Source organism: Vreelandella salicampi, assembly GCF_013415105.1.
Lineage (GTDB): Bacteria > Pseudomonadota > Gammaproteobacteria > Pseudomonadales > Halomonadaceae > Vreelandella > Vreelandella salicampi.
This window is the reverse complement of sequence record NZ_JACCDF010000001.1, coordinates 1-57,175: the sequence shown is the minus strand read 5'-3', so window position 1 is coordinate 57,175 and position 57,175 is coordinate 1. Positions and strand designations below refer to the sequence as shown.

Genomic DNA, 57,175 nt, shown 5'->3' with positions numbered 1-57,175 from the left:
GATTCGTCGCCTAGTGGAAGGTCAAATAGGTCAAGCGGTTCGTGATGACGGTCCGCAATCTCACTTGTCTAAAGCGGGCACGCCTACCATGGGCGGGGCGATGATATTAATCGCCATCGCGGTGAGTACGTTGCTGTGGGGTGATCTCACTAACCACTATATCTGGGTGGTGCTCGGGGTGACGCTGGGCTTCGGTGCCATTGGCTGGGTGGATGACTACCGCAAAGTGGTAGAGAAAAACCCGCGCGGCTTACCGGCACGCTGGAAGTATTTCTGGCAGTCCGTCGTCGGGCTTGGCGCCGCCGGGGTGCTTTACCTCACGGCGGCGTCGCCGGTGGAAACGAGCCTTTTAGTGCCGTTTTTTAAAGATATCGTGATACCGCTGGGCGTTTTTTATATCGTCTTAACCTATTTTGTCATTGTCGGCAGTTCCAACGCGGTGAATTTAACCGATGGCCTAGACGGTCTTGCCATTATGCCTACCGTTTTGGTGGCAATGGGGCTTGCCGTTTTTGCCTACACTAGCGGCAATACCGTTTTTGCCAACTATTTGCATATTCCCTTCATTGCGGGAACCGGTGAGTTGGCGGTTTTCTGTGCCACGATTGCAGGGGCGGGGCTGGGTTTTTTATGGTTCAACACCTACCCCGCGCAAGTCTTTATGGGCGACGTGGGCGCGCTAGCGCTGGGTGCTGCACTGGGTGTTGTCGCGGTCATCGTCCGCCAAGAGATTGTGCTGTTTATTATGGGAGGCATCTTTGTTCTTGAGACTGTCTCGGTCATTTTGCAGGTTGGCTCCTACAAGATGACGGGTCGGCGCATCTTCCGTATGGCGCCGTTGCACCACCATTACGAATTGAAAGGGTGGCCCGAGCCGCGGGTTATCGTGCGCTTTTGGATTATCACCGTTGTGTTGGTGCTGTTTGGCTTGGCCACGCTAAAAGTCCGCTAGGGGGCCATGATGATAGCCGTGCCAAAAGGCACCACCGTTGTGGTGGGATTGGGGGTTTCAGGGCGTGCTATCTGCCGCCATTTGGCGCGTCTCGGCGTGCCTTTTGCCATTGCTGATACGCGAGCCGAGCCACCGGGGCTTGATGAAGTGAAGCGCGCTTATCCAGATGTGGCCATTCACTGCGGCCCACTGACAGAGCTTGATTTTAGCCAAGTGGAAGAAGTGATCGTAAGTCCTGGTATTGACCCGCGTGCCCCCGGCCTTGACGGATTAGCGGATGAGATCAACCCGCGTTCCGGGGAGCCGCGCGTCGTCGGGGAAGTCGCGCTTTTTGTGCGCGCCGCTACGGCACCGATTGCCGCGATCACGGGCTCCAACGCGAAATCGACCGTCACCACGCTGTTGGGAGAAATGGCTTTGGCCTCAGGGATTAACGCGGCGGTAGGCGGTAATTTGGGCACGCCAGCGCTTGATCTTTTGGTACAAAAGCCGGATGCAGCGCTTTATATCCTCGAACTTTCAAGCTTCCAGCTCGAAACCACGCCAACGCTTGGCGCCAAATGCGCAGCATTTCTTAATTTTTGCGAAGACCATCTTGACCGCCACGGTGACATGGCTGCTTATCGCGCAGCTAAGCAGCGTGTTTTTTTCGCCGCTGAGCATGCGGTGGTCAATGGCGATGACCCTAACACTTGGCCTGATACCTCTCATCGCGTTGCTCATGTCACATATTTCACTCGGCATGCCCCTGAAGAAAATACCCCTGACGATAATACCTGGGCGCTAGGCGAGCTCGACGGAGACCCTTGTTTAATGCAAGGCACAAGGCCTTGGTTGTCCACGCACGAGCTAGGAATGGCCGGGCAGCATAACCAGCTCAATGCGTTAACGGCATTAGCCATGGGCCAGGTGCTAGGGTTTGAGCGTCAAGCAATGTGCGATGTACTGCGCCAGTTTAAAGGGTTGAAACATCGTAGCGAGGTGGTTGCAACTGTCAAAGGTGTTCGTTGGGTCAATGACACTAAAGGCACCAACGTCGGGGCAACCTTGGCGGCGATTGAAGGGATCGGGCCCACGCTTAGTGGCAAACTTATTTTGCTTGCCGGTGGCGATGGCAAAGGCGCGGACTTTACCCCCTTGGCCGCACCGCTTGCGACCTATGCACGCCAAGCGTTGTTATTCGGGCGCGATGCTCTGCGCCTCGACGTGGCGCTAAAAGCGCATGTGGAAACGCACCACTACGCCGATTTAACCCAGGCGATGGAAGCCGTAGCTCGATTTGCCAAACCAGGTGACTGCGTGCTGCTGTCGCCTGCGTGTGCAAGCCTTGATCAGTTTCCTAATTATCAGCGCCGTGGTGACGTGTTTTGCCGCTGGGTGGAAGAGCACGCGAACGCTGTGAAGGAGCGCTCATGACCCGCTGGCTTTGGCGATGGCAAACGACGCTTTCAGCGCGCGATTTGCCCTGTGATATTTGGCTCGTAATGGCGTCGCTAGCGCTGGCGGCACTGGGTTGGGTCATGGTTAGCTCGGCATCGATTGGCTTGCTCGACAGCAGCTTTCACTATGTACGCCAGCACGGCATTTTTCTCTTAGTCGCCGTGTTGGCGACGCTTGCCGTCGTAAGCCTGCCGTTAGACGCATGGCGGCAAAATGCTGGTTTGCTGATGCTCGTCACGCTTTTTCTACTGGTGTTAGTTTTGTTCATTGGCCAAGAAATCAACGGCAGTAAGCGCTGGATTTCTTTGCCCGGACCGTTTCCGAGTATCCAGGTCTCTGAGTTTGGCAAGCTGGGGTTGGTTATCTATTTGGCGACGTTTATGTCGCGTTTTACCTACGAATTACGACGTCGAGCGTTGAGTATATGGCGGCCGCTAGCCGTCTTAGCCTTGCCGGTGGGGCTGTTGCTCGCCGCACCGGATTTTGGTGGGGCGGTTGTTTACAGTGTCGCCGTCATTGGGATGTTGGTGATGGCGGGCGCGTCGATGCTGTTGCTGCTGCTGATTGGCCTATTGTTAGGCGGCGGCGCGGTGTTGATGGTGGCCATAGAGCCGTACCGCTTGGCGCGTTGGACGAGCTTTCTTGATCCCTGGGCGGATCAATTTGCCACGGGGTATCAGCTTACCCAAGCGCTAATCGCCTTTGGCCGGGGGCATGTCACCGGCACAGGGCTTGGTAACAGCGTGCAGAAGCTTCACTATCTACCCGAAGCGCATACGGACTTTATTTTTGCCGTGATAGCGGAAGAACTCGGCATGATCGGTGCCATTAGCCTGGTATTGCTCTTTACGCTGCTGATTATACGAGCACTGCTGGTAGCGCGGCGTGCCGAGCTAGCCGGGCACTTGTTTGGTGCCTACGTGAGCTACGGATTTAGCTTTATCATTGCCGCACAGGCTTTTATTAACATGGCAGTAAGCTCCGGCCTGCTGCCTACCAAAGGGCTGACCCTGCCGCTGATTAGCTATGGGGGGTCTAGCCTACTGGTAACGGCCATTATGATCGGCCTATTGCTGCGCACCGATGTCGAAACTCGACGGCAGCCGCGGCGTAAACCGACACCTTATAAAGCACGTCGAGAGCCGCGCCTTTCGTAAGCTAAGAACTAAGTAGCTAAGAACTAAGTAGCTAAGAACAAGTGGCTGCTAAACAGAACCAAGGAGCCGCGAGACGATGACAGCATGTCGACGCGTATTAATCATGGCAGGAGGCACCGGTGGCCATGTTATCCCGGCGCTTTCGTTGGCTAAGGCGCTGAAGGCGCAAAATGTAGAGGTTCAGTGGTTAGGCAGCCCGCGAGGTATTGAAAACCAATTGGTGCCCGAGGCAGGTATTACGTTACATCAATTGCGTATCAGCGGGCTGCGTGGCAACGGCGTGACCGGCTGGCTGACAGCGCCGATCAATATCAGCCGCGCCGTATGGCAGGCGCGCGCTATCATGCGCCGTTTTCGACCTGATGTGGTGGTGGGGTTGGGTGGCTTTGCCAGTGGCCCCGGCGGTATTGCCGCGTGGTTGGGGCGTATCCCACTTGTCATCCACGAGCAAAACGCCATCGCCGGGCTCACCAACCGCGCCTTGTCACGTTTGGCGAAGAAAACTTACGCCGCGTTTCCGCAGGCCTTTGGTCAGCGCGCCGAGGTTATTGGTAACCCCGTACGTGACGATATTGCAGCACTGGGTGAAACACCGCGCCAGGCGGATGAAATGTGCAAGCGCCGCTTGCGTCTGTTAGTGGTGGGTGGCTCGTTGGGGGCCGTCGCGCTCAATGAACGTCTACCGCTTGCGCTTGCGAAAATGACGCCAGAAAAGCGCCCAGATGTGTGGCATCAGGCGGGTAAAAACCGTGAAGAAGCCACCCAGAGCGCCTATCGCGCACAGAATGTCGAGTCCAAGGTAAGTCCCTTTATCGATGATATGGCGGCGGCTTACGAATGGGCTGACCTTGTGGTTTGCCGCTCGGGAGCCCTCACTGTGGCGGAGTTAGCGGTGGCAGCCAAGCCCGCGCTGTTTGTGCCGTTTCCGTTTGCAGTGGATGACCATCAACGGATTAATGCGCAAGCGCTGGTCGATACGCAAGCCGCTGTTTGTGTGGTCCAGTCTGAGTTGACCGAGGCGCGGCTTACCCAAGCGCTTAATGACTTACTGCGTCCTGACACGCTGGCCGAGATGGCAGCAAAGGCGCGTCAGGCCGCCTATCTCGATTCGACCGAGCGGTTGATGCAAGGCTGTTTAACGCTTGCCCAGAAGGAGAGTGCGCGTGACTGAAACGACGCCCAAAGCCCGCCATTCACGCCGCGTCAGCGGCCCCGGTATGCGCCGAATTCAACGGATTCACTTCGTGGGTATTGGTGGCGCCGGCATGTGCGGCATTGCCGAAGTGTTGGCAAATCAAGGCTATCAAGTTAGCGGTAGTGATCTTAAGGAATCGCCGGTTGTCGAGCGATTGCGTCAGTGCGGTGTTAACGTCGCCATTGACCATGCCCGTGAACACGTTGAAGGCGCCGATGTGGTCGTGGTCTCTAGCGCTGTTGATGCGACTAACCCTGAAATCGACTGGGCTCACGAGCATCGCGTGCCCGTCGTTCGCCGGGCGGAAATGCTCGCCGAACTGATGCGCTTTCGTCACGGTATCGCGGTGGCCGGCACTCACGGTAAAACCACCACCACGAGCATTACCGCGACGCTGCTCGCCGAAGGCGGGCTTGACCCCACTTTTGTTATTGGCGGCAAATTGACCAGTGCGGGTACTAATGCGCGTCTTGGGGAAGGCGACTATCTCGTGGCGGAAGCGGATGAATCGGATGCCTCGTTTTTGCACCTTCAGCCCATGGTATCGATTGTGACCAATATCGATGCCGATCATATGGCTACCTACGGCGGGGACTTTGAGCGCTTAAAAAGCACGTTTATCGAATTCCTGCACAACTTGCCGTTTTATGGGCTCGCTGTGTTGTGTATCGATGACCCGCATGTTCGCAAGCTGTGTGATCAAGTGAAGCGGCAGTTTGTCACCTATGGGTTTGAGGAGGATGCAGATTACCGCATCGTCGATTTTTCCCAGCACGGCGGTGAGGTAACGTTTACTGCGCTGCGCCCGGATGGCGCCGAGCCACTAAGCGTTCGCTTAGCGATGCCGGGGCGTCACAATGCGCTCAATGCAATGGCCGCCATCGTGGTGGCGACCGATGCCGGGGTGAGCGATACCGCGATTCAGCGCGGGCTTTCAAGCTTTGCCGGCGTGGGGCGGCGCTTTCAGGTTCATGGCGATTTCTCCGCACCGCGTAACGATGGCGAAATCATGCTGGTGGATGACTATGGCCACCATCCCCGCGAAGTGGACATGATCATTCAAGCGGTGCGTGCCGGTTGGCCGGATAGGCGATTAGTCATGCTTTATCAGCCACACCGCTATACCCGTACGCGCGATCTTTACGAAGATTTTGTCCGCGTGCTTTCGCAGGTCGATACCCTCGTGCTGTTGGATGTCTACAGCGCCGGGGAAGCGGTGATTCCCGGCGCCGAGGGGCGTACGCTTGCCGGTTCTATCCGTCAGCGTGGCGATGTTGACCCCCTCTTTGTCGAAGACAAGAAAGAGCTGCCAGGATTATTAACAAATGTGCTGCGCCCGGGTGATATTTTGATAACACAAGGGGCCGGGGATGTGGGTGGTATCGCTTTGCGTCTTGCGCAGGCGAAGCTTTCATTTGATGAGGTGGTGCTGTGAGTGAACCGTTGTCGGCCCAAAAAATGCCGCAAGAGAGTGTCGTTGTGGTGTATGGCGGCACCTCGTCAGAGCGTGAGGTCTCGCTAAAAAGCGGGGCGGCCGTATTAGCCGCGCTTGAGCGCCAAGGTATCAACGTGGTGGGTTACGATCCGCATGAACGTGGCTTGACCGGGTTGGAGCAGTTAGCACCGGATAAAGTGTTCATTGCATTACATGGGCGTGGCGGTGAAGACGGCTCGCTACAAGGCGCGCTTGAATTGCTGGATATTCCTTACACAGGTAGCGGTGTGATGGCGTCCGCGCTAGGCATGGACAAACAACGCACCAAGTTTGTCTGGCAAGCCCTGAACCTGCCAACACCGGAAAGCATTATTCTGGACGAGCATTCAGATTGGGATGGCGTGGCCGAGCGTTTGGGGCTTCCACTGATAGTTAAACCGGTGCATGAAGGCTCGACCCTCGGGATTAATATTGTGCGTTCGAAAGCCGAGCTGATATCGGCTTATCGTGAGGCAGCACGCTTTGATGCTCAGGTCATGGCCGAGCGTTTTATCGTGGGCGAAGAGTATACGGTGGCGCTGCTCGGTGATAGCGCCCTGCCTGCGATTCGGGTGGAAGTCCCTGGCGGGTTTTATGACTACGAAGCCAAGTATCTTTCCAATACCACGCAGTACCATCTGCCCTGCGGCTTGTCGGCGGCAGACGAGAAAGCGCTTTCTGCGCTTTGCCAGCGAGCTTTCGAAGCGATTGGCGGCTCCGGGTGGGGGCGTGTTGATGTGATGCGCGATGGCGAAGGCAAGTTTTGGCTGCTAGAAGTCAATACCGTCCCGGGGATGACAGACCATAGTCTGGTACCTCAAGCGGCAGATTACGCGGGCATTAGTTTTGACCAGCTGGTCGTGGCTATTTTGACCACCGCCGAGCGGCCAAACGCCTCTGCATCGGATGGTCATGAAACGGCGTAACGCTTGGCTTGGCCTGCTATTATTGGTGCTACTTGTCGGTGCCGGCGGACGAGCCCTGTGGCTATGGCTAGACCGGCCGGTGGAGCGGGTCTCCATCCGCGGGGAGTGGGATTACGTCAGCGCCGAGTATTTGCGCACCCAGTTAGCGCCGTTGGTGCGTAATGCGACGTGGCTTTCGGTGGATCTAGGCGAATTAAGGGAAGGTGTGCTCGATATCGGCTGGCTTTATGAGGCTCGTGTTTCGCGGCAGTGGCCCAATAGCTTAGTGTTTGAGTTAATTGAGCAGGAACCCATCGCACGCTGGAATGATGAGTACTTATTAAACCCCGAAGGCGAGCCCTTTGCCTTTGCCCCGCTGGAGGCGCCGGATAAACTGCCAGACTTGGCAGGGCCGGCAGGCAGCAGTGAAGAAGTGCTGGATTATTATCAGTCGCTTGAACTGCGTTTTTCGCGCTTGTCGCTGGCGTTACATCAGCTTCGCCTTGAGCCACGTGGGGCTTGGCGGTTGCAGGTTAATGACGATACGTGGATTATGCTAGGCCGTCGCCAGCATGATATTCGCTTAGCGCGACTAGCGGCCTCGTGGCAACGCGAATTACACCGCTTTAATGACACTATTCGCTATATTGACCTGCGTTACCCCAATGGGGTGGCGGTTTCGTGGCACGGCGAAGAAACATTTGAAACATTAGAAAAAGAGTAACGCCGAATTAATGCGATCAGTAAATAATGTCTCCTGATGCTATTTCAGGACGCTTTTTATTCACTACTATGTTTGTATTTCCATACACCACTTGAATCTATTTGCGTACAGTCAAAGTAAGGTCAGCGTAAAAGTAAGTGGTTGCCAACGTGGAAGCCACCATATTTGGGCTTTAAATTATGACGCTAGAGCAGTATTGTGGCGAATAAGGATCGTTATATCCGCGCCACTGATATACTATGCATTTTTGTATAGACATCACTAATCTTGGTGGCGGATATTGCCATTTGGTTTAAATAGTGCTTTTAACTGTTTTGTAACGTGTAGCGATAAGGAGATATCCCGACTCATGGCAGGTTCACCTAACGCATCCAATATGGTGGTCGGGTTGGACATTGGTACGTCCAAGGTAGTCGCTATTGTCGGGCAGCCGACGGATGATGGCGGTATCGAGATCGCCGGCATCGGTGCACACCCGTCGCGAGGGATGAAGCGTGGCGTGGTGATTAATATTGAATCCACGGTGCAATCGATTCAGCGCGCCGTGGAAGAAGCAGAACTCATGGCTGGGTGCGATATTCATTCGGTTTATGTTGGTGTCGCGGGTAGTCACATTAGCTCGATGAATTCAGATGGCGTCGTTGCGATTAAAGAGCGTGAAGTCACGACCTCAGATATTGATCGTGTGATCGACTCGGCGCGCGCGCGGGCTATTTCTGAAGGGCAGCGCGTCTTACATGTTCTGCCTCAAGAATTTGCGATTGACGCGCAAGGCGGTATTCGTGAGCCCCTGGGTATGTCAGGCGTGCGTCTTGAGGCCCAGGTCCACTTAGTCACCGCGGCGCTCAATGCCGTGCAGAATATTGAAAAGTGTGTACGTCGCTGTGGCCTTGAAGTTGACGCGATTATTCTTGAACAGCTCGCCTCCAGCATGGCGGTATTAACCGAGGATGAGCGCGAACTAGGCGTTTGTATGGTCGATATTGGTGGTGGTACCACCGACATGGCGATTTTTACCGAAGGTGCGATTCGGCACACGGCCGTGATTCCTATCGCGGGCGACCAGGTGACAAACGATATCGCGATGGCGCTACGCACGCCCACACAACATGCTGAAGAGATCAAGGTGAAATATGCTTGCGCATTGACTCAACTTGCGGCAAGCGATGAAATGATAAAAGTACCCAGCGTAGGTGATCGCCCCGCACGGGATTTATCTCGTCAAGCGCTGGCCGAGGTGGTAGAGCCTCGTTACGAAGAGTTGTTTACACTGGTGCGCGACGAACTACGCCGTAGTGGTTATGAGGATATGGTGGCAGCCGGGATCGTCCTAACCGGCGGCACCTCGCGGATGGAAGGGGTTAGCGAACTGGCTGAGGAAATTTTCCATATGCCAGTGCGTATTGCCTGCCCACAAAATGTAAAAGGGCTCTCCGATGTGGTTCGTAACCCAATTTACGCGACGGGAGTGGGGTTATTGCACTACGCTTTGCAAGAAGCACGTCACGGACATCAGCGTGAGGGTCAAAGTATGAAGGGGTCCGTTGGTGGTCGCCATGATGGAGCGCGACGCGAAATAAAAGGTGACAGCTCGCCATTAGTGAAAATTAAGGGCTGGTTCAAAGGAAATTTCTGACAGGGCCGCAATCGCGGTTCAGGAGACGGGGCTATGTTCGAATTGGTAGATAACGCACCCTCGAGCAGTGCGGTCATAAAAGTCGTTGGCGTCGGCGGCGGCGGGGGTAATGCCGTCAACCACATGGTGGAAAGCAACATTGAAGGCGTCGAGTTTATTTGCGCCAACACCGACGCTCAGGCACTCAAACGTGTATCTGCGAAGACGGTCCTGCAGCTTGGCAGTGAAATTACCAAAGGTCTTGGCGCCGGAGCCAACCCTGACGTGGGTCGCCAAGCCGCTATGGAAGATCGTGATCGCATTGCGGAGCTCTTAGACGGTGCCGATATGGTGTTTATCACCGCTGGTATGGGTGGGGGTACCGGGACAGGCGGTGCCCCGGTAGTGGCGCAGGTGGCGAAAGAGCTCGGTATTCTTACCGTTGCTGTCGTGACGCGTCCCTTCCCGTTTGAGGGGCCTAAGCGCATGCGTGCGGCGGAAGAGGGCATGAAAGAGCTCTCTGAACACGTCGATTCGCTGATTACCATTCCTAATGAAAAACTTCTCTCTGTATTAGGCAAGAGCGCCACGTTGCTCACGGCCTTCAGCGCGGCTAATGATGTTCTTTTAGGCGCGGTACAGGGCATCGCAGAGCTTATTACGAGCCCGGGTATTATCAACGTCGACTTTGCCGACGTGCGCACGGTGATGTCTGAAATGGGCATGGCCATGATGGGCACTGGCGGAGCAACCGGCGAAAACCGAGCCCGCGAAGCGGCAGAGAAAGCCATTCGCAGCCCGCTATTGGAAGATATAGATCTTCATGGTGCTCGCGGTATTTTGGTTAACATCACCGCCGGGCCAGATCTTTCCATTGGTGAGTTCAACGATGTGGGGGCAACGGTTCAAGAGTTTGCCTCACAAGAAGCCACTATCGTGGTGGGCACCTCTATTGATATGGAAATGTCGGATGAGCTACGCGTGACCGTTGTGGCTGCCGGGCTAGATGGTAATCAAGCAAAAGCTGCGCCTGCCCGTGAGCCCGCGCGTCGTGCCCAGGCCGATGCATCTTCCGATTACCGCAAGCTGCAACAGCCAACGGTGATGCGTCAACAGCAGGCGGCTGCCCGCGCCGAAGCGCCTGAGCAGCAGGCGAAATCTCGCCCCGAGAAACGTCGCGCTGCAGATGCCGATGACTATTTGGATATTCCTGCATTTTTGCGTCGTCAGGCAGATTGATCGACGCATCGGGCACTGTGAAACGCAGCAAACGTGCTTTTTATTGGTAAAAAGTACGTTTGCTGCTACTATGAACACTGTTCGATAATTCTTTTCACCGCGACACTTGCCATCATCCTTCTTCATTGTTACCAGAGTACGACCACTGCCCATGATCAAACAGCGCACCCTGCAAAACGTTATTCGAGCCACTGGAGTGGGGCTACACTCAGGTAAGCGAGTGGATATGGCGTTGCGTCCCGCACCGGTTAACACAGGCATCGTGTTCGTAAGAACCGATTTAGATCCAGTGGTTGAGGTGCCTGCACGGGCAGATCTGGTGGAAGATACGACATTATGCACGGCGCTTTCTCATCGCGGTGTTAAAGTGGCGACGGTAGAACACTTGATGTCGGCACTGGCCGGTCTTGGTATCGATAATGCTTATGTTGATTTGAGTGCTGCTGAAGTGCCGATTATGGATGGCAGTGCTAGTCCATTTGTGTTTTTGATTCAGTCGGCGGGCATCCTAGAGCAGTCGGCAGCCAAGAAGTTTATCCGCATCAAACAACGCATAGCCGTTCAGGATGAGGATAAAGAAGCAGTTTTCTTGCCGCATCAGGGCTTCAAAGTGACTTTCTCGATTGACTTTGATCACCCTGTGTTTGAACAGCAAAATCAGACAACCCACATCGATTTTTCTACCACCTCGTTTGTCAAAGAAGTCTCACGCGCCCGTACTTTTGGTTTTATGCGTGATATTGAATTTTTGCGCTCTAACAACTTGGCGCTAGGCGGCAGTTTAGATAATGCGATTGTGGTCGATGACTACCGCATCGTGAATGAGGGCGGCCTGCGTTACGACGACGAGTTCGTCAAGCATAAAGTCTTGGATGCTATCGGCGATCTTTACCAGCTAGGTTACAGTTTGATTGGTGAGTTTCGTGGAGTGAAATCAGGCCACGCACTGAACAATCAACTGTGTCGTGAATTGCTTGCACAGCCCGATGCGTATGAGATTGTCACGTTTGAGGAAGAAGCGGCGGTTGCCCCGATCTCTTATGCCGCGCCGGCAATGGCTTAGTTAAAACGCTTTAACTTAGCCATATAAAGCACCGCTTCGGCGGTGCTTTTATGCATCTGGCGTTCGCTCTGCGTGTGAAGCAAGCTTAGCGAGTGCCCGTTTGAGAGCGGGATCGTCAGTGTCGCTGGCACAATCATTAAGCGTTTGCGCTGCCCTTGATGAGAGAACTCTTGAATTGCGCGGTGGCGGTGTTACCGGCCGCACGGGGCGAACTTTAAAGGTAAGCCCCGTCACGCCTTCAAAACCGGGAAGCTGGTGTAGCAATCCTAACAGGCGTGTTTGCTCAAAGCGTAGCCACGTTAACCAACTGGCCTGGCTGCTGATAACGGTTAGCTTTCCCTGGTGAAAGCCGCCAACAAAAACGTGCGCTCGCATTTCTTCGGGTAGGTGCGCTCGCAAATGCCGCTGTGCTTGGTCAATCAAACGTGACTGACGCATCAACAACCCCAGTTCGCCACGCTGATTGAGCAGTTGGGCGATGGGCTGTGCGCGGGAACGCTTAACCTTTATACTCATGCGCTTAACTCCTCAGCGTCCTATCACCTAGCAGGGGAGAATGACGGTTTCATTATTCATCAGCCAACACGCTCAGGAGCGCCTCACTGCATGCCTGCTACCTCAAACGCTACGTTGAGTTCGTCCCGGTCGCCACGCCGGTACGCCGCGGCGCGCTGGTGGTTAGCGGGGCTTCTGGTCAGCTGTTTGTTACCGGCAAGTTTACACCCGGCGGAAGCACTACGAAATGGTGAGCGCAGCGTGTGCACCTATCTTTGGGTGCCGGCAGTATTGCGTGCGCGGTCACGGAGAATCGCGCTTAAACGCCAGTTGCGGCATTATTTTGTCGTGCATTTTTCCTCGCTGCGCCGAGCACAGCATACATCAATCATGGTGCTTGTTCGTAATGTGGTCGTGGCCTTGGTCGCCGCGCAAGATGTACAGACACGGCGTGGGCCGCCAGGCAAATAGGTGACGAGTTAATGTCATTTGCCTGCTATCTGCAAGGCACACTCCACACTGCCTAGTTAACTGGATGTTTCATGATCAATAATTTATTGCGCAAGGTGGTCGGATCAAAAAACGACCGCGACGTTAAACGGATGCATAAAAGCGTCCAGCACATCAACGCGCTAGAGGGTGAGTTTGAAGCCCTAAGCGACGCGGAATTACAAAACAAAACGCTAGAGCTACGCGAGAGGCTCAACAACGATGAGCCACTCGATAGCTTGTTGCCTACGGCATTTGCGGTAGTTCGTGAGGCGAGCAAGCGTGTCATGGGAATGCGCCATTTCGATGTGCAGATGGTTGGCGGGATGACGTTGAACCGTGGCCGTATTGCGGAGATGAAAACCGGTGAGGGGAAAACGCTGGTTGCAACGCTTGCCGTCTATCTTAATGCACTGCCGGCTAAGGGCGTTCACGTGGTGACCGTTAACGACTATCTCGCCCGTCGTGATGCCGACTGGATGCGGCCACTTTATGAATTTTTAGGCCTATCGGTCGGGGTGATTTTTAGCGGCCAAACCGGCCCGGAAAAGCGTCACGCGTATCAGTGCGATATTACGTACGGGACTAACAACGAGTTTGGTTTCGACTACCTGCGCGATAACATGGCCTTTTCCCTCGACGATAAAGTACAGCGCGGATTGCACTATGCGATTGTCGATGAAGTCGACTCGATTTTGATCGACGAGGCGCGCACACCACTGATTATCTCGGGTGCGGTGGACGAGAACACCGACCTTTACGGCGTTGTTAACCGGCTTGCCCAGCACTTAGAGAAGGGCGAAGAAATTGAGGGTGATGAGCCGACGGTCGTCGGTGATTTCCTGCTCGATGAAAAGCACAAGCAAGTCGAGCTAACCGAGCAGGGCCACAATAAAGTCGAAGAGTTGATGCGGGCAGAAGGGCTGCTAAGCGAAGAAGATTCGCTGTATGCCGCCCAGAACCTCAACTTGCTTCAGCACATGCACTCGGCCCTGCGTGCCCGGCATCTTTATCACAAAGACGTTGATTACATCGTCAGTGAAGACCAAGTCGTCATCGTCGATGAGCACACCGGCCGCAGCATGCCCGGACGGCGTTGGTCGGAAGGTTTACACCAGGCCGTTGAAGCGAAAGAAGGCGTCACGGTTCAGCGTGAAAGCCAGACCTTGGCCTCAACCACATTTCAGAACTACTTCCGCCTCTACGAAAAGCTAGCGGGCATGACCGGTACGGCGGATACCGAAGCGTTCGAATTCCGCCAAATTTACGGCCTCGACGTGGTGGTCATCCCGACCAACCGGCCGCTCGTGCGGAAAGATTTAAACGACCTTGTTTTCCTGAGCGCCGAAGAGAAATTTGAAGCGATAATCAAAGACGTAAGAACGGAAACCGAAGCCGGACGTCCGGTTCTGGTCGGTACGGCTTCTATCGAAACGTCTGAGTATCTGGCGAATTTGATGCGTGAGGCGAAGGTCGATTTTAACGTCCTCAATGCGAAGCAGCACCAGAGCGAAGCCGAAATTATTGCCCAGGCCGGTCGGCCCGGGGCGGTTACGATTGCCACCAACATGGCCGGTCGTGGTACAGATATTGTGCTAGGGGGTAATTGGGAAGCCGAAGTCGCGAAGCTGGAAAACCCCACCCAAGCGCAGATCGATACGGTGAAAGCCGAATGGCAAAAGCGCCATGATTCGGTACTGGAAGCGGGCGGCTTGCACGTGGTGGGCTCTGAGCGCCACGAGTCGCGTCGGATTGATAACCAGCTGCGGGGCCGTGCGGGTCGTCAGGGAGACCCTGGCTCCACGCGTTTCTTCCTATCGCTGGAAGACAGTTTGATGCGTCTGTTTGGCTCGGATCGCGTTAAACGCTTGATGCAGGCACTAGGGCTTGAACACGGTGAGGCTATTGAGCACAAAATGGTCTCTAACGCGGTGGAGCGTGCTCAGAAGAAGGTCGAAGGACGCAACTTCGATATCCGCAAGCAACTTCTTGAGTACGACGACGTGGCCAATGACCAGCGCCGTGTTATCTATGAGCAGCGTAATGAAATCCTCGCCTCTGACGATGTATCAGACGCAGTTGTCGGCATCCGCGAAGAAGTCATGGAAGACGCCATCAGCGATTTCGTGCCACCGCAGAGCTTGGCGGAGCAGTGGGATCTCGCTGGGCTTGAGGCGCATTTGAAAACGGAGTTCAACTTAGAAGCGCCAGTGGTGCAGTGGGCCAAAGAGGATGAGCGCTTTAGCGAAGAAAAACTACGCGAGCGCCTGCAAACCATGCACCGTGAAGCCTACGCGGCCAAGGTGGAAGCCGCAGGTGAGACGCTGATGCGTCGATTTGAAAAACAGGTCATGCTGCAGGTGCTGGATACCCGCTGGAAAGAACATCTTCAGTCGATGGACCACCTGCGTCGAGGTATTCACCTGCGGGGCTATGCACAGAAAAACCCCAAGCAGGAATACAAGCGCGAGTCGTTTGAGCTATTTCAGTACCTGCTGACCAACATCAAAGCCGATGTGACACGTATTCTGAGTCACGTCCAAGTGCGTCAGCCGGAAGAGGTGGAAGCGCTTGAGACTCAGCGGCGCGAAGCGCTCGCACGCGAGCAGGCAACCGCTGACAGCCGCCACGATGACCCGGCCGCGGATAGTAGCAGCGACACAGAAGCCGAGCCGCTGCCGGGGGCCGATGGACGCCCAATGCGGCGTGAAGGACCCAAAGTAGGGCGTAATGACCCTTGCCCTTGTGGGTCAGGCAAAAAGTACAAACAGTGCTGCGGTAAGCTTAATTAAGCCTAAGCGTGGCTAACCCATTTTTGGCCATCTTCAACAGTGAAGGAAGGATGACATGGCGGTAGGAAACGTGCCTTTTCCGGCAATGCCCACGATCAAAGGTGTACGCCTTGGCAGCACCATGGCTGGGATTAAAAAACCGGGACGCCGCGACCTTGTGGTCATTGAGCTACCCGAATCGGCCACCATGGCGGGCGTGTTTACCCGTAATGCGTTTTGTGCCGCACCGGTACACGTGGCAAAAGCGCACCTAGCCGACTGCCAGACGCATCAGCAAACGCCGCGCTATTGGTTGATTAACACCGGCAACGCCAACGCCGGTACCGGTGAGGTGGGCATGCGTGATGCCAAAAAAAGCTGTGACGCCTTGGCCGAGCACGCCGGTGTCTCGCCGGAAGCGGTATTGCCTTTCTCTACCGGGGTGATTGGTGAGCCGTTGCCGATGGATGCGCTGCTTGCCGGTATTCCCGAGGCGCTTAAGACTTGCGATAGTAGCGGAGCCGCTTGGCAGCAGGCAGGCGAGGGTATCCTAACCACCGATACCGTCGCCAAAGGAGCTAGTATCGTAGTGGAGCTGGGTGACAAGCGCGTCACGATTAATGGGATTACCAAAGGGTCCGGCATGATTAAGCCCAACATGGCGACCATGCTGGGGTTTGTGGTAACGGATGCCACCATCGCGCAGCCGCTATTACAGCAGTTACTACGTGAGACGGTAGATCGCTCGTTTAACTGTATTACCGTGGACAGCGATACCTCGACCAACGATGCCTGCATGTTGGCGGCAACGGGTGAATCAGCAGTTATTGAAGCCCAAGAGGACATCACGATTTTCCGTAATGGCTTGCAGCGCGTCATGACAGAGCTTGCCCAAGCGATTATTCGTGATGGCGAAGGCGCGACCAAATTCGTCACGCTGCAAGTGGAGCAAGCGCAATCGCGCCAAGAAGCGCTGGATGTGGCGTTTACCGTCGCGCATTCGCCGCTGGTGAAGACTGCGCTTTACGCCTCGGATGCTAACTGGGGGCGTATTCTCGCCGCGGTTGGTCGTGCGCCGGTTAATGATTTCGATGTTAATCGTGTGGTGATTGACCTTGATGAAGTGCGCATTGTGGAAGACGGCGGGCGCGCACCCAGTTATAACGAAGAGGCAGGAAGTGCTGTGATGGCGCGTGAAGAAATTACCATCGGCATTAAACTAGGGCGGGGAGAACAGACCGCGACGGTGTGGACGTCTGATCTCTCTCATGACTATGTGTCGATTAACGCCGACTACCGAAGCTAAATCGTTCAAAGCGAAATCGAGAACAAGCCTGAGCAAGAGGATAGCGAAGTGGTGCGGTCGGTAAGCAAATTAGTGGATACGGATGCAATGAATGTAATGGTAAAACGACGAGTGCACGTTGCTGCGGCTGCAATGATTAGTGCCGACCAAAAGCAAGTATTGATCGCGCGTCGACCGTCTAATGTCGACCATGGCGGCCTTTGGGAGTTTCCCGGCGGTAAGTTGGCACCCTACGAGACCGGCCTGGAAGGGTTGAAACGCGAGCTTCATGAAGAGCTGGGGGTGGAAATTTCGTGTGCCCAGCCGTTGATTCGTGTGCATCACGAATACCCGGATAAGCACATTTTGCTTGATGTGTGGCAGGTCCATGCGTTCTCTGGTGAGCCATTCGGTCGTGAAGGTCAAGCGGTGCGCTGGGTGCCGATGAATGAGTTGGCCAACTACCCGTTCCCCGCCGCGAATCTGCCGATTTTACGTGCGGTCATGCTGCCTACCGAGTATTTGATCACCGCTGAAGAAACAGACGAAGCGCGCTTTGATGCTCGCCTTGAACGCGCCCTAAAGGAAGACAATATTCGTCTGGTGCAACTGCGTGCCAAGGAGCTTGATCACAACGCCTTTGTCGCGCGTGCGCTGCGTGCACTGGCTCTTTGTCGCCATTATGGGGCGCGTTTACTGCTGAACGCAGCGCCTGCGCTTTTAGACGATGTTGACGCTGATGGCATTCAACTGACCAGTGAGCGCTTGATGCAGTTAGAGCGCCGACCTATTGCGGAAAACAAGTGGCTCTCAGCCTCAACGCATAATACGGCTCAGCTGAAGCAGGCCGCAATGCTCGGCTGCGATTTCGTGACCCTCTCGCCGCTTCGCACGACACCGTCGCACCCGGACGTACCCCCGATGGGCTGGCATGATTTCCAGCAGCTCGTGGAGCGTGCGGGCATGCCGGTCTTCGCTTTAGGCGGGATGACGCGCTTTGATGCCAATCATGCTCGCGCCGTGGGCGCCCAAGGCATTGCTTCGATTCGCGATTTTTGGAAGTAAAGCTGAAAGGAGAAACAACCGGTAAACGCCACGGCCCGCTTTCATAGCGGGCCGTGGCGTTTTGATGGTTAGTCACGTTTTGATAGTTAGTCGCGGTAACGGCGGGTTAAGTCGCCGTAGGCGTCAATACGCCGGTCGCGCAGATACGGCCAGATGCGCCGTGTGTTCTCGCAGCGCTCCATGTCCAGTGTCACGACCAGCTGTTCGGTCTCTTCTCCCGCGTGGGCAAGCAGTTCGCCTTGGGGGCCGCAAATAAAGCTTCCGCCCCAAAATTGTACGCCATCGCCCAAACCTGACAGGTCGGCTTCAAACCCTACGCGATTCGCCGCCAGAACGGGTAAGCCGTTGGCTACACCGTGGGCGCGCTGAATCAGCGTCCAGGCATCTTTTTGCCGCTGTTTTTCGGCGTCATCGTCGCGCGGGTCCCAGCCGATAGCAGTAGGGTAGAGTAAAAGCTCGGCGCCGGAGAGAGCCATTAAGCGTGCCGCTTCCGGGTACCACTGATCCCAACACACCAGTACGCCGAGTTTGCCCACGGTGGTGTCGATGGGGGTAAAGCCTTCTTGACGGCTGTCGTCCACATCCCCCGGCGTGAAGTAAAACTTCTCGTAAAAGCCAGGGTCATCGGGGATATGCATCTTACGGTAGTGTCCCACGCGGCCTTTATCGCGGTCGTACACCACGGCGGTGTTGTGATAAAGCCCCGCTGCGCGGCGCTCAAAGATCGACCCCACCAACACGATTTCGAGTTCTTGGGCAAGCTGAGCCAAGCGTTGCCCGGTGGGGCCGTCGAGGGGCTCGGCAAGATCGAAAAGTGACGGATCTTCGTATTGGCAAAAATAGTGGGTGGCGTGCAGCTCTTGTAGCAGCACCAGTTCAGCTCCTTGCTTGGCTGCTGCGCGGATGCCAGCCTCGCTTTCAGCAAAGCTCCGGGCTTTATCGGGCCACGCGGGCTGCTGAACAAGCCCTACGGTCAACGTTGTCGTCATGATGACTCCTGTGCAAATAGCGCGTGATTGACGCTGCCTTGCGGTAGCTGCATGGTCAGGCAGTGCAGGCTGCCGTGTTGGCGAATCACACTGGTGCAGTCGATGGGAATCAACGTATGTTCGGGAAACGCCAAGGCCAGCGCATTCAGTGCGACCACATCAGCCGGGTCGGCGTAACTGGGCACGAGCACCGCGTCGTTGATAATCAAAAAGTTGGCGTAGGTGGCGGGGAGGCGATGACCATCTTCCGGGTCATAGCACGGCTCCGGCCACGGTAAAGGGATAAGGCGGTACGGCTCACCGTTTACTTGGTGAAACGCTTGTAACTCCGCTTCCATCGCTTTTAACGCCGAGAAGTGCGGGTCAGTGGGGTTGTCGCAGCGCACGTAGGCAATGGTATCCGGGGCACAGAAGCGAGCCAAGGTATCGATATGGCTATCGGTGTCATCGCCTTCTAGGTAGCCGTTTTTAAGCCATAAGAAACGCTCGATACCCAAATCGCGTGCCAGCTCGGCTTCGATATCGTCACGCGAAAGCTCGGTGTTACGGTTGGGGTTTAATAGGCATGCCTCGGTGGTGAGCAGTGTGCCCAAACCGTCGGTTTCGATGCCACCCCCTTCAAGCACGATATCGCGTGACGCCACAGGGCAAGCCCAGACGTCCGCTTCGTTGAGACGATGAGTAAGCTTATTGTCCCGCGTGGCGGGGAATTTTCCACCCCAGCCGGTGAACTGGTAGTCCAAAAGACAGAGCTCGCCTTGCGCATTGGCGACGCTGATAGGCCCGTGATCCCGCGCCCAGGTATCATCGCTTGCAGCCGCGAGGATGCAAAGAAGGTGCGGAGCGACGCCGTAAGCGGCAAAGGTTTGTGCCAAACGCGTTTGCGTCGCGCTGTCGGGCGCGCTAATAAGCACGCGCTGATAACGCACGCTGGCAAGAACAATACGCTCGAGCGTTGCCTCAATGCGGGATAGTAGCAGCGCCCAATCACCATCGGGGTGCGGCCAGGTGAGCTGAACGGCGTCTTGAGGGTGCCATTCGGGCAGCAAACGGAAAGTCGTCTTTGCCAACGTAAAGCCTCATGTGGGTCTGTACCAGAAAAACCGCGCCATGATAAACCTAAAGGCGCGGCGGGCACATGCAGGCAAGCGAAAAAAACCGTACCATGAGTGCTCGCTGATAAGGATGACCGCCATGCTTGATCGATTGCCTTTTCTGGTGGGGCTGCGCTATGTGCGCGCTAAACGCCGGAACCATTTTATTTCGTTTATTTCGCTTACCTCAATGCTGGGGTTGATGCTCGGGGTTGCTGTTTTAATTCTTGTGCTCTCCGTGATGAATGGCTTCGATCACGAGCTACGCACACGCATTTTGGGCATGGTGCCGCACACCAAAATTGAATCCCGTAGTGGACTTGTGGAGTGGGAGTCGCTGGCAAGCGAATTGGTTGAGCGCGAGCGAGTGATCGGCGCTGCCCCGTATGTGGAGCAACAGGGCATGTTTTCGATTAATGGCCGCAACCAAGGCGCTATGGTGAACGGCATTCACCCTGACTGGGAAAATCAGGTCTCGATTATCGGCGAGCATATGCGCCGGGGGAGTTTGGATGACCTTAAGCCTGGTGAATGGAATGTGGTTTTAGGCTCAATGCTGGCGCGCCAACTGGGCGTTGGTGTGGGGGATCGTGTCACGCTGCTGGTGCCCGAAGCCTCAATCACGCCAGCCGGGGTGTTTCCGCGCTTAAAACGCTTTACGGTCAGTGGGATTTTTAGTGTAGGCGCGGATCTTGATGCCAATTTGGCCTACGCCCATATAGAAGATATGCAAACGTTGGCGCGCTTGGGGGAGGCGGTTGGCGGTATTCGTCTCGAACTGGATGATCTCTTTGTAGCAGGCCAAGTAACTCAGGATATTGTCAATGATCTTGGGCCCAATTATCGCGGCAGCGACTGGACTTATTCCCACGGCAATCTGTTTCAAGCGATCCAGATGGAAAAGCGCATGATTGCACTGCTGTTGACGGTGATTATCGCGGTGGCCGCCTTCAATATCGTCTCGACGCTTGTCATGGTAGTGACCGATAAACGCGCAGACATCGCGATTTTGCGGACAATCGGCGCGACGCCGCGCTCGATCATGGGTATTTTTATTGTTCAGGGGTTGGCCATCGGGATGATGGGTATCGCCATCGGCGTCCTGGTGGGTGTTGTTCTTGCCCTAACTATCTCGGATGTGATTGGTTGGGTGGAAGCGGCACTGGGCATCCAGTTCTTAGACGCTGGTGTCTACTTCATCAGCGACTTACCCTCGCGCCTGCATTGGGACGATGTAGGCCGTATCGTGGCGGCGGCCTTTGGGCTGACGTTCCTCTCGACCCTCTATCCCGCTTGGCGAGCTGCCCGCGTACAGCCTGCCGATGTGTTGCGCTATGAGTAAGGATGCCGTTATGCCGATACCAAAATCGTCTATGCAAAAACCGTCTTCGCAAGAAGATTCTTCCACTGAGGACACTGTTTCCACAGAACCAGCGCCGGTGATGCTGGAGTGCCAAGCGCTGACGCGAACCTACAGCGAAGGGCCGCGCGAACTCACCGTACTGGATAATCTTTCGCTTAGCGTGCGAGCCGGCGAACGTGTCGCTGTGGTAGGGAGTTCGGGATCGGGCAAAACCACGCTACTGAATTTGATGGGCGGGTTGGACCGTCCCTCCTCAGGCAACGTGGTGATTGGTGGAGAATCACTGGCTGGATTGGGCGAAGCCGCACTGGGGCGTTTTCGCAACCGCTATATCGGCTTTGTCTACCAGTTTCACCATTTGCTGGCAGAGTTTACGGCGGTAGAAAATGCCGCGCTGCCGCTAATTATTCGCGGTCAGGGTAAGCGCGAGGCGGAAAAGCGAGCGCTGGCGCTGCTGGCGCGGGTTGGTATGGAAGATCGGGCGGATCATAAGCCCGGCGAGTTATCCGGGGGCGAGCGCCAGCGCGTGGCAATTGCGCGAGCCTTGGTGACCGACCCAAGCCTTGTGTTAATGGACGAGCCAACGGGCAATCTGGATCAAACCACTGCTGGGACGATTTTGGCACTGATGGATGAGCTGGCCAAAGAGAGTGCCTGTGCGTTTGTGATCGTGACGCACGACCCAGACCTTGCCGCCCACCAAGATCGCGTATTAAAACTCGATGCTGGGCAGCTTATCGCGCAGAGCTAATCGTCAAACTCTGACTCAATCTGTGCTCGGCGGCGCTGGCGTTTTTTACGCCGCTGCCGCCAATTGCGCGAGACGTGCCAGCGCCAAATCAACCGGATGCAAACGTTAGCAAGTAGCGCAAGGCATACGGCAGTGATTAGGGAGCCCAGCACCAGGGCCGGCATAATGTCATGCATCTGCTCGGCAACCCAGCGTGTGGAAATGCGGTCTGGTGCTTCGCGCACCGGCATATCGAGGAAAAAAGAGCCGATACGGTAGTTGCCAAAAAAAATCAGCGGCATGGTGAGCGGGTTGGTAATCCATACCAGCCCAATCGAAAGGGCAAGGTTGCAGCGCGTCACCTTCGCCCCTAAAGCGGCGATGAGCATTTGAAAGGGAATCGGCAGCATGGCACAAAAAAGCCCCACGCTGAAGGCGTTCGCTACACTGCGACGGGTGAGTAGCCATAGCCTTGCATCGGCGATCAACGGTGCGACCAGCCGCAACGAGCGTTGCCGCTTGAGGGTATCGGGCCTGGGCATGTAGCGCTGTAGAAACCGCCGCGGCATGGTCAATACTCTTGCCTAGTGAAGAGCCCATTATCCATATAGTGGGTGCATTCGGCTACGCAAGGGGTAGAGTGCTAGGTTTGCCAGGGAGGGCAGAAGAATGCAGTTAGGTATAGCGCTACCCGCAGGGCTGGCGGCGTTAAGCGGTGCAGCGGTAGCCCGTTCAGGTGTCGCCGTGCATTTTCCCGATCTGACCCTGAGCCTGTGGCTTGTCTCTGCGCTACTGCTCGCGATGTGGCGACCGCGGGCGCTGCGTTGGTGGGTAATAAGTGCTGGCGTATTATGTGCTATCCACGCCGAGCAGGGGCGCATACTGCCGCTTGGATTGAGCGGTGAAGATGTTCAGGTTGAGGCACGCGTTATTAGCGTAAGTGAAAGTGCGAATATCGCACGCCTGACACTGCAAGTGATTGAGTGTACCGGGCATCTCTCTAAGCCAAGCTGTGAACGGGTGCAAAAAGTGCGCGTGAGTGCCTATGACATGGCCGCTTTTCAACCTGGCGAGCGCTGGCAAATGACGTTGAGGCTGCGCCCGCCGCGAGGCTTTCGCAATCCTCATACGTTTAACTATCGCGCCTGGTTATGGCGTGAACGGATTCATGCCACCGGCTACGTGCGCCAAATGCCCGCCCCTTCACAGCAAGCGGACGCTCCCTTCTCGCTACGCCGCCATGCGCTAGCGTATTTGGCTGGGCAGTCGCTTGATGCCATCGCCAAGCGCTGGTTGGCAGCGCTAACGCTGGGTGATAGCGATGCGCTGACTGCGGACGATTGGTCACTGCTTAACGCCAGCGGCACGACGCATTTGGTAGTGATTTCCGGCCTTCACATCGGGCTGATTGCCACTTTTAGCATGCTACTCGCGCGTACATCAGCCCGGCTATTGACACCGCATAATTGGAAAATGCGCGCCTGGCCTTGGTGGATAGCGGCTGCCGCTACGGTGGCCTACGCCAGTTTCGCTGGGCTTGGGCCACCGGCTATGCGCGCGATGATTATGGCGTTAATGGGCCTCTGGGTGCTGAGCGGTCGCCATGCACCAGGGGCTTGGCAAGCGTGGTGGCTAGCCCTCTCGCTGGTGGTGCTATTTGATCCGTTATCCGTCTGGCGGCCAGGCTTTTGGCTTTCGTTTGTGGCGGTGGCTTGGCTGATTGTGATTTGGCAGGGGAAAACCCGCCCGCAAGGTATTCGCGGTTGGGTATGGGCGTTATGCCGTACCCAGCTTTTGTTAGCACCTCTTATGGCAGGGGCGGTGCTGCTGGCATTTGGCCGCGTATCGCCGGTTGCCCCGCTAGTAAACCTCTTTGCCGTACCGTGGGTAAGTATGCTGATGGTGCCAAGTGCACTCTTAGGATGGTTGCTGGCGCCAATACCGCTACTGGGCGATATCCCCTGGTGGCTCTTTAGTCAACTGCTTAAGCTACTACAACAAAGCTTGGAGATAGCCATCGCGTGGGCGCCGCTTTGGGAGCCTAACGCCCGCCAAGGTATCTCATTAGCGCTTGCCTTTATGTGGGGCGCACTCTGCTGGGGCTTGCCTGCCACGTCACGGTGGTTGCGTATCAGTGCGACAGGGTTGGTAGCTTTGATGGTCATCGCACCGCGTAGTGAACCCTGGCCCGAGGGCGCTTTGCGTGTGCGCGTCTTTGATGTTGGCCAAGGGCAGTTGGTGGAGCTGAAAAGTGGCCGCGGGCGGATGCTTTACGATACCGGCCCGCGTTTTCGTTCAGGGTTTATGCCGCTGGATACCCTCTGGCCGCCGGGTCAGCGTTTTGACCGCGTACTGATCAGCCATGCGGACAAAGATCATGCTGGCGGGGTGGAAGCGTTGATCGAGCAGCACAGCGCGGCACGCTGGCTGGCACCGCAAGGCGAAAGAATCGAAGGGCCAGAGATAACGCCGTGTCATCGCGGGCTGCAATGGCGGCAAGGAAGCGCGTTCTATGAGATTTTATGGCCACCCGAGGGAGATAATTCGCGCTCAGCCAATGATCGCTCTTGCGTGCTCAGCGTGCGCGTCGGCGAGCACGCATTGTTGATCACTGGCGATGTCGGGACTGAGGTTGAGCGCCGTTTGCTCGCCGATATTGACGCCCCGCTAAGCGTGTTGATCGCAGGCCACCACGGTAGCCACACAAGCTCAGGCGTACAGTTTGTGCGCCAAGCCGCGCCGCGCCATGTGATTTTCAGCGCCGGGCGAGATAATCCCTTTGGGCACCCGGCTGATCGTGTCGTGCGCCGCTTTCGCCGCGAAGAAAGCTGCTTATGGAACACGGCTCATGACGGCGCGCTGACGTTCTGGCTAATTCCTGGTGAGCCGCTGGCGGTGCTACCCACGCGAGACTGGCCAGGATCGCGCTGGCGGTGTTGATGCCGCAGGTGATGAGGTAGAATCCTGCGCACGTTAGCGAATGTTTAAAACAAACGTAAAACGCGTTGTTCACAACCTGTTTTTAATAACCGCTACTTCAAGAACGTGTTGCTACAAACTGATCGCCAGGAGCGCGTGTGACAGATTCCGGTTGGGCCATTTACAAACGTCTTTTAACTTATGTGAAGCCACATTGGCGGGCCTTTGCGCTGGCTGTCGTGGGTTTTACCATTTATGCCGCCTCTAGCACCGCGCTGGCGGAGTTGATGAAGCGGCTCATCGACGGGATTCAGAACCCCGACGCCGCCTTTCGCATTTTTTTGCCACTGTTCGTGGTGATCATGTTTTCTGCGCGTGGGTTGGGGACGTTTTTAAGTACTTATTTCATGGCCTATGTAGGGCGCTACGTTGTCCATACGCTGCGTTGCGATGTATTTGCCCACATGATGCACCTACCCGGCGTGTTTTTTGACCATCACTCGAGTGGGCACTTGGTGTCGCGAGTGACCTACCACGTTGAGCAGGTCGCTGGGGCGGCGACAAAATCGGTGACGATTCTGCTGCGCGAAGGCCTCTTTGTGATCGGGCTGTTGGGCTATCTTCTTTGGACCAACTGGCTTTTAACCCTGCTTTTTTTAACCGTTACGCCACTGATCGCATTGGTGGTAAGTTATGTGAGCAAGCGCTTTCGGCGTATTTCTAAACGTATTCAGCATTCGATGGGCGATGTGACGCACGTTGCCTCTGAGGCGCTCTCTGGCCACCGCGTGGTGCGAACCCACGGCGCTGAAGGTTACGAGATGCAGCGTTTTGCCCGGGTTAGCGAAGAGAACAGGCGCCAAAGTATGAAAGAGGCGATGACCAAAGCCATCAGCTCACCGATTATTCTGATGCTGGTCGCGATTTCCATGGCCGTGCTGGTATGGCTGGCCATGGCGCCGGCGCTGTTGGAAGACATGACGCCGGGAGAGTTTGTTGCCTTTATTACCGCAGCGGCACTGATGATCAAGCCCGTGCGCCAACTGACCGAAATTAATAGTGAAATTCAAAAAGGTATTGCCGCGGCTACCGAGCTGTTTGGGCTCTTGGATGAACCTGCCGAGCGCGATGATGGCAAGGTCGCCCCTCAGCGCCTGCAGGGCGAGGTGGTGCTGAATAACGTGCATTTTCGCTACGCGCATGAGCAGCCGAATGTGCTCCATGGGATTAACTTGCGCGTGGCCGCAGGTGAGATGGTGGCCGTTGTAGGGCGTTCGGGCAGCGGTAAGTCGACGCTGGTGAGTCTCCTGCCGCGCTTTTATAGCCCCACAGAGGGCACTATCACCATCGATGGCACCGATATTCGCGACTACCAGCTAAAGCCGCTACGCCAACAAATCGCGCTAGTGTCGCAGCAGGTCACGCTGTTCAATACCACGATTGCCGATAATATTGCCTATGGCGTGGATAACGCCGACCCGCAGGCGATCAAAGCGGCAGCGCAAGCGGCGTATGCCCATGAATTTGTCGAAAAGCTGCCCGATGGTTATCAAACCCTGGTAGGCGATAACGGTGTAATGCTCTCGGGTGGTCAGCGTCAACGTTTGGCAATCGCGCGAGCGATCTTTAAAGACGCGCCGATTCTGATTCTGGATGAAGCGACGTCCGCGCTTGATACCGAGTCGGAGCGCTATATTCAGCGGGCGCTAGAAACCGTTTGCAAAGGGCGCACTACGCTGGTCATCGCCCACAGGCTTTCTACCATTGAGCGCGCTGATCGTATTGTCGTGATGGAGCAGGGGCGCATTATTGAAGAAGGCAACCACGCAGCGCTTTTAGAATACGAAGGCGCCTATGCAGCACTTCACCAGCTACAGTTTCAGGAGGAGCGGGTGTGAGCGTTGCCGATCACTGGCTGGAAGCGGCTTATCAGGACCGTTTTTGGCTTTGGCCCCTCCGCCCGCTCGGTATGCTTTATCGTGCTGTAATGACGCGCCGTGAGGCGGCGTACCGTTGCGGAAAACGCGCGGTGTGGCAGGCCCCGGTGCCGGTGATTGTGGTAGGCAACATTACCCTAGGTGGCACAGGAAAGTCGCCCCTGGTGGCTTGGCTTACCCGCTGGTTGAGCGAGCGGGGCTACACACCTGGTATCGTCACCCGCGGCTATGGCGGCAAAGCGCCGAGTTACCCGCTGTGGGTGACGCCGGAAACGCCCGTCGCGCAAAGCGGAGATGAACCGCTGATGCTCGCCCAGCAGACTGGCGTGGCGGTGGTGGCGGACCCCCTGCGCGCCCGTGGTGCCAAGACGCTCGCGGCGGCAGGCTGTAATGTGATTGTAAGCGACGACGGCTTGCAGCATTTGGCGTTGGGGCGCGATATCGAGCTTGCCGTGGTGGATGGCGCGCGCGGGCTCGGTAACGGACGTTGCCTACCAGCCGGACCGCTACGCGAGCCACCGGAGCGCCTAAACCGTGTCGATGCGGTGCTGGTCAACGGCGAGTTACAGGCCGCGCTGATGGTGGCGTCAACGCCGATGCGTCTTGCGCCAATCGGTTGGCGCGAGCTTAAATCAAATAAGCACAGGCCGCTTTCGCCGCTGCCGTTTACGCCACCGGTGCACGCCTTGGCGGGGATCGGCAGGCCTGAGCGCTTTTTTACCACGCTAAAGGCGTTGGGTATTAGCGGCGAGTGGCACGCTTTTCCCGATCACTACCCCTATGATGCCGCGTCGCTGCGTTTTACACCTGCCGAAGATCCGCAGCCGCTGGTCATGACCGCTAAAGATGCGGTCAAATGCCGTGATGTCGCCCCACCCGATAGCTGGGTACTGGATGTGGAAGCGACGCTTCCGCCTGAATTCGAGCAGTGGCTAGCCGCACGGCTCGCAACCCTTTCCGAGGAGACGAACTGATGGATAAACAACTGCTAGCGATGCTGGTTTGCCCACTGTGTAAAGGCAAGCTCAAATATGATCGTGACGCCGGTGAGCTGCACTGCCTTTACGACGGACTCGCCTACCCAATTCAGGACGATATCCCGGTGATGCTGCCGGATGAGGCGCGCAAGATGGATGCCGACGAAAAGCTCCCCACCTCGCCTGGCCGCACCGGGGAGGCATAAATGGCTGCAGCTGATTTTATTGCTGTTGTACCGGCGCGCTTTGGATCATCGCGACTACCGGGCAAGCCGCTTTTACCCATTGCCGGCGAGCCAATGGTCGCCCACGTTTGGCGGCGCGCCTGCGAAAGTCAGGCGAAGCGCGTGGTGGTGGCCACCGATGATACGCGTATTCGCGACGCCTTGGCGCCCTATGGCGCCGAGGTAGTGATGACGCACTCAGATCACCCCTCTGGCACGGACCGCTTGGCCGAGGTCGCCGAGGCATTAGCGCTTAGCGATGACGCGCTCCTGGTCAACGTGCAAGGCGACGAACCGTTGATTCCGAAAGCGTTGATCGATCAAGTAGCCTTGCGTTTAGCGGACGATACCGAGGCTTCAATCGCCACCCTGGCTGAGCCGATCAACGATGTAGAGTCGCTATTTAACCCCAATGTGGTCAAGGTGGTGCGCTCGTTTGATGGGCGTGCGCTCTACTTTTCCCGCGCGCCAATTCCCTGGGACCGTGAGCACTTCGCTGCCCGCCCCGAACTATTGCAAACCGATGCCTGGCTGCGTCACATCGGCCTTTACGCCTATCGGGCCGGTTTTCTGTACGCTTATCGTGGCTGGCGACCAGCGAGCCTGGAACAGTTGGAGCAGCTTGAACAGCTGCGTGCACTGCAACACGGGCACGCGATTCAAGTGGCGCTAGCATGTGAGGTTAATCCACCGGGAGTCGACACAGCGGAGGACCTGGCGCGCGTCAGGGCACTGATGGAGCCATCGCAAGAGGAGACAAAATGAACGTATTGTTTGTTTGCTTAGGCAATATTTGTCGCTCACCCAGTGCTGAAGGTGTTTTTCGTCAAGTGCTCGACAACGCGAGCATGATCGAGCAAGTGGGCGTGGATTCCTGTGGGATCGGCCCGTGGCATGTGGGCAAGGCGCCCGATAAGCGTGCCCAGGCCGCTGCCAAACAGCGCGGCATTGATATTAGCGCGCTGCGGGCGCGGCAACTCGCTCCCGATGACTTCGCCGACTTTGATTATATTTTGGCCATGGATCACGATAACCTACAGGCGATTCGTGCGATGCAGCCAGCGGATTACGCCGGGCACGTGGGTCTGCTGCTGGATTTTGCCGGGCACGCCGATGCTGAGGTGCCAGACCCTTATTATGGCGGCGATCAGGGCTTCGAGGAGGTATTAGATTTGATCGAAAGCGCCTCTCGCGGTTTGCTTAATCACATTCGGTCGGGAGCATGAATTCAGTGCTTCACTGGCAGCGCGACGTAGATCTTAGCAATGCCAACACACTGCGCTTGCCTGCCAAAGTCGAACATTTTGCCGCGCCCGAAACGCTTAAAGCCCTTGCTGCCTGCGTGCACGATGCGCGCGAGCAAGGGTGGGCGCTTAATCTATTGGGCGGCGGAAGCAATGTGCTGCTGCCCGCGCGCCTGAAAGGCGCCGTGATACGCCCGCGTTTGCAGCAGTGGTGGTTACACGCGCGGAATGATGCCGTGATGGCTTACGTTGGTGCGGGAGTTAACTGGCATTCGCTGGTGATGACACTGGCACAGCGTGGGCTGTGGGGCGTTGAAAATTTGGCACTGATCCCTGGCGACTGCGGGGCCGCGCCGGTGCAAAATATTGGCGCTTACGGCGTGGAACTTTCCGATGTGCTGGAAGGCGTACAGGTAATGTCGCGCCACGACGAGACCCTGAGTTGGCTTTCCTTTGATGACTGCGCCTTTGGCTATCGCGATAGCGTGTTCAAGAGATCGCTTGTAGGTGAGGTGATTATTACCCGTCTTGCGCTTCGTCTTTCGCGCACAGCGCGCCCGATGCTGGGTTATGGGGATTTATCCCGCCGCGTAAGCAAGCAGCCAAGCAGCTTGGAAATCGCCCAAAGCGTGTGCCAAATTCGCCGTGAGAAACTACCCGACCCAACGCAGTTGCCCAATGCCGGTAGTTTTTTTAAGAATCCTTTGGTTAGCGCTGAAAAAGCAGAGAAACTACTCGCAAGCCATCCTGGCATGCCGCATTTCCCGCAGGCTGATGGGCGCTATAAAATCGCGGCGGGCTGGCTGATTGATCGGTGTGGGTTAAAAGGGGCGCGTTTTGGCGCTTTTGGTGTGCATGAGCATCAGGCACTGGTGTTAGTGCACTTTGGCGGTGGCGACCGCGCTGAACTTTTGCAGGTAGCCGAGCGTATTGCCGCGACCGTTCAAGCGCGTTTTGGCATCGCGCTGGAAATTGAACCACGTTGCCTGTAGTAGCAGGTAAATAGTGTCGTTAATATTTGGTTCTATATGTTTGTATCAACCCAGCCATCGCTTTATACGAGCATAGCAACTCTTGCAAAAAGTGCGTAAACGTCGCGCTAGGAATCAAGATATGACGCCTCTAATACGGCCTACTAACGACAAGGCGTTTGCAGAAAATTTAATTCGTCAAAACATGGCTGCCTACCATAAGCAGTTTGATATGCGTTGGGAAACCGCCTTGTTTGATAAACAGTGGGACGAGTTAGACAACTACGAGTTAGTCGTTGGTGATTGCCGGGCGGGTGTCTTGCTGCTAAATCACGATGAGCACGCCTACTACATTCGAGAACTACAAATTGACCCGCAGTGGCAGCGTCAAGGTATAGGCGCCGAGGCAATCCGCTACGTGATGGAAAGAGCCCAGCAAGCGGGTATTAACTTAATTCGCCTTCGTGTGTTTTGTATCAACCCCGCAATTGCTTTATACGAGCGCATGGGATTTCGGGTGCGGAAAACGGAAGGCGGGACTCACTATATGGAGCGGAGCATTAACGATATAAGTAATTTAGTTTAACGACTCTTGTTGAGTTCTTATTGGCTTAGTGAACCTGGGGACGATGCTTGGCTTTGCCAATATTGAGCAGGGCAATACCGGTACCAATTAATAGAGTGCCTAGTAGTAATCCCTCTGGGGTGGTTTCTCCCTGCACCAAGATGGCGACTGGAACGCCTACTAAGGCGCCGACGGAACCCAATAAACTCAGAAAGACCGGGCCGCCACTTTTCTGTAGAAGGAAGAGCAGTAAGAATTGGCCGGCGAAGACCATCGCCTGGAGTGCAATCAGCAAGAACGGCAGTGAGCGTTCTGTCGGAACGCTCAGTGAGAAGCCAGGCAGAAACCCCACGCTGAGGAGAATGATGGCCGCGGCGATAAGCATCCCTGGCGCCAACGCATCGCTGGATACGCCTGCTGGCCAGCGTAAGGTTCGGTAGAGGTTGCCGATAGCCAGCAGAACGGGGCCAATTAAAGCGAGGAGAATCCAGAGGTAATTGGCATCCGGTGCAGAAAGCTTATGGAAAGCTAGGGTGACGGCCCCCGCGAGGGCTGATATAACCCCCGTCGCACGCAACACCTGAAATCGCTCCATTTTTAACGCTAATGCGCCGATGTAGGTGAGTAGCGGTGGCAGAGTGATGATTAATGCCACGAACCCCGCACCCACATGGGGGATAGCTGAGAAAAAAAGCAGATTGGCACCCGCTACGCCCAGGAGACCTGAAATAGCGTAATACTCAACGGTACGGACGTTGACCGGCGGCAGATTGCCGCGGAAGGCCGCGAGTACTAACAAAATAAGCGCCGCCCCTGAAATTGACCAAAACAGAAAAGCGAGCGCCGGTAGCTGAATGTCACCGGCAAGTTTTGCCAAATTAGTCGATAGACCCAGCAAGGCACCACCAGATAACAGATACACCAGTGGGGCAAGCCAAGCTCTTTTGCGTGAGTGGGTGCGGGTAGTGCTTAATGATGTCATTCGCGTAGTTCTCATTGGTACCGTTTCGAAAGTGTCTTGATGTCAAGATATGTGTGATTAATCTTGACGTCAAGCTAATTAGGCGCAAAATACGCTCATGGATCATGTAGACAACATTCTCAAACAGTGGCGGCAGGAGCGGCCCGACCTCGATGTAGCGCCGATGGCTACCATCGGGCGGGTCAAACGGCTTAACCACGCTTTAATACGCGCAATGGAGAAGACCTGGGCGAAATACGGTCTGACTGACGCGAGCTTTGACGTTCTGGCAACTCTTCGCCGTGAGGGAGCGCCCTACGCGCTATCGCCGGGGGATTTGATGGCATCCACCATGGTGACTTCAGGCACCATGACTCACCGCATCAATCAACTGGAAAAGGCGGGTTTAATTGAGCGGGTCAAAAACCCCGACGATGGTCGTGGTTTTCTCATCTCTCTTTCCCAGCGTGGATTCGAGTTAATCGATGAAGCCGTTGTTGCTCATGTGGAAACCCAGGCGCAGCTGGTAAGCGGCTTGACTGTAGATCAACGAGCGCAACTCGATGAGCTGCTTAAACAGTTCTTGGCGGGATTGGAGCAGGCGTGAAGTGTGCCGTAGCGGCAGGTTAGCCGTTAAATGCCGACTTTACTGCACCCTAAATTATGGAGATATTGACTTCATGCCGTTACGTTTTAGCTGGTCTCGCCTGGAATCGTTAAGCGTGCTAAATTTTTATGAAATGGTCAAAGCACGCGAATCGGTATTTGTGGTTGAGCAGCAGTGCGCCTATCAAGAGGTCGATGAGATGGACCTCCATTCCTGGCATCTTTTCGCTTCTATGGAAGGGGAGCTGGCTGCTTACGTAAGAGTAGTGGATCCGGGAGTTAAATATTCTCAGCCTTCCATTGGCCGAGTAATGACGCTGGTGAAGTTTAGACGTCGTAAAGTAGGTCGTGCGCTGATGATTGAAGCCATTCGTTTCACAGAGCAGACGTTCCCTGGTATGGATATTAAGATTGGCGCACAAGTTTACTTAAGTGAATTTTATCAATCATTGGGGTTCAAGACAGTCAGCGAACCATACGATGAGGATGGCATACGTCACATTGATATGTTGAAGCCCGCCGTCAAAACTGCAGCTTAAACTAAAGGATTCAGCCACCACGATGACCTAACCCACACATCGAGAAGCGCTATAAAAAAAGCCCAGAGGTGTCGCCTCTGGGCTTTTACCTTTCGTGACGATTACGGTTTATTCACCGCTAGCATCCTGCTGCTGGCGCTTGCGTAACTCACGAGGGTCATTATGTGCCCGACGACGGCGACGCGATTTGGCCGCTGCTTGGCTCTCAGCGTCACCTTCAGCCTGTTTGGCTGCTGGTGCTTTCGCTGTTTCTGCTGGCTGCTCTTCGCCGCTAGCAGGCGTTGTCGCTTGCGAATCAGCGGCTGCGTTTTCTGCTGTGGCAGGCGCCGTTTTGTTCGTGTCAGCGCTTTCCGTCGTGGCGTCAGGCTGGCTGGAAGCTGAGTCCGTCTTTGCTCCAGGTGCTGATTCGGCCTTAGCTTCTGGTTCAGCTTCAGGTGTTGTTTCAGCCTGGGCGTCTGGTTCCGTTTGAGGTGCGGCTTCCACCGTAGGTTCTGTTTCCGTTTCAGGGGCTGCCGGTGTCTCTGCGTTGGCTTTCGCCGCCGGTTGAGCCTCGTCCTCCGCTTTCGGCTGAGCGTCAGTGGTTGGCTGAGTCTCCGTGTCCGTCTTGGCTTCTTCGGTTGGCGCAGCTGGTGCAGGCTCGGTGCTGGCAGTAGGCGCTGTAGCGTTCTCAGCCTTTTCCGCAGCTTTTGCCTTTTGCTCGCTTGCCTCCGACTCAGGCTTGGCTTCTGACTTAGGTTTTTCTGACTTAGGCTTGGTCGCTGACTTAGCGTCCGTTTGCGCGTCGTCAGATTTGGCCTCTGATTGAGCTTCTGGTGTAGCCTCAATTGGCGCTTTTTGCTCCTGAGTAACTGCTTCTTTCTCAGGCTCAGGTGTTGAAGCCTCTTCAGCAGGTGTCTCAGCTGCTTGTGCTTGCAACTTCAGCTGCTCAGCTTCCGCTTTGGGGTTGATAGCGTGTTGGCGCGAGCGACTGCGCGGATTGTTGCGAGTACGCTTCGGCTTGCCATCGTCCTGCGCAGTGGCTTCGGCATCAGACTCGGCTGGAGCTTCTTTACGCGATGGTTTTGGCGATGACTTGCTGCTCTCGTCCGACGCATCTTTCGCCACATCCGGCTTTTTTGTCTCTTGCGGTTGAGCCGTTTCATTGCGCTGGCGATTATCTTTGTTATCGCCTTTTTCTTGCTGCGGATGACGACGACGATTACGGGTGCGGCTTGGGCCGCTGCGTTTCTCGCCGTTGTCTTCTTTTCCGGCACTCTCTTTACCCGAGGAATTCTCTTTACCAGAGGGCGTGTCACCCGCGGGCTTATCACCTGATGACGTATTGCGCTGTGTACTACGCGACTCGGCGTCTTCTTGGCGCTTCGCTTTAGGTTCAGGCTTCGCGTTGGCTTTGTCGTCCGCCTTGGGACTCTCTTTGGCGTTGCCCTTGGCAGTGCCTTTGGCACTTTCACGACGGGGGTTATCGCGACGTTGCTCGCTGGGCTTGCGCTTCGGCGTTTGCGTGCGGGGCGTAGACGGTGCCGCTTCTTGCTGGGTGCTACGCTCTTGTTCGCTACCGAGCTCGCTATCGTTGCCTAAGAATTTGGCCACGCCACGAATCATGCGGCTGAGTAGCGTGGTAGCGTCCGCCTCTTTATTATCGGCAGGTTGGCTGGGCGTGGTGTCATTTTGCAGCGATGCCGGGGCGGGCGCATTGTGCACGACACTTTTGACGGCGGCTTCCGCACGTAGGGCAGGGGGGGTGAAACTCGGGTCTGGCTCTTTGCCAACATCGGTATCTGTTGAAAGCTCAAAGCTTGAGAGCGTTTGCGTGTCGTCTTCGTCGAGGTGGTCGTCGCGGAGACGCTGCACATCGTAGTGAGGGGTATCCATATCAGGATTGGGCAACAGTACGACGCGAACCTCTTGGCGGGCTTCGATATCTGCCAGCACACTGCGCTTCTCGTTAAGCAGATAAGTCGCGACCGGCACGGGCAAGATAGCCCGGATTTGCGCGCTGCGCTCTTTCATGGCTTCTTCTTCGATCAGTCGCATGATCGAAAGCGAAAGCGAGCGTACATCGCGGATGGTGCCTTGGCCGTTACAGCGTGGGCAAACCACACCGCTGGTTTCGCCGAGCGAAGGCCTTAGACGCTGACGCGACATCTCCATCAGCCCAAAACGTGAAATGCGACCAATCTGTACCCGGGCACGGTCGAGTTTCAGCGCGTCGCGCATGCGGTTTTCGACCTCGCGCTGGTTGCGCGCAGGACCCATGTCGATGAAGTCGATCACGACCAAACCGCCAATATCGCGCAGGCGTAGTTGGCGGGCGATCTCGTCGGCGGCTTCGGAGTTGGTTTGCAGTGCCGTTTCTTCGATATCGCTGCCGCGTGTTGCGCGCGCAGAGTTGATATCAATCGATACCAGTGCTTCGGTGTGGTCGATCACAATCGAGCCGCCGGAGGGGAGTTTTACCTCGCGCTGGTAAGCGGTTTCGATCTGTGATTCGATCTGAAAGCGCGAAAAAAGCGGCACTTCGTCAGCGTAGAGCTTAATTTTTTGCTGGTACGACGGCATCACCTGGCGGATGAAATTGAGCGCGTCGGCGTGAATCTCCGGACTATCAATCAGTACTTCGCCAATATCTTGGCGTAAGTAATCGCGCATGGCACGAATGATGACGTTGGATTCGCGGTAGATCAAAAACGGCGCAGAGCGTTTGCCTGCTTCAGTGGTGATGGATTCCCACACTTGCACCAAGTAATCCAAATCCCACTGCAGTTCTTCGGGCGAGCGGCCGATACCGGCAGTGCGCACGATCAGGCCCATCTTGTCCGGCACGGTGAGCTGGCCCATGGCCTCTTTTAACTGGCTACGTTCTTCGCCCTCAATGCGGCGTGAAATGCCTCCCGCACGGGGATTATTGGGCATCAGTACCAAAAAGCGCCCTGCAAGGCTAATAAAGGTCGTTAGGGCGGCACCTTTGTTGCCGCGCTCCTCTTTATCCACCTGGACAATGACTTCCTGGCCCTCTTTCAGCACTTCTTTAATGCTGGGGCGGCCAGATACATCTTTGACAAAGTAGTCGCGCGATATCTCTTTGAGCGGCAGAAAGCCGTGGCGCTCAGCGCCAAAATCGACAAAAGCCGCTTCGAGAGAGGGCTCGACGCGGGTGATTTTGCCCCGGTAAATATTGGCTTTTTTCTGCTCCCGAGAACCGGACTCGATATCCAAATCGTACAGGCGTTGACCATCGACAAGCGCGACGCGCAGCTCTTCTGGCTGGGTCGCATTGATGAGCATCCGTTTCATGTTTTCTCACATAGCGTTGCGTGCCGGCGATCCGTTAAGTTCAGAACAGTCAGTACGGAAAACAGACGACTGATAACTTAGTACGAATGACGTAAAGCAAATCGCGTTGCTGCGTGCTTGTGCTCGGGCATAGATATGCTGACGCATTAAGCCGGATGGTAGTTGCCAACCCGGCTGGTTTGGGCGTTGAGTACGTGGCGGAGGCAGGACATATCGCGGTGGCTGTCATCTCCATCCGGTCCTGCTGACTCCGCCAACACCTGGCATTCATCGATTTACCAACGTCGGCTACCGGCACAACGTTGAACTTAGTGCCCGTCGCTCAATCTGCCCTATGACATTAGGCAATTTGACGGCGGACGTGGCGTTTATCTTTTACGACTTCTCACTGCCGTTAATTTGCGTTAATGGCAGCGATCTGACTTTTTAATCTTCTGACGTTAGTGTTTTCACTCGCGCCAGTGTTTTTGTTAGGCGCATATGACCATGCGTACACGGCCATTTCCGCCTTGCTCTGGCCTGCGTGTTGGTCGGGCAGGCGCCTTTGGCCACATGGAGGGCGAGCGCTTTCGAATATACCAGTAAAGCGCTATGCCAGCAATTGACGCAATGCGCAGGCGTCTACGCTAGAATGCCGCTTTTGGCATAGAGCAGGAGCGCACGACCATGGCCGAAGGGCGTGAAGTGCAGTGGGTCGATATTGCCCCTGAGCAAGCAGGACAGCGAATCGATAATTTTTTAATGACACGATTGAAAGGCGCCCCGCGTGCGTTGATTTACCGCATCGTGCGTAAGGGCGAAGTGCGGGTGAATAAAAAACGCGTCAAAGTCGACTACCGCCTGCAAGGCGGCGACGTGGTGCGCGTGCCGCCGCTGCGCCTGGCACCGCGCGAAGCGGTCAAAGACGTCAGCGACAACTTGCGTGATGTGCTGCTGGGTAGCGTTATCATGGAAGGGCCGGATTGGCTGGTGCTCAACAAGCCTTCAGGGCTTGCGGTACACGGGGGAAGCGGTGTCAAAATCGGTTTGATCGAAGCATTGCGCCAAGTGCGCGACGATCTCTCTTTTTTGGAGCTGGTGCATCGCCTTGATCGCGATACCTCAGGCTGTTTGTTGCTGGCAAAATCCCGCGAGGCGTTGGTCACACTCAATACATCTTTAAAACAACACGCCATGGAAAAGCGCTATTGGGCACTGGTGGCGGGGCGCTGGCCGGCGCGTAAAACCTATGTCAGCGCAAGGCTTGATCGCTATGATGCCGGTAACGGCGAACGCCGGGTTCGCGTCGATCCTAATGGTAAAGTGTCCCGCACGCGTTTTGCCGTGGTGGAAGCCTTTTCACGCGCTACGCTGATTGAAGCCGAGCCTGTCACCGGGCGTACGCACCAAATTCGCGTTCATGCGGCGCATGCTAGGCATCCTCTGCTGGGGGATGACAAGTATGCCAGCCGTGATAGCCGGCAGCTCTCGCAGCATTTGGATGTTGGGCGGCTATTTCTTCATGCTCATGCGTTAACCTTTCCCGAGCCGACCAATGGTCGTCCCGTCACCGTCAAGGCCGCGTTGCCCGAGGCCCTTGAGACGGTGCTACAACGTGCTCGCTAGTAACCGACAGGCCAGATATGCGTTTTGAACTTGTGATTTTTGACTGGGACGGCACATTGATGAACTCTGTGCCGCGTATTGTATCGAGTATGCAGTCTGCCGCGCGCGAGGCGGAGTGGGGTGATCTGCCGGGGCCGGCGGTCGAGGATATCATCGGGCTTGGGTTGCCAGAAGCGGTGGATAAGCTCTGTCCTGGGATTTTGCCCGAGCAGTCGGCACGCCTACGCGAGCGCTATGCGCATCACTTTGTGCATGCCGACCCTACGCCGATGACGTTTTTCGACGGTGTGGAAGCGTCTCTGGGTGCGCTACGTCAGCGAAAAGCGTTAAAGCTTGCCGTGGCCACAGGCAAAACCCGCCGTGGGTTGGACCGCATTTTTCGTGATACGCAAAGCGGTGATTGGTTTCACGCCAGCCGCACGGCGGATGAAACGCGCTCCAAACCGCATCCGCAAATGCTTAGCGAGCTGTTAGACGAGCTCAATGTGCCGGTTGAGCGCGCGGTGATGGTGGGCGACACCGAGTATGATCTGGAAATGGCGCGGGCGATAGGCATGTCGCGGGTAGGCGTTAGCTACGGCGTGCACTCGGTTGAGCGTCTTTTCGTCAGTGAGCCGGAATATATGGCCCATAACGTAGAGAGTTTATTTGATTGGCTGCACCGTGAGTGTCGTCAATGATGCGTAATACGGCTTTTTAAGGATATGCACATGAGTGACGAAACCACCAAAACGCCGACTGGCGATGAACCTGAAGCGAATAAACACGACCCTTGGACGCAAAATGCGTCGGTCGCATCAGATAAAGCGAAGCAAGAGCAAGCCTCGCCTACAGCCGGCAAGCCTGACGATGACGCGGCAACGTTGATAGAGCGCCAGCGCTTAGCGCAGATGGAAATGATGGATCGTTGGATCGGTGGCGTGTTGACCGAACAGCGCCGCAGCCGCCGCTGGAAGCTTTTCTTCCGTTTTGTCCTAGTGGCTATTGTGCTGGGTATGCTATCGCTGAGCGCTTACAGCGTCTATCAAGCGGGAGTCGGTAGCGCGATGCCGACGCAGCCGCATCTGGGTGTTGTGGAAGTCACCGGCGTGATAAGCAGCGATTCCCCTGCCAACGCGGAGCGTGTTATTCGTGGGCTTAATCGCGCGTGGTCTTCAGGCGATACCCAGGCGGTGGTAGTGCATATCAATAGTCCTGGTGGCAGCCCCGTTCAGTCACAGCGTATTTTTGCTGAGATGATGCGCCTACGGGAGTCGGGTGATAAGCCCATCATCGCGCTGGTTGAAGACATCGGTGCCAGTGGCGGCTACTACATTGCCGCGGCGGCGGATGAAATCGCCGCATCTCCGGTGAGCTTGGTAGGGTCTATTGGCGTTATCTACTCAGGGTTTGGCTTTAATGAAGCCATTGATTCAATCGGCATTGAACGGCGGGTAGTGACGGCAGGTGAAAACAAAGCCTTTTTAGACCCGTTCAAGCCCTTGGATGACGAAACGGTGGCGTTTTGGCAAACGGTGCTGGACAGCACTCATCAGCAGTTTATTGACGATGTGCGCGCTGGGCGAGGGGAGCGCTTAAGCGATGAAGAGGAAATTTTTTCGGGCTTGATATGGAACGGCGAGCAGGCGATGGAGCTTGGCTTGGTTGACCGACTGGATTCGCTGGAGTCGCTATCGCGCGACTACTTGGGAGAGGTTCGCTGGGAGAATTATACGCCGAGTCTTGATCCGTTTGATCGTTTGACGCGGCGCTTTACGCAAACCGCTGCACAGGTGTTGGGGATATCTACGTCGCCATCGCCTATTGCTTATTAAGTCGTCTGGTCATTAAACCTTTGCTCAAGCGGGTTGAAGCCCGCTTGGCGCAGCATATCGCATAGGGCAATCAGAGGGAGGCCGACGAGTGCGTTGGGGTCTCGGCCTTCCAGCGAGGCAAAGAGCGCAATACCTAACCCTTCCATGTAGAAACTGCCGGCACTGTCTAGCGGTTGTTCTTGTGCGACGTAATAGGCAATTTCAGCCTCTGAAAGCGTACGGAATACAACGTCAAACGGTTCAACATGAACTTGGTGATGCTGGCTGTGCGTATCCAGCAACGCTAAGCCGGTAAGAAATGTCACCCGCTGGCCTGAAAAGCGAGCGAGGTTTTCTCGTGCTTTCTCAGGCGTATGCGGTTTGCCTAGAATTTCGTCGTCAAAGACGGCGATTTGGTCGGAGCCAATAATGCAGTGGGCAGGATAGTGATCGGCCACTGCAAAAGCTTTGCTGAGGGCAAGACGATGCACCAGCGCTTGCGGAAGCTCTCCTTGTCTTGGTGTTTCGTCGATATCGGGCGAATGGCACTGGTAAGGGATGTGTAAGCGGTCGAGTAGGGTGCGGCGCGAGCGAGAACTCGAGGCAAGCACTAATGGCGAGGGTGTTGGCATGGTGAAACTCTCGGCAAAAAGTTAAAGTTGAGCAATTGGCGATGAGTGTAACGAAGCCGACAACATACGCCCAGAGATAAGAAATGCATCGGCGGCTTTGACAGACAAGGGGTGAGTGCCTATCATTGCGCGCCTATGTTGACCTCACAACTCCCCAGTCGGGTTGAGCCTTATAAGCTTGCAGCCCGCGACGAACGACTCGAAGGCCTTGTTGCGCTGAATCAGCTGACGCGACTGGTCGAAGAAGCCGGTGACCAAACAGGCGACTGTCATGTCGTGCTTGAGTTTGGCATTGATGAGCAGGGTCGTCGTGAAATTCGTGGCCACTTACAAGCGGATATGTTGCTTGCATGTCGTCGTTGCCTAGAGCCGATGCCGCAGCAAGTGGAAAGCCGGTTTTTGCTTGGCATGATCAGCGACGAAGCGTTAGCAGGAGAGCTTCCTGCAAGCCATGAGCCCGTGCTGGTGAAAAATGAACAGCTGGACTTGCTGACGGTTGTTGAGGATGAGTTGATTCTCAGTCTGCCTCAAGTCGTATATCACGACGAAAAGGAATGCAGTGTTTCGCCAGATCAGCTGGTCAGCAAAGCCAAAGGTTCGGACGATACCAAATCGCCAGCCGAAAACCCTTTCGCGGTGCTCAATGCTTTGAAGAGCAGTGGCGCGTTGAAAGGCAAAAAATAGTATCTTTTTACCCTACACACTTGGAGTAAACACCCATGGCAGTTCAAAAGAACCGTAAAACTCGCTCTAAGCGCGGTATGCGTCGCAGTCACGATGCCTTGAGCGCACCGACACTGTCTCAAGACAAAGAGACGGGCACCACGCACATGCGTCACCACGTCTCTCCGGACGGCTTCTATCGCGGTCGTAAGGTCGTAGAGGTTTAATACCTCGCGCCTTTTGTCAGTGGTCAAATCGCAATGACTCAGTAATCGTGGCTCAGTAACGCGTGCGCATCGCAATTGATGTAATGGGGAGCGATCAAGGCCCCCAATCCATCATCCATGGTGCCGCTAAAGCAGCGCTGCACCACGATAATTTGGAGCTTTTGTTGTTTGGTCCAAGCCGGCAAATCGTTGCCGAGCTCTCGCGCTTGCCGCAGCCTCTGGCTGCGGCAACGTCACGTTTGGTGGTATGCGATAGTCACGATAGCGTGGCCCAAGATGCCACTGCTGCGTGGGCATTACGTCATGGACAAGACAGCAGCATGGCGCAAATGCTGCGCTGTGTGGCAGGTAATGGCTCGCACGGCAGCGCCGATGCTGGCGTAAGCGCGGGGAATACCTCAGCGTTAGTTGCCTTATCGCGGCGCGAATTGGGCACATTGCCAGGTATTAGTCGCCCAGCGATCAGTACGGCGATCCCCACACGAAATGGTCGGCGTTGCTATCTGCTCGACTTGGGGGCGAATGTGGATTCACCCGCGCGGCGGCTGGTGGATTTTGCCGTAATGGGGGCGGCCATGGCGCAGAGCGTTGACGCTATTGAGCAACCTCGATTGGCACTGCTTAACGTTGGGGCCGAAGCGACAAAAGGCAGTCGCAGTGTGCGTGAGGCAAATACATTTTTGCGCCGTTACCCTGCTCACGCCCTTTTTGACTATCAAGGCTATGCTGAAGGTGGAGACCTTTTTCGCGGCAACCTTGATGTCGTTGTTTGTGATGGTTTTGTCGGCAACGCAGTGCTGAAATCGAGTGAAGGGTTGGCCAGTATGCTAATTGAACGCGTTCAGGCGGTATTCGAATCCCGACTGAGCGGACGTCTGGCAAGTTTACTGGCGAGGCCGGCACTCAAGCGGTTAAAAAATGAGCTTGATCCCGTGCGCTACAATGGCGCTAGTTTATTAGGGCTTTCGCGCATTGTGGTCAAAAGCCACGGCGGGGCTCATGCGGAAGGTTTTTATTATGCGATTGTGCGTGCGATTCAAGAAGTCGAGCACGATCTGCCGCAACAATTAGTGCAACGCTGGCAAACTCTGCCATAACGCTGATCAAATCGTGGGACTCATGAAGAGTGCCGCGGTGTGACCTGACCGGTAAAAGGTACAACAGACCGTTCAGTGTCTTGTGCTCACATGAGCAAACGCCAACAAGTGCAAAGGTGAACGACATGTCTCAACCCCTTGCCCTCATATTCCCTGGGCAAGGCTCTCAACAGCTAGGAATGCTGCGAGAGCTGGCCGAACGCTACAGTGTGGTAGGAACCACTTTCGAAGAAGCGTCGGATGCTTTGGGCTATGATCTGTGGAAAGTTGTGCAAGAAGGTCCCGAAGAGTCACTTAACGCGACGGCTTGTACCCAGCCAGCGCTTTTAGCCTCAAGCATCGCCGTTTGGCGCGTGTGGCAAGAGCTGGAAGGGCCGCGCCCCGGCGTAATGTCAGGTCACAGCTTAGGTGAGTACAGCGCTATGGTATGTGCCGGTGTGATGGGGTTTGCCGAAGGCATAAAGCTTGTGCGCCTGCGTGGTGAGGCCATGCAGGATGCCGTGCCCGCTGGCCAAGGGGCGATGGCGGCTATTTTAGGATTGGATAACGCAGCCGTTGAGGCAGCCTGTGAAAAGGCGGCACAAGGCGATGTGGTATCAGCCGTTAACTACAACGCCCCGGGGCAAGTGGTTATCGCCGGGTCTAAGTCAGCCGTGGAGCGTGCGATTGCCGCGTGCCAAGATGCCGGTGCGAAACGTGCGATGCCGTTACCGGTCTCGGTACCGTCGCACTGCGCGCTAATGAAGCCAGCCGCTGAGCGACTCTCAGCTGTTATTGGCGAAATTGATCTGCGTGCACCACGCTATAGTGTAATTCAAAATGTGGATGCACAAGCGCACGCTGATATAGATACATTACGTACCCGTTTGGTGGAGCAGCTTTATCAGCCTGTTCGTTGGACAGATTGCGTTGAGGCTATGAGTGCGCAAGGAGTGAAGGCGTTTATTGAGTGTGGGCCAGGTAAAGTGTTAACCGGCCTGAATAAGCGTATCGTACGGGGAAGTAAAGGTTTAGCGGTAAACGATCCCGATAGTTTGGATGCTGCGCTAGAGCTGGCGCGCGAAACAGTTGCAAATAACGACTAGACGTTAGCCGCGAGGTTGATGAGCACTTTTTCGACAAAGGGGTGTACGTAATGACACAAGAACGCAGAGTGGCGCTGGTCACCGGTGCCAGTCGCGGTATTGGTCGTGCCATTGCGCATGAACTTGGCCGCCAAGGCCGCGTTGTAGTGGGAACGGCCACAAGCGATGCGGGGGCGGAAAAAATTGATGCCGACCTTAAAGCGCAAGGCATTGAGGGAGCAGGCGTTTGTTTAAACGTTACTGATCCATCAAGCATTGATAACGTGCTGAAAACGATCACCGAACAGTTTGGTGCGCCGACTATCTTGGTGAATAATGCCGGCATTACCCGTGATAACCTTCTCATGCGTATGAAAGAAGATGAGTGGGACGCGGTAATGGATACCAATCTCAAATCCGTTTATCGCGTCAGCAAAGCGTGTTTGCGCGGTATGACAAAGGCGCGTTTCGGGCGAATTGTGTCGATAAGCTCTGTGGTAGCAACCATGGGTAACTTAGGTCAGGCTAACTACGCGGCAGCCAAAGCGGGTATGGAAGGATTTAGCCGTTCGTTGGCGCGCGAAGTAGCTTCGCGCAATATTACCGTCAATAATGTAGCGCCAGGCTTTATTGCTACCGACATGACCGAAGCGTTGCCGGAAGCTCAGCACGAAATGCTGCTCAAGCAGATTCCGCTGTCACGCCTAGGTGCACCCGAAGAGATCGCCGCTGCGGTGGGCTTTTTAACCAGCGATAGCGCAGGTTATATCACCGGAGAAACGCTGCAAGTCAACGGCGGCATGAATATGCGTTGATGCCCTTGGTTTGGCGGTTGCGTCTGCCAAAGGGCGTCTATAAACTACCCCGCAGCTTTTGGCTTGCGGTTTCCAAACGGCTGGTTATTAAACCGCTAATGTGAACGACTGGAGTACGTAGATGAGTACTATCGAAGAGCGCGTAAAAAAAGTTGTGGCCGAGCGCCTAAACGTTAAAGAAGAAGATATCCAAAACGGTTCTTCTTTTACCGAAGACCTGGGTGCTGACTCGCTCGACACCGTTGAGCTGGTCATGGCTTTGGAAGAGGAATTTGATACTGAAATTCCTGATGAAGAAGCTGAGAAGATTACGACGGTTCAGGAAGCGATTGACTACGTTAACGCCCACCAGTAAGGGCTGCGTTAGTGCTATGAGCCGAGGTGGGCTGACCGCCTAAATAAAAAGCCGTCCTCCTTTAGGACGGCTTTTTGCTGTATAGAGCAATGAACGTGGCAGGTGATCTCCGTTATACTGTCGCCTTTTGGCTAAAAGCTAAATGCTCGACATTAACGACGTTGCGTCTTAACGTGCACGTAGCCTATGCATTTTTACAGTAAGTGACCGGCAGAAATAATCCAAATGGGTTAAGTCACCATGGATGCCTGGAGGAAAACGAATGGCACGAAAAAGGGTAGTGGTAACTGGGCTAGGCCTGGTGACCCCTGTGGGAAATACCGTCGATGAGTCGTGGTCCAACATCGTCGCAGGTAAAAGCGGTATTGCACCCATCGAACATTTTGATACAAGTGATTTTAATACGCGCTTTGGTGGGTCGGTTAAAAACTTTGATATTAGCCTCTATTTAAACCCTAAAGATGCCCGCAAGATGGATCTGTTTATCCAATACGGTATGGCCGCAGGCGCGCAGGCCATTCAGGACGCTGGTATCGAATGCAACGAAGATAACGCAGACCGTATTGGTGTCGCGATTGGCTCAGGCATTGGCGGACTGCCCATGATTGAGCACAATCATAATGCGCTGCAAAAAAGCGGTCCGCGACGGATATCACCGTTTTTCGTGCCGGGCTCCATCATCAATATGATCTCCGGCAACATGGCGATTCAGCACGGCTTTAAAGGCCCCAATATTGCCATTACCACCGCCTGCACCACCGGCACTCATAATATTGGCTATAGTGCGCGTACCATCGCCTATGGCGATGCCGATGTGATGGTGTGTGGTGGCGCTGAAATGGCGACCACGCCTTTAGGGCTTGGCGGTTTCTCTGCGGCGCGTGCACTTTCCACCCGTAACGATAATCCCGAAGCAGCAAGCCGCCCGTGGGATGCGGATCGCGATGGATTCGTTCTCTCTGATGGGGCGGGTGTGCTGGTGCTAGAGGAGTATGAGCACGCCAAAGCGCGCGGCGCGACTATCTACGCAGAGCTTGCAGGCTTCGGTATGAGTGACGATGCCTTCCACATGACAGCTCCGCCCGAAGATGGCAGTGGCGCGGCCATTTCCATGAGCAATGCGATTAAAGATGCGCAAATTGACGCGGCAAACGTCGATTATATCAATGCACACGGTACCTCCACTGCATCAGGCGACTTGGCCGAAAGCCGTGCGGTAGAGCGCGTATTAGGCGATGCCGCTAAAAATGTGGCGGTGAGTTCAACTAAGTCCATGATTGGCCACCTGTTGGGGGCGGCCGGTGCCGTGGAAGCGGTCTTTAGTGTGCTGGCCATTCGCGATCAAGTAGCGCCGCCTACGATCAACCTGGACAACCCTCAGGAAGGCTGCAACCTCGATTACGTACCCCACAGTGCCCGCGATATGATGATCGATGTAGCGCTTTCCAACTCCTTTGGGTTTGGTGGCACCAACGGCTCGCTGCTGTTCAAGAAGGTGTAGTCGTAAAGCGGGATAACGCACGATGGTGAGCGTAATGACGGCGTCTCCAATGTTACCGTTTGATGATCGTGGCTTTGCCTACGGAGACGGCGTCTTTGAGACTGTGCTATTACGCGAGGGCGAGCCTGTTTTGTGGGATTACCATCGCGCCCGTTTGCACCGAGGCTGTGAGGTATTAGGCATACAAACGCCCAGTGACGCAGCGCTTGATGCCACGTGGCAAGCCGCTGAGCAGGGTGAGGCGCTCCCGCAACACGAAGTGCTTAAAATAGTGGTAACGCACGGTAGCGGAGGCCGTGGCTATGCGCCGCCGCCAACGCCAGCGCCGCGCTTATTGAGCCACCGCATGCCGTTTACGCCGAATTTTTCGCGCGGGTATAAAGGGGTTCATGTGTGTATTTGTGACCTTCGGCTTGCGCACCAGCCCCGGCTTGCCGGTATTAAACACCTTAATCGGTTGGAAAATGTGCTCGCACGACGCGAGTGGCAGCGCGATGATATTGCCGAAGGTTTACTCGCCGATCAGCAAGGTAATCTGGTAGAAGCCACCAGCATGAACCTTTTTTGGCAACAAGACGGTGTTGTATGGACGCCGCCGCTAGAGCAGTGCGGGGTGGCGGGCACGCTGCGTGAGGCGCTTTTATCACTACAGCTTATTGTGGTTGCCTCACTGCCATTACGTGAACTCCATTGTGTCGAGCAGCTTTGGGTGGGTAACTCGGTGCAAGGTATTTGGCCGGTGGTGGCGTTGGTAACGCCCGATGGTCAAGTGCAAAAGCGCTGGCCGTTGCCTACAAACGATGTGTTTCAAGCGGCCGGACATCGGCTATTAGGCTTTGCCTCTTAACGCGTTGTGTCGTTGAAGCAAAATGATGAAAAGAGGTGGGTTTTGAAACGGATTTTTGCGGCGTTATTGGTCGTGTTGGCGCTGGGAGCTATAAGTGCAGCCGGTGCTTACTATTATTGGCAAAGTCGCCTCTCGGCACCGCTAGCGCTTGAAGAGCCGCAGCTTTATCAGGTTCCATCAGGTGCGGGTTTTCATCGTGTGATTGCCGAACTGGGTGAGCAAGGCACTATCACGGATGCTTGGGCGTTTCGTCTGTTACCTCGGCTTGCGCCGGATAAACTGCCGCAGCTGCGTGCGGGCGAATATCAGTTGCAACCGGGAATGACAGGCCGCGATATGCTTGAGTTACTGGGCAGTAATGACGTTGTGACCTATTCGCTTACCGTGCCCGAGGGTTGGACGTTTCGCCAAATGCGCGAACTTCTTAACACAGCATCGAAGCTAGATAATCGCACGGCAGAAATGAATGACGAAGAGGTCATGGCGCTAATAGGTCGTGAAGGTGTCCATCCTGAGGGCTGGTTTTTCCCTGACACTTACCGTTACCACTTAGGCATGAGCGACGTAGATATTTTGCAGCAGTCACTGGAGAAGATGGAGCAGGTGCTAGATGAAGTATGGGCTGAGCGTAGTGAAGACCTACCTATCGATACACCCTATGAAGCCCTGATTATGGCATCGCTAATTGAGCGCGAAACCGGCGCGCCGGAGGAGCGGCGTGAAATTGCCGGTGTGTTTAAACGTCGTTTAGAGAGCGGTATGCGTCTACAAACCGACCCGACGGTGATTTACGGTATGGGTGAGCGTTACGATGGCAGCATCAGTTATGCCGATCTGCGCGAAGCGACCCCGTACAACACCTACGTAATTGATGGCATGCCGCCGACACCTATTGCCCTTCCAGGTCGGGCAGCGCTGGAAGCTGCGGTAAACCCGCTGCCGGGGGAGACGCTCTATTTCGTCGCCAAAGGGGATGGCACCCATTACTTTTCGCGCACGCTACGTGAGCATAATAACGCCGTTAACCGCTATATACGCAATCGGTAATTCATCATCCATTATGTTGAGGCCATCATGAGCCAGCGCGGGCGCTTTATCACCCTAGAAGGCGGCGAAGGCGTGGGTAAATCGACCAACCTACAATTTGTGGCCGATTGGCTGCGTGCCCAAGGGCAAGACGTTATTAGCACGCGTGAGCCGGGCGGCACGTCGCGTGCGGAAGATATACGCCACCTGTTACTTGACCCCGTGCCGGACGAGCCGTTAAGCGTTGATACCGAGCTTTTGTTGATGTTTGCCGCGCGAGCGCAACATTTGGCAGAGAAGATTTTGCCCGCGCTTGAGCGTGGGACCTGGGTGGTGTGTGACCGCTTTACCGATGCGACCTACGCGTACCAAGGCGGCGGGCGCGGTATTGCCTTTGAGCGTATCGCCACGCTTGAGCACTTCGTTCAGCGGGGGCTACAGCCCGATCTCACGCTGCTACTGGATATGCCGGTGGAGGCTGCAAGCCATCGGGTGGCATCGCGCTTATCGCATCAAGGTGGTGAGCGTGACCGCTTTGAGCGTGAGCATGGCGAGTTCTTTGACGCCGTCCGCAATGCCTACCTTGAGCGAGCCGCCCAGGCACCTCAGCGCTTTGCCGTCATCAATGCGGCAGAGTCGTTGGAGCTTGTGCAAGTGGCGATTGCAGATGCGTTAGCCAAGCGGGTGGCAGCATGGCCGTAGCCGTAGCGTCGGTGCTACCGTGGCATCACGGCATGTGGAAGCAGCTGTTGCGCTTGCAGCAAAATGGCCGACTCCCCCATGCGCTTCTGTTTAATGGGCCTCATGGGGTCGGTAAGCAAGCGTTAGCGGAGGCGTTAATCGCCCAGATGCTGTGTGCTAACTCCAGTACTTACGCCTGTGGGGAGTGTCATAGCTGCCGGATGCTTGCCTCGGGCTACCATCCGGATTTGCTACGTGTATCGCCGGAGGAGGGTAAGCGTCAAATTCGCATTGACCCGATTCGTGAGGTGAACCGTTTTGTGAACCAAACCGCACAGCAAAGCGGTTACCGAGTGATTGTGATTTCGCCGGCAGAGGCGATGAATGTGGCAGCGGCCAATGCGCTGCTCAAAAGCTTGGAAGAACCGGGCGATAAGACGCTTTTTATTCTCCTTTCCGACGTGCCGTCGCGAATGCTGCCGACTATTCGCTCCCGCTGCCAGCAGTGGTCGCTGGCGAGTGTGGCCTATGCTGAATGCCGTTCCTGGCTCTTGGAGCAACTGCACAGCGAAGAAGAGGCCCGCTTTTGGTGGCAAGTTGCGGGTGGCTTGCCCTTGTTGGCGTTGGAATTAGCCGCGCCTGAAGAGCGGGCGCTTCGCCACCAGCTGCATGATAGCTTTGAACAGCTGATGCGCGGCGCCGAGCCAGTAAGCGAAGCGGCACGGCTCGACCGTCAAGCGTTGGATGGTATCCTGTGGTACGGTATCGCTTGGTTGGAAGACCTTATCCGTTTCGGGTTATCGGGAGATGAAACGGGCCTGCACAACGCTGATTTGGTGCCTTTGTATCGCCAAGCCATGAAGAATGGCCGCGTGCAAGACTGGTTTCGCCTGCTGGATTACGCCCGCGAGCAGCGCCGTTTGTTAGCGGTAGGAGCCAACCCGAACCCGCAGCTGGTGCTTGAAGCATGGTTGGTGCGTTGGGCAGCCTTGTTGCGCTCGTAAGCCGCCCCTAGGAGAGACCCCATATGACGCAAAAAGCGCTCTCGCTAAGCGTTCCCGATGTACCGACGCTGCTCGCCGCCTACATGCCTTTTTTGGATCGTGGTGGTATTTTTGTGCCGACCCACAAGCCCTATGCTATGGGGCAAAAAGTGGTGTTGCTACTAACACTGCCCGCTGACGAAGAGCGGCTAACGGTAAGTGGCCAAGTTATTTGGGTGTCACCCGAGGGGGTGACTGGTCGTCGGATGCCTGGGATTGGCGTGCATTTCAGCCAGCAGGATTACAGCGTGCGTGATCGCATCGAAACCTTGCTGGCAGGTCAGCTAGACAAGGCCGCTCCCTCCTATACGCTATAAGTGTTTTATTGTTTCTCTTCTCATTGCTAATGTTGAGTGCGCTATGTTTGTTGATTCCCACTGCCACCTTGATCGCTTATCCGATAAAACCCATGGCGGTGATCTTAACGCCGCATTAGAGGCTGCCCGCGCGGCTGACGTTAGCCAGTTTCTTGCTATCGCCGTGACGTTAGAAGATGTACCTAGCTTGGCAGCACTTGCGCGTGAGCATCAAGACGTCGTGATTTCAGCTGGCTTGCACCCCCTGCACACGGTGGAGCAAGAGCCTAGCGTTGACGATATTATCGATACGGCAGACCAATACGGTTCGGTAGCCATTGGCGAATCGGGGTTGGATTACCACTACCGCGAAAGCGTGCCTGCCGATGTGCAGTATGCGCGTTTTAAGCGCCACCTGATGGCCGCGCATGAGCTTGAACTCCCGATTGTGGTGCACACGCGCGAAGCTAAAGATGACACGCTGGCCCTGTTGCGCGAGCATACTGACCCAAAGGTGGGTGGCGTTCTTCACTGCTTTACCGAAGATTTAGGCATGGCGCGTGAAGCGATCAAACTGGGCTTTTATATTTCGCTTTCGGGCATTGTGACGTTTCGTAATGCCGAGTCCTTACGCGAGTTGGTGCGAAAGCTCCCGCTGGATCGACTGCTGATCGAAACCGATAGCCCCTATCTCGCGCCGGTGCCTTACCGTGGCAAGCCCAATGAGCCCGCCTGGGTAGTGAAAGTTGCCGAATGTATTGCCGACGAACGCGGTATTAGCGTAGATGAAGTGGCGATGCAGACCACGGCTAACTTTTACCACCTATTCCGCACGGCGGCTCCTGAGGCGCCTGCGCACATCCGTGATGGGCTGGCTCAGGCAGGCCTAGTTTAAGCTAAGTGTATGCTGAGGGGAGGAGCTTTAATGAACCTAGATCGGTTGCTCCAACAGTGTGAAAGTGCGGCCAACGTGCCACCAGTAGAACAGTGGGACCCGCCACTAGCAGGGGACATGTCGCTAGTGATTAAAGCAGATGGTCAATGGCTCCACGAGGGGCGTGCCTTTACGCGCCCTGCGTTGGTGCGTTTGCTTGCAAGCCTGCTGCGTCAAGACCCAGAGGGCGTTTGCTTAGTGACGCCGGTTGAACGCTGGCGCGTAGAGGTCGAGGACTGCCCGTTTGTAATTATACAAGCGCATCAACGCGGCAGTGATTGGTATCTGGTGACGCAGTATGACGACGAACTTTGCTTGGATGCCGATCATCCGCTAAGCATTACATCCACACCCGCTGGCGAAGCAGTGCCACAAGTACCTGTACGACAGGGCCTTTCGGCGCGCATCAGCCGTAATGTCTACTATCAACTGGTCGAGGCCGCTACGACGCGAGAGCAAGAGGATGGCACGATAGAGATCGGCATCGAAAGTGCCGGGCAGTGGCATGTCCTTGGGCACGTAGGTCGTCATGAGCTGACAGATAGCGCAAGCGGGGCAGAGTGAAGCTCACAGTGCAGCAGCAAGCGGTGGTGGCGCATGCCAATGGTCATGCCCGTGTGGCGGCAGTGGCTGGGGCGGGTAAAACGACCACCATGGCGGCTCGGGTACTGTATTTACTTGATCAAGGTGTCTCGCCCAAGCGTATCTTAGTATTGATGTTTAACCGCTCGGCCAAAGATGACTTTCAGCGTCGTTTGGTGCAGCTTGCTAAGCCCGGTCAAGCGCTGCCCGATGTCCGTACTTTCCACTCGTTAGGGCACCGATTAACGCAAAGCTTGTGCCGCTGGGGGGCGCTTTCGCCGCGGCGATTGCTATCAGCGGATTGGCAGCTTGAGCGGCTATTGCGTCAAGCCAGCCTAAACGTGTTGCGAGATGAGCCCGAACGTCGCGATGCCGCTTTGGAGGGAGAGCGCCTGGAGGCGCTGGCACATTTCAGCAATTTAGTGAAAGCGGAAATGGCCGAGCCGACTGAGCTCCACCAACGCCTGCAGTTTGACGACGACACCGACTACTTTCCAGCCGCGTTTAAAGAAGGCGAGCGCCTTTTACGCGACGAAGGGGTCATGACCTATGCCGACCTGCTTTATCGCCCACTTCAGGCGTTGGAAGCGGATGATGGCCTGCGGTCGCGGGTTGAAGGGTTTCTCGATCACGTCATTATCGATGAGTATCAGGATATAAACGCCGCCCAGCAGCGCTTACTCGCGGTACTTGCCGGTTCGCAAGCCGAGGTCATGGCGGTTGGCGATGCTAATCAGTGCATTTACGAGTGGCGCGGCGCCCGCCCGGATACGATGCTGGAAAATTTCACGGCTACTTTTGGCGTTGCCACCGATTATCCGCTTTCCATGACGTTTCGCCATGGTCACGCACTGGCGTTGGCGGCTAATCACGCTATTGCGGCTAACCGCCGACGTCCTGACCAGCTCTGCCTGGCCGACAATCGAAACCCGGCAACCTGGTTAGGGGTCGGGCAGGGGAGTCGTTTCTTTTTAGATGCGCTGGTGGATTGGCAAGCCCAAGGGCGTGCGCTCAACGAGGCGTGCCTTTTGGTGCGTAGCTGGGCGCTTTCCGTGCCGTTTCAGCTCGCGCTTTTGCAGGCGGGGATTCCGTTTCGCATGCTGCGCGAAGATCGTTTCGTTTTTCGCCTGCCGCTGGTTCAGGCTTTGGCGGGCTATTTAAAGCTGGCGCGGCGCCCAGCCCTGCTGCACGACCCCGAGCAGATCCACCTACTGCTCGCACAGCCCACGCCCTTTGTCGCCCGCGAGCGCCTTCGTCGCCTAGCCCATCAACTAGCGCAATCGCAGCGCTGGCCCGAACGCCACGACCCGGTGCTGGCAGACTTAAAGCCGATCCAGAAGCGCACGCTGAAAAAACGTTGGGCGCTGCTATGTGAGCTGCCAAAACTGGCCGCTTGGCCGCCAGCAAAGCTGCTGCATTATGTGGTCGAGAGCATTGAGGCGCAGAAAACGTTAAAACGCGCCGCTGCTCGGCGGGATAAAGGCGAAGAAGATGTGCGCCTGCTAGACGTATTAATCGAGCAAGCGGAAAGCGTGCAAGACCCCGATGCCTTTATCGAACTGTTAGAGCGCCCGGTGGAAAACCAAGCCAGTGGTGTGCTGATCAGTACGGTACATGGGGCCAAAGGGCTAGAGTGGCCGTTTGTCTCCGTAGCAGGCGCCAATGAAGAGGATTTTCCCCACTACAGTCGTGATAATCCCTTGACCGATGAACGCCTGGAAGAAGAGCGGCGTCTGTTCTATGTAGCGATAACGCGGGCACAGGAAGCACTTTTGCTACTTCACGATGGTGGTGAGCACCGTCCCAGCCGCTTTATTGCGGAAAGTGCCTGGCAAGATAGCCAGCGTATGGCGAAGCGGTTGCAGGGAGACGCTGAGAGCGTTCAGCCACTAAGCGTGTCGTCTCCGGCACTGGTCAAACGCTACCTTGAGCAAGCAGGGCGTGATGATATTACCGTGGTTGCGGCACAAGTGGATGAACCGAAGCCGGGCTATAGTTCAAACCTGCGTTTTTACCCCGGTCAGCGCTTACGTCATGCAGTGTTTGGCGAGGGCGAAGTCGCCGCTGTCGAAGGCTCGCCGGATAACCCCGTGATTGACGTGCGTTTTACCCAAGCCGGGCGGCGCCGGCTTGTCGCGCACCGAGCGCCGATTGAAGTGCTGACGAAGTCACGTGATAACGACGCACAGGCGCATTGCTAATCACTGGTAATAGTTTCTGAAATAGTTTCTGAAATAGTTTCTGAAATAGTTTTTGGAATAGTTTTTGGAATAGTTTTTGGAATAGTTTGTGGCCGAAGTCTCTGACAATGGTCTTATGTAAAGAGGGCTCAAATGGTTCAAGGGTTTTTGATTTTGTTGCTTTGCCAACTTACCGGCGAATGGCTGATGGTGTGGCTAGGGATACCGGTGCCGGGACCGGTGGCCGGTATGATACTGCTGCTAATTGGCCTAGTGGTATTTGGTCGCGTGCCCGATTATCTGCGTATGCCGGCAGAAGGGCTGATTCGCCACCTGTCGTTATTGTTTGTGCCAGCTGGCGTGGGATTGATGGTGTTTGCCGATGTGCTGGCGCAGCAGTGGTTAGCGATCTTGCTATCGCTGGTGCTAAGCACTTTCATTACGCTGATAGTGACCGCTTGGATGTTGCAGACACTGGAAACCCGTCAGCGCAAGTAGTACGAGGCTAGTATGGAGATCACCAATTTCTGGGTGTATTTCGCCGCCCGTCCGCTGTTCTGGATCGTAATTACACTGATGGCCTTTCTGCTGGCCATGGCGCTGAATCGTAAGGTGGGAGGTTCGGCGCTACTACATCCTGTGCTTGTTGCTATGGTGTTGATCATAGTGCTTTTGCAGTTGAGCGGCACTGATTACGATACGTATTTTGAAGGCGCGCAGTTCATTCATTTTCTTCTCGGCCCTGCCACGGTCGCGCTGGCAGTGCCTCTTTTTGACCATCGGGAACGCATACGGCGCCTGTTGGTTCCCCTTAGCGTCGCGTGTATTAGCGGCAGTCTTACCGCGGTTGTCAGCACGCTATTGATTGGGCAGCTACTCGGTGCCAGCGATGCGTTATTACTCTCGCTAGCGCCCAAATCGGTGACGTCTCCTATTGCTATCGGGATTGCCGATCAAATCGGTGGTTATCCCTCGCTTGCCGCTGGGTTAGCGTTGATGACGGGCGTTATTGGTTGCCTGTTGGCGCCGTTGGTGTTCAAAATGCTTAAGACGCGCTCAGAAACGGCGATAGGGTTTTCCCTGGGATTATCTGCGCATGGTTTCGGTACTGCCTATGCCATGCAACGGAGCACGCTTACAGGGGCTTTCGCCGGCCTGGCCATGGGCTTGACTGGCGTGCTGAGTTCGCTGTTGATTCCCTTGGTGGTAAGGCTAATGGGCCTCAGCTAAGTGATAACTTGCCGACTCGATAAAATCGACCGCTGCTGCGGGCACAGACGTAAACGTGCCCGCAGCGGTAGTTATAGTGTGAGGTGAAGCTTACATATTGGGGTAATTTGGCCCACCACCGCCTTCCGGTGCGACCCAGGTGATGTTCTGCGCGGGGTCTTTGATGTCGCAGGTTTTGCAGTGCACGCAGTTTTGGAAGTTTATCTGGAACTTGGGATTGCCTTCATCGTCCTCAATCACTTCATAAACGCCTGCCGGGCAGTAGCGCTGCGCGGGTTCGGCATATTTAGGTAGGTTGTCGCGAATCGGTAGCTCTGGGTCGGCTAAACGCAGGTGGCAGGGCTGGTCTTCTTCGTGGTTCGCATTGGAGAGAAATACCGATGAGGACTTATCGAACGACAGCTTGCCATCCGGTTTGGGGTAGTCAATTTTATCAAATTGATCCGCTGGCTTTAGTTTGCCGTGATCGGTGGTAGTGTCGTGAACGTTGGGGAGCTTGCCGCCAAGTAGCTGATCGACGAAATTGTACGCGCCACCACCAATGGTGCCGTACTTGTGAATTGCCGGACCAAAGCTTGCGCTCTCTTTAAGTTCGGCATACGCCCAGCTGGCTTCCCACTTCTCAGTGAAAGAGGTGAGTTCTTGGCCCCCCTCATCGCCTGCTTTGAGCGCTTCAAAAACGCTTTCTGCCGCCACCAGGCCAGATTTCATCGCCGTGTGTAAGCCTTTTATCTTCGAGAAGTTAAGCGTGCCCGCATCGCAGCCGATCAAAAGCCCGCCAGCGAACGTCATCTTGGGTAAGCAGTTGAAGCCACCTTTGGTAATGGAGCGAGCACCATACGCCACGCGCTTGCCACTATCCAAGTGCTGGCTGATAACCGGATGGTGTTTCATACGTTGGAATTCATCGAACGGCGAGAGCCATGGGTTCTGGTAGGAGAGGTCCATGATCAAACCCAGGACAACCTGATGGTTTTCAGCATGATAGAGAAACCAGCCACCGTGGGTATTGCTATCCAGCGGCCAGCCCGAGCCATGCAGCACTAAGCCGGGTTCGTGTTTATCGGCCGGCACATCCCACAGTTCTTTCAGGCCGATACCGTAATGCTGGGGGTCGCACCCGGCGTCGAGAGCAAAGTCGTTGATCAAACGCTTGCCCAGGTGACCGCGTGAGCCCTCGGCGAACAGCGTATATTTGGCGCGAAGCTCCATGCCCGGCATGTAGCCATCTTTCGGGGTGCCGTCAGCAGCCACACCCATGTCGCCAATGAGGATCCCGCGGACAACTTCATCTTCAATAATCACTTCCTGCGCGGCAAACCCGGGGAAAATTTCGACGCCCAGCGACTCCGCCTGTTCACCAAGCCAGCGGGTTAGGTTGCCTGCACTGATCACGTAGCGTGTGCTGTCACCGCCGGTATTGTGCATGCTCTTCGGCACGAGGGCACTGGGTAGTTTCTGTGCTTTTTCGGCGTCTTTAAGCAGGTAGAGCTCATCGCGTGTGGCCGGCGTTGTCAGCGGTGCGCCGCGCTCTTCCCAGTCGGGGAATAGCTCCTGCAAGGCGCGGGGCTCAAAGACAGCACCCGACAGAATGTGCGCGCCCACCTCGGAGCCTTTTTCGACCACGCATACGCTGAGCTCTTGCTCGGCCTCGTTGGCCTGTTGCATCAAGCGACACGCGGCAGAAAGGCCTGCCGACCCAGCGCCGACGATCACTACGTCAAATTCCATGACATCGCGTTCGACGTTTTCCGTTGCACTGTTTTCAGCAGCATTGGTTTCAGCAGCGTTATTTTCCACCCTGGTTTCTCCTTACCTTTCATGTTTTATATTATGTAATGACACATTGCGTAGAATGAGTTTATGCAAACATAAACTTAATGTTAAACGGTTGTTTGCTTCTGATTATAGTTCATGATAGGCATAATATCTTTTTCAAGTCATCCACTTCCGCGCTACATGTAGCATATCGTGCGACAGTCGGGCTTGCAGCCGTTGAACGGGCGGATTGCGACCAAGGGCGTAGATAAGGAGTATTGTCGCCCTTTATAAAGCTGTGGCATGTTGATAAGGTTTTTTAGTAGCGTGCCTATCAAACGCTTGCATGAATTTGAGCAATGATGACCAGGCGCTGACAAGAACAGCGTCATCCAAGAGTAACGGCTTAACATCCAAAGCCAAGCGAGGAATCTATGAAAGTACTCGTCGCGGTGAAACGCGTCATCGACTACAACGTCAAAATTCGGGTCAAGCCGGATAATTCTGACGTTGATCTCACCAACGTCAAAATGGCCATGAATCCCTTCTGCGAAATCGCCGTAG

General features: G+C 55.5%; 53 protein-coding genes and 1 pseudogene (1 of these 54 cut by a window edge). 46 read left to right on the top strand and 8 right to left on the bottom strand.

Annotated elements, in window-relative coordinates:
• The 10 genes from mraY to lpxC all read left to right on the top strand — a co-directional run.
• Nucleotides 1-952, top strand: the 3' portion of a protein-coding gene (mraY, locus tag HZS81_RS00270) for a phospho-N-acetylmuramoyl-pentapeptide-transferase (RefSeq protein WP_179928557.1). The gene continues 131 nt to the left of window position 1, outside the view; only the last 952 of its 1,083 coding nucleotides appear in the window; its start codon lies beyond the left edge, outside the window; its stop codon occupies nt 950-952.
• 9 nt (nt 953-961) lie between these two features.
• Nucleotides 962-2,368 (top strand): UDP-N-acetylmuramoyl-L-alanine--D-glutamate ligase, encoded by a 1,407-nt coding sequence (gene murD, locus HZS81_RS00265; protein WP_179929003.1) that lies wholly within the window; start codon nt 962-964, stop codon nt 2,366-2,368.
• Complete coding sequence (ftsW, locus tag HZS81_RS00260) at nt 2,365-3,549, top strand: putative lipid II flippase FtsW (RefSeq protein WP_179928556.1); 1,185 nt, start codon at nt 2,365-2,367, stop codon at nt 3,547-3,549. Before murD ends, ftsW begins: the two co-directional genes overlap by 4 nt.
• A 76-nt stretch (nt 3,550-3,625) precedes the next feature.
• Nucleotides 3,626-4,720 carry an undecaprenyldiphospho-muramoylpentapeptide beta-N-acetylglucosaminyltransferase gene (gene murG / locus HZS81_RS00255; protein WP_179928555.1) on the top strand — a complete coding sequence of 365 codons (1,095 nt, stop codon included), beginning with the start codon at nt 3,626-3,628 and terminating at the stop codon, nt 4,718-4,720.
• A 46-nt stretch (nt 4,721-4,766) separates the two neighbouring features.
• Nucleotides 4,767-6,179 (top strand): UDP-N-acetylmuramate--L-alanine ligase, encoded by a 1,413-nt coding sequence (murC, locus tag HZS81_RS00250; RefSeq protein ID WP_179929002.1) that lies wholly within the window; start codon nt 4,767-4,769, stop codon nt 6,177-6,179.
• A 23-nt stretch (nt 6,180-6,202) separates the two neighbouring features.
• Complete coding sequence (locus HZS81_RS00245; protein ID WP_179929001.1) at nt 6,203-7,144, top strand: D-alanine--D-alanine ligase; 942 nt, start codon at nt 6,203-6,205, stop codon at nt 7,142-7,144.
• Complete coding sequence (locus HZS81_RS00240) at nt 7,131-7,847, top strand: cell division protein FtsQ/DivIB (protein ID WP_179928554.1); 717 nt, start codon at nt 7,131-7,133, stop codon at nt 7,845-7,847. The genes HZS81_RS00245 and HZS81_RS00240 overlap by 14 nt, the downstream gene beginning before the upstream one ends.
• A 349-nt stretch (nt 7,848-8,196) precedes the next feature.
• Nucleotides 8,197-9,483 carry a cell division protein FtsA gene (ftsA, locus tag HZS81_RS00235; RefSeq protein ID WP_179928553.1) on the top strand — a complete coding sequence of 429 codons (1,287 nt, stop codon included), beginning with the start codon at nt 8,197-8,199 and terminating at the stop codon, nt 9,481-9,483.
• A 33-nt stretch (nt 9,484-9,516) separates the two neighbouring features.
• On the top strand, nt 9,517-10,701 hold the full coding sequence (ftsZ, locus tag HZS81_RS00230) for a cell division protein FtsZ (RefSeq protein ID WP_179928552.1): 1,185 nt from the start codon (nt 9,517-9,519) through the stop codon (nt 10,699-10,701).
• A 151-nt stretch (nt 10,702-10,852) separates the two neighbouring features.
• Nucleotides 10,853-11,764 carry a UDP-3-O-acyl-N-acetylglucosamine deacetylase gene (gene lpxC / locus HZS81_RS00225; protein ID WP_179928551.1) on the top strand — a complete coding sequence of 304 codons (912 nt, stop codon included), beginning with the start codon at nt 10,853-10,855 and terminating at the stop codon, nt 11,762-11,764.
• A gap of 48 nt (nt 11,765-11,812) precedes the next feature.
• On the opposite strand, the gene HZS81_RS00220 is transcribed toward lpxC, so the two are convergent.
• Nucleotides 11,813-12,280 carry a DUF721 domain-containing protein gene (locus HZS81_RS00220; protein WP_179928550.1) on the bottom strand — a complete coding sequence of 156 codons (468 nt, stop codon included), beginning with the start codon at nt 12,278-12,280 and terminating at the stop codon, nt 11,813-11,815.
• A 521-nt stretch (nt 12,281-12,801) separates the two neighbouring features.
• Between HZS81_RS00220 and secA the strand changes: the two genes are divergently transcribed.
• The 3 genes from secA to HZS81_RS00205 all read left to right on the top strand — a co-directional run bounded on the left by secA (nt 12,802) and on the right by HZS81_RS00205 (nt 17,869).
• Nucleotides 12,802-15,540 carry a preprotein translocase subunit SecA gene (gene secA / locus HZS81_RS00215; RefSeq protein ID WP_179928549.1) on the top strand — a complete coding sequence of 913 codons (2,739 nt, stop codon included), beginning with the start codon at nt 12,802-12,804 and terminating at the stop codon, nt 15,538-15,540.
• Between the two features lie 55 nt (nt 15,541-15,595).
• Entirely contained in the window at nt 15,596-16,825 is a 1,230-nt protein-coding gene (gene argJ, locus HZS81_RS00210; RefSeq protein WP_179928548.1) for a bifunctional glutamate N-acetyltransferase/amino-acid acetyltransferase ArgJ, read from the top strand.
• A gap of 87 nt (nt 16,826-16,912) precedes the next feature.
• Nucleotides 16,913-17,869, top strand: coding sequence for a Nudix family hydrolase (locus HZS81_RS00205; RefSeq protein WP_241697324.1), 957 nt, complete (start codon nt 16,913-16,915; stop codon nt 17,867-17,869).
• Nucleotides 17,870-17,955: 86 nt separating this feature from the next.
• Here the strand turns inward: HZS81_RS00205 and HZS81_RS00200 are convergent, their stop codons facing one another.
• Nucleotides 17,956-18,858 carry a carbon-nitrogen hydrolase gene (locus HZS81_RS00200; RefSeq protein WP_179928546.1) on the bottom strand — a complete coding sequence of 301 codons (903 nt, stop codon included), beginning with the start codon at nt 18,856-18,858 and terminating at the stop codon, nt 17,956-17,958.
• Nucleotides 18,855-19,928 carry an agmatine deiminase family protein gene (locus HZS81_RS00195; RefSeq protein ID WP_179928545.1) on the bottom strand — a complete coding sequence of 358 codons (1,074 nt, stop codon included), beginning with the start codon at nt 19,926-19,928 and terminating at the stop codon, nt 18,855-18,857. Before HZS81_RS00195 ends, HZS81_RS00200 begins: the two co-directional genes overlap by 4 nt.
• A 124-nt stretch (nt 19,929-20,052) precedes the next feature.
• Between HZS81_RS00195 and HZS81_RS00190 the strand changes: the two genes are divergently transcribed.
• Together HZS81_RS00190 and HZS81_RS00185 are read left to right on the top strand one after the other, a co-directional pair.
• Nucleotides 20,053-21,294, top strand: a complete 1,242-nt coding sequence (locus HZS81_RS00190; protein WP_179928544.1) for a lipoprotein-releasing ABC transporter permease subunit — start codon at nt 20,053-20,055, stop codon at nt 21,292-21,294.
• A 31-nt stretch (nt 21,295-21,325) separates the two neighbouring features.
• A complete protein-coding gene (locus HZS81_RS00185) occupies nt 21,326-22,066 on the top strand; it encodes an ABC transporter ATP-binding protein (protein WP_179929000.1) in 741 nt (246 codons plus the stop codon).
• On the opposite strand, the gene HZS81_RS00180 is transcribed toward HZS81_RS00185, so the two are convergent.
• Nucleotides 22,063-22,614, bottom strand: coding sequence for a DUF2062 domain-containing protein (locus HZS81_RS00180; RefSeq protein WP_179928543.1), 552 nt, complete (start codon nt 22,612-22,614; stop codon nt 22,063-22,065). The two genes, HZS81_RS00185 and HZS81_RS00180, sit on opposite strands and share 4 nt — an antisense overlap.
• A gap of 100 nt (nt 22,615-22,714) precedes the next feature.
• Here HZS81_RS00180 and HZS81_RS00175 point away from each other — a divergent pair, with 100 nt between their 5' ends.
• From HZS81_RS00175 to HZS81_RS00140, 8 genes are all read left to right on the top strand, one after another.
• Nucleotides 22,715-24,985 carry a DNA internalization-related competence protein ComEC/Rec2 gene (locus tag HZS81_RS00175; RefSeq protein ID WP_179928542.1) on the top strand — a complete coding sequence of 757 codons (2,271 nt, stop codon included), beginning with the start codon at nt 22,715-22,717 and terminating at the stop codon, nt 24,983-24,985.
• Nucleotides 24,986-25,122: 137 nt separating this feature from the next.
• Nucleotides 25,123-26,862, top strand: coding sequence for a lipid A export permease/ATP-binding protein MsbA (gene msbA / locus HZS81_RS00170; protein WP_179928541.1), 1,740 nt, complete (start codon nt 25,123-25,125; stop codon nt 26,860-26,862).
• Nucleotides 26,859-27,875: a tetraacyldisaccharide 4'-kinase gene (gene lpxK / locus HZS81_RS00165; RefSeq protein ID WP_179928540.1), complete on the top strand. Its 1,017-nt coding sequence runs from the start codon at nt 26,859-26,861 to the stop codon at nt 27,873-27,875. The genes msbA and lpxK overlap by 4 nt, the downstream gene beginning before the upstream one ends.
• Nucleotides 27,875-28,084 carry a Trm112 family protein gene (locus HZS81_RS00160; protein ID WP_179928539.1) on the top strand — a complete coding sequence of 70 codons (210 nt, stop codon included), beginning with the start codon at nt 27,875-27,877 and terminating at the stop codon, nt 28,082-28,084. The genes lpxK and HZS81_RS00160 overlap by 1 nt, the downstream gene beginning before the upstream one ends.
• On the top strand, nt 28,085-28,867 hold the full coding sequence (kdsB, locus tag HZS81_RS00155) for a 3-deoxy-manno-octulosonate cytidylyltransferase (protein ID WP_179928538.1): 783 nt from the start codon (nt 28,085-28,087) through the stop codon (nt 28,865-28,867).
• On the top strand, nt 28,864-29,328 hold the full coding sequence (locus tag HZS81_RS00150; protein WP_179928537.1) for a low molecular weight protein-tyrosine-phosphatase: 465 nt from the start codon (nt 28,864-28,866) through the stop codon (nt 29,326-29,328). Before kdsB ends, HZS81_RS00150 begins: the two co-directional genes overlap by 4 nt.
• Nucleotides 29,325-30,338: a UDP-N-acetylmuramate dehydrogenase gene (gene murB, locus HZS81_RS00145; protein WP_179928536.1), complete on the top strand. Its 1,014-nt coding sequence runs from the start codon at nt 29,325-29,327 to the stop codon at nt 30,336-30,338. The genes HZS81_RS00150 and murB overlap by 4 nt, the downstream gene beginning before the upstream one ends.
• A gap of 121 nt (nt 30,339-30,459) precedes the next feature.
• Entirely contained in the window at nt 30,460-30,903 is a 444-nt protein-coding gene (locus HZS81_RS00140; protein WP_179928535.1) for a GNAT family N-acetyltransferase, read from the top strand.
• Between the two features lie 25 nt (nt 30,904-30,928).
• On the opposite strand, the gene HZS81_RS00135 is transcribed toward HZS81_RS00140, so the two are convergent.
• Nucleotides 30,929-31,864, bottom strand: a complete 936-nt coding sequence (locus HZS81_RS00135) for a DMT family transporter (RefSeq protein ID WP_179928534.1) — start codon at nt 31,862-31,864, stop codon at nt 30,929-30,931.
• Between the two features lie 97 nt (nt 31,865-31,961).
• Here HZS81_RS00135 and HZS81_RS00130 point away from each other — a divergent pair, with 97 nt between their 5' ends.
• Nucleotides 31,962-32,450: a MarR family winged helix-turn-helix transcriptional regulator gene (locus HZS81_RS00130; protein ID WP_179928533.1), complete on the top strand. Its 489-nt coding sequence runs from the start codon at nt 31,962-31,964 to the stop codon at nt 32,448-32,450.
• A gap of 73 nt (nt 32,451-32,523) precedes the next feature.
• Nucleotides 32,524-32,988, top strand: coding sequence for a GNAT family N-acetyltransferase (locus HZS81_RS00125; protein WP_179928532.1), 465 nt, complete (start codon nt 32,524-32,526; stop codon nt 32,986-32,988).
• Nucleotides 32,989-33,096: 108 nt separating this feature from the next.
• Here the strand turns inward: HZS81_RS00125 and rne are convergent, their stop codons facing one another.
• Nucleotides 33,097-36,282 carry a ribonuclease E gene (gene rne, locus HZS81_RS00120; protein ID WP_179928531.1) on the bottom strand — a complete coding sequence of 1,062 codons (3,186 nt, stop codon included), beginning with the start codon at nt 36,280-36,282 and terminating at the stop codon, nt 33,097-33,099.
• Nucleotides 36,283-36,948: 666 nt separating this feature from the next.
• On the opposite strand from rne, the gene HZS81_RS00115 reads away from it, so the two are divergent.
• The 3 genes from HZS81_RS00115 to sppA are packed head-to-tail and all read left to right on the top strand — an operon-like array spanning nt 36,949 to nt 39,701.
• Nucleotides 36,949-37,887, top strand: a complete 939-nt coding sequence (locus HZS81_RS00115) for an RluA family pseudouridine synthase (RefSeq protein ID WP_179928530.1) — start codon at nt 36,949-36,951, stop codon at nt 37,885-37,887.
• A gap of 17 nt (nt 37,888-37,904) precedes the next feature.
• The gene (locus tag HZS81_RS00110) at nt 37,905-38,567 is read left to right on the top strand and encodes an HAD family hydrolase (RefSeq protein WP_179928529.1); all 663 of its coding nucleotides are present in this window, start codon (nt 37,905-37,907) and stop codon (nt 38,565-38,567) included.
• 30 nt (nt 38,568-38,597) lie between these two features.
• A complete protein-coding gene (gene sppA / locus HZS81_RS00105) occupies nt 38,598-39,701 on the top strand; it encodes a signal peptide peptidase SppA (protein ID WP_179928528.1) in 1,104 nt (367 codons plus the stop codon).
• Here sppA and HZS81_RS00100 read toward each other — a convergent pair.
• Nucleotides 39,698-40,312 carry a Maf family protein gene (locus HZS81_RS00100; protein ID WP_179928527.1) on the bottom strand — a complete coding sequence of 205 codons (615 nt, stop codon included), beginning with the start codon at nt 40,310-40,312 and terminating at the stop codon, nt 39,698-39,700. The genes sppA and HZS81_RS00100 overlap by 4 nt on opposite strands.
• 135 nt (nt 40,313-40,447) lie before the next feature.
• Between HZS81_RS00100 and HZS81_RS00095 the strand changes: the two genes are divergently transcribed.
• The 17 genes from HZS81_RS00095 to HZS81_RS00015 all read left to right on the top strand — a co-directional run bounded on the left by HZS81_RS00095 (nt 40,448) and on the right by HZS81_RS00015 (nt 54,853).
• Nucleotides 40,448-40,996, top strand: a complete 549-nt coding sequence (locus HZS81_RS00095; RefSeq protein WP_179928526.1) for a YceD family protein — start codon at nt 40,448-40,450, stop codon at nt 40,994-40,996.
• A 35-nt stretch (nt 40,997-41,031) separates the two neighbouring features.
• Nucleotides 41,032-41,202, top strand: a complete 171-nt coding sequence (gene rpmF / locus HZS81_RS00090; protein ID WP_179928525.1) for a 50S ribosomal protein L32 — start codon at nt 41,032-41,034, stop codon at nt 41,200-41,202.
• Between the two features lie 62 nt (nt 41,203-41,264).
• Nucleotides 41,265-42,299, top strand: coding sequence for a phosphate acyltransferase PlsX (gene plsX, locus HZS81_RS00085; RefSeq protein ID WP_179928524.1), 1,035 nt, complete (start codon nt 41,265-41,267; stop codon nt 42,297-42,299).
• A 125-nt stretch (nt 42,300-42,424) separates the two neighbouring features.
• A complete protein-coding gene (gene fabD / locus HZS81_RS00080) occupies nt 42,425-43,384 on the top strand; it encodes an ACP S-malonyltransferase (protein ID WP_179928523.1) in 960 nt (319 codons plus the stop codon).
• 50 nt (nt 43,385-43,434) lie between these two features.
• Entirely contained in the window at nt 43,435-44,178 is a 744-nt protein-coding gene (fabG, locus tag HZS81_RS00075) for a 3-oxoacyl-ACP reductase FabG (RefSeq protein ID WP_179928522.1), read from the top strand.
• A gap of 121 nt (nt 44,179-44,299) precedes the next feature.
• Entirely contained in the window at nt 44,300-44,533 is a 234-nt protein-coding gene (acpP, locus tag HZS81_RS00070; RefSeq protein WP_100819851.1) for an acyl carrier protein, read from the top strand.
• 262 nt (nt 44,534-44,795) lie between these two features.
• Nucleotides 44,796-46,034 carry a beta-ketoacyl-ACP synthase II gene (fabF, locus tag HZS81_RS00065; protein ID WP_179928521.1) on the top strand — a complete coding sequence of 413 codons (1,239 nt, stop codon included), beginning with the start codon at nt 44,796-44,798 and terminating at the stop codon, nt 46,032-46,034.
• Between the two features lie 34 nt (nt 46,035-46,068).
• Complete coding sequence (gene pabC, locus HZS81_RS00060; RefSeq protein WP_179928520.1) at nt 46,069-46,881, top strand: aminodeoxychorismate lyase; 813 nt, start codon at nt 46,069-46,071, stop codon at nt 46,879-46,881.
• Nucleotides 46,882-46,923: 42 nt separating this feature from the next.
• On the top strand, nt 46,924-47,928 hold the full coding sequence (gene mltG, locus HZS81_RS00055) for an endolytic transglycosylase MltG (protein WP_179928519.1): 1,005 nt from the start codon (nt 46,924-46,926) through the stop codon (nt 47,926-47,928).
• Nucleotides 47,929-47,955: 27 nt separating this feature from the next.
• The gene (gene tmk / locus HZS81_RS00050) at nt 47,956-48,609 is read left to right on the top strand and encodes a dTMP kinase (RefSeq protein WP_179928518.1); all 654 of its coding nucleotides are present in this window, start codon (nt 47,956-47,958) and stop codon (nt 48,607-48,609) included.
• Nucleotides 48,600-49,592, top strand: coding sequence for a DNA polymerase III subunit delta' (locus HZS81_RS00045; RefSeq protein ID WP_179928517.1), 993 nt, complete (start codon nt 48,600-48,602; stop codon nt 49,590-49,592). The genes tmk and HZS81_RS00045 overlap by 10 nt, the downstream gene beginning before the upstream one ends.
• Before the next feature lie 23 nt (nt 49,593-49,615).
• The gene (locus tag HZS81_RS00040) at nt 49,616-49,948 is read left to right on the top strand and encodes a PilZ domain-containing protein (protein ID WP_179928516.1); all 333 of its coding nucleotides are present in this window, start codon (nt 49,616-49,618) and stop codon (nt 49,946-49,948) included.
• Between the two features lie 43 nt (nt 49,949-49,991).
• Nucleotides 49,992-50,822: a TatD family hydrolase gene (locus HZS81_RS00035; protein ID WP_179928515.1), complete on the top strand. Its 831-nt coding sequence runs from the start codon at nt 49,992-49,994 to the stop codon at nt 50,820-50,822.
• A gap of 30 nt (nt 50,823-50,852) precedes the next feature.
• On the top strand, nt 50,853-51,425 hold the full coding sequence (locus HZS81_RS00030; RefSeq protein WP_179928514.1) for a DUF1285 domain-containing protein: 573 nt from the start codon (nt 50,853-50,855) through the stop codon (nt 51,423-51,425).
• Nucleotides 51,422-53,644, top strand: coding sequence for a UvrD-helicase domain-containing protein (locus HZS81_RS00025; protein ID WP_179928513.1), 2,223 nt, complete (start codon nt 51,422-51,424; stop codon nt 53,642-53,644). The genes HZS81_RS00030 and HZS81_RS00025 overlap by 4 nt, the downstream gene beginning before the upstream one ends.
• Nucleotides 53,645-53,776: 132 nt before the next feature.
• Nucleotides 53,777-54,121, top strand: a complete 345-nt coding sequence (locus HZS81_RS00020) for a CidA/LrgA family protein (protein ID WP_179928512.1) — start codon at nt 53,777-53,779, stop codon at nt 54,119-54,121.
• Between the two features lie 12 nt (nt 54,122-54,133).
• On the top strand, nt 54,134-54,853 hold the full coding sequence (locus HZS81_RS00015) for an LrgB family protein (RefSeq protein ID WP_179928511.1): 720 nt from the start codon (nt 54,134-54,136) through the stop codon (nt 54,851-54,853).
• 90 nt (nt 54,854-54,943) lie between these two features.
• On the opposite strand, the gene HZS81_RS00010 is transcribed toward HZS81_RS00015, so the two are convergent.
• The gene (locus HZS81_RS00010) at nt 54,944-56,584 is read right to left on the bottom strand and encodes an electron transfer flavoprotein-ubiquinone oxidoreductase (RefSeq protein ID WP_179928999.1); all 1,641 of its coding nucleotides are present in this window, start codon (nt 56,582-56,584) and stop codon (nt 54,944-54,946) included.
• A gap of 461 nt (nt 56,585-57,045) precedes the next feature.
• Between HZS81_RS00010 and HZS81_RS00005 the strand changes: the two are divergent.
• Nucleotides 57,046-57,175, top strand: a pseudogene (locus tag HZS81_RS00005) (electron transfer flavoprotein subunit beta/FixA family protein); the annotation flags it as partial.

Bases quoted from the DNA above. Each gene is read 5' to 3' on its own strand.
- HZS81_RS00115 (WP_179928530.1), top strand. From the start codon at position 36,949: ATGGCCGAAGGGCGTGAAGTGCAGTGGGTCGATATTGCCCCTGAGCAA.
- rne (WP_179928531.1), bottom strand. From the start codon at position 36,282: ATGAAACGGATGCTCATCAATGCGACCCAGCCAGAAGAGCTGCGCGTC.
- HZS81_RS00140 (WP_179928535.1), top strand. From the start codon at position 30,460: ATGACGCCTCTAATACGGCCTACTAACGACAAGGCGTTTGCAGAAAAT.
- murB (WP_179928536.1), top strand. From the start codon at position 29,325: ATGAATTCAGTGCTTCACTGGCAGCGCGACGTAGATCTTAGCAATGCC.
- HZS81_RS00200 (WP_179928546.1), bottom strand. From the start codon at position 18,858: ATGACGACAACGTTGACCGTAGGGCTTGTTCAGCAGCCCGCGTGGCCC.
- HZS81_RS00245 (WP_179929001.1), top strand. From the start codon at position 6,203: ATGCCGCAAGAGAGTGTCGTTGTGGTGTATGGCGGCACCTCGTCAGAG.
- HZS81_RS00190 (WP_179928544.1), top strand. From the start codon at position 20,053: ATGCTTGATCGATTGCCTTTTCTGGTGGGGCTGCGCTATGTGCGCGCT.
- HZS81_RS00220 (WP_179928550.1), bottom strand. From the start codon at position 12,280: ATGAGTATAAAGGTTAAGCGTTCCCGCGCACAGCCCATCGCCCAACTG.
- HZS81_RS00125 (WP_179928532.1), top strand. From the start codon at position 32,524: ATGCCGTTACGTTTTAGCTGGTCTCGCCTGGAATCGTTAAGCGTGCTA.
- HZS81_RS00130 (WP_179928533.1), top strand. From the start codon at position 31,962: ATGGATCATGTAGACAACATTCTCAAACAGTGGCGGCAGGAGCGGCCC.
- fabG (WP_179928522.1), top strand. From the start codon at position 43,435: ATGACACAAGAACGCAGAGTGGCGCTGGTCACCGGTGCCAGTCGCGGT.
- HZS81_RS00240 (WP_179928554.1), top strand. From the start codon at position 7,131: ATGAAACGGCGTAACGCTTGGCTTGGCCTGCTATTATTGGTGCTACTT.
- HZS81_RS00150 (WP_179928537.1), top strand. From the start codon at position 28,864: ATGAACGTATTGTTTGTTTGCTTAGGCAATATTTGTCGCTCACCCAGT.
- HZS81_RS00185 (WP_179929000.1), top strand. From the start codon at position 21,326: ATGCAAAAACCGTCTTCGCAAGAAGATTCTTCCACTGAGGACACTGTT.
- ftsA (WP_179928553.1), top strand. From the start codon at position 8,197: ATGGCAGGTTCACCTAACGCATCCAATATGGTGGTCGGGTTGGACATT.
- sppA (WP_179928528.1), top strand. From the start codon at position 38,598: ATGAGTGACGAAACCACCAAAACGCCGACTGGCGATGAACCTGAAGCG.
- murD (WP_179929003.1), top strand. From the start codon at position 962: ATGATAGCCGTGCCAAAAGGCACCACCGTTGTGGTGGGATTGGGGGTT.
- tmk (WP_179928518.1), top strand. From the start codon at position 47,956: ATGAGCCAGCGCGGGCGCTTTATCACCCTAGAAGGCGGCGAAGGCGTG.
- HZS81_RS00180 (WP_179928543.1), bottom strand. From the start codon at position 22,614: ATGCCGCGGCGGTTTCTACAGCGCTACATGCCCAGGCCCGATACCCTC.
- ftsW (WP_179928556.1), top strand. From the start codon at position 2,365: ATGACCCGCTGGCTTTGGCGATGGCAAACGACGCTTTCAGCGCGCGAT.
- acpP (WP_100819851.1), top strand. From the start codon at position 44,300: ATGAGTACTATCGAAGAGCGCGTAAAAAAAGTTGTGGCCGAGCGCCTA.
- ftsZ (WP_179928552.1), top strand. From the start codon at position 9,517: ATGTTCGAATTGGTAGATAACGCACCCTCGAGCAGTGCGGTCATAAAA.
- HZS81_RS00135 (WP_179928534.1), bottom strand. From the start codon at position 31,864: ATGACATCATTAAGCACTACCCGCACCCACTCACGCAAAAGAGCTTGG.
- argJ (WP_179928548.1), top strand. From the start codon at position 15,596: ATGGCGGTAGGAAACGTGCCTTTTCCGGCAATGCCCACGATCAAAGGT.
- HZS81_RS00040 (WP_179928516.1), top strand. From the start codon at position 49,616: ATGACGCAAAAAGCGCTCTCGCTAAGCGTTCCCGATGTACCGACGCTG.
- murG (WP_179928555.1), top strand. From the start codon at position 3,626: ATGACAGCATGTCGACGCGTATTAATCATGGCAGGAGGCACCGGTGGC.
- HZS81_RS00030 (WP_179928514.1), top strand. From the start codon at position 50,853: ATGAACCTAGATCGGTTGCTCCAACAGTGTGAAAGTGCGGCCAACGTG.
- murC (WP_179929002.1), top strand. From the start codon at position 4,767: ATGCGCCGAATTCAACGGATTCACTTCGTGGGTATTGGTGGCGCCGGC.
- kdsB (WP_179928538.1), top strand. From the start codon at position 28,085: ATGGCTGCAGCTGATTTTATTGCTGTTGTACCGGCGCGCTTTGGATCA.
- HZS81_RS00205 (WP_241697324.1), top strand. From the start codon at position 16,913: ATGAATGTAATGGTAAAACGACGAGTGCACGTTGCTGCGGCTGCAATG.
- HZS81_RS00160 (WP_179928539.1), top strand. From the start codon at position 27,875: ATGGATAAACAACTGCTAGCGATGCTGGTTTGCCCACTGTGTAAAGGC.
- HZS81_RS00035 (WP_179928515.1), top strand. From the start codon at position 49,992: ATGTTTGTTGATTCCCACTGCCACCTTGATCGCTTATCCGATAAAACC.
- pabC (WP_179928520.1), top strand. From the start codon at position 46,069: ATGACGGCGTCTCCAATGTTACCGTTTGATGATCGTGGCTTTGCCTAC.
- HZS81_RS00020 (WP_179928512.1), top strand. From the start codon at position 53,777: ATGGTTCAAGGGTTTTTGATTTTGTTGCTTTGCCAACTTACCGGCGAA.
- HZS81_RS00010 (WP_179928999.1), bottom strand. From the start codon at position 56,584: ATGGAATTTGACGTAGTGATCGTCGGCGCTGGGTCGGCAGGCCTTTCT.
- lpxC (WP_179928551.1), top strand. From the start codon at position 10,853: ATGATCAAACAGCGCACCCTGCAAAACGTTATTCGAGCCACTGGAGTG.
- HZS81_RS00175 (WP_179928542.1), top strand. From the start codon at position 22,715: ATGCAGTTAGGTATAGCGCTACCCGCAGGGCTGGCGGCGTTAAGCGGT.
- HZS81_RS00100 (WP_179928527.1), bottom strand. From the start codon at position 40,312: ATGCCAACACCCTCGCCATTAGTGCTTGCCTCGAGTTCTCGCTCGCGC.
- HZS81_RS00110 (WP_179928529.1), top strand. From the start codon at position 37,905: ATGCGTTTTGAACTTGTGATTTTTGACTGGGACGGCACATTGATGAAC.
- fabF (WP_179928521.1), top strand. From the start codon at position 44,796: ATGGCACGAAAAAGGGTAGTGGTAACTGGGCTAGGCCTGGTGACCCCT.
- HZS81_RS00045 (WP_179928517.1), top strand. From the start codon at position 48,600: ATGGCCGTAGCCGTAGCGTCGGTGCTACCGTGGCATCACGGCATGTGG.
- HZS81_RS00095 (WP_179928526.1), top strand. From the start codon at position 40,448: ATGTTGACCTCACAACTCCCCAGTCGGGTTGAGCCTTATAAGCTTGCA.
- fabD (WP_179928523.1), top strand. From the start codon at position 42,425: ATGTCTCAACCCCTTGCCCTCATATTCCCTGGGCAAGGCTCTCAACAG.
- HZS81_RS00015 (WP_179928511.1), top strand. From the start codon at position 54,134: ATGGAGATCACCAATTTCTGGGTGTATTTCGCCGCCCGTCCGCTGTTC.
- rpmF (WP_179928525.1), top strand. From the start codon at position 41,032: ATGGCAGTTCAAAAGAACCGTAAAACTCGCTCTAAGCGCGGTATGCGT.
- secA (WP_179928549.1), top strand. From the start codon at position 12,802: ATGATCAATAATTTATTGCGCAAGGTGGTCGGATCAAAAAACGACCGC.